This window comes from Paenibacillus sp. P2(2022) (genome assembly GCF_029522175.1).
Lineage (GTDB): Bacteria > Bacillota > Bacilli > Paenibacillales > Paenibacillaceae > Paenibacillus > Paenibacillus polymyxa.
Genome location: NZ_JAKWFI010000006.1, coordinates 173,015 through 230,685, shown reverse-complemented (window position 1 = coordinate 230,685; position 57,671 = coordinate 173,015). Strand labels below are relative to the sequence as shown.

The window sequence follows — 57,671 nt, the reverse complement described above, 5'->3', positions numbered from 1 at the left end:
ACGGGGATCTGGGCGGAGCGTTCGGTGGAACTGCTGGTCGGGGTGCTCGCCGTTTGGAAAGCCGGCGGAGCCTATGTACCGCTGGACCCCGATTATCCGGCGGAGCGGATTGAGTACATGCTCAGCGATAGCGATGCATCGGTGCTGCTTACGCAGCGTCATCTGTTGGAGCGGGCCGGAGGTTGGTTGGCCGATGACCAGCTGAAGCTTCAAGCTGTCTATGCCATGGACGATGAACAGATTTATAACGGGGATGCCTTAGCCGTGGAATTTGAATCTGCCGACAGCGCCCCGCAAGACTTGGCTTATGTGATTTACACCTCGGGTACGACGGGACGCCCGAAAGGCGTCATGATTGAGCACGGTAGTCTCGTGAATACGGCGGATGCGTACCGTCGCGAGTACCGGTTGGATCAGTTTCCGGTGCGGCTGCTGCAGCTGGCCAGCTTCTCGTTTGACGTGTTCGTCGGAGACATTGCGCGGACGCTGTATAACGGAGGCACGATGGTGATTGTGCCGAAGGATGACCGGATTGATCCGAACCTCTTATACGGCTGGATTCGGGACCAAAACATTACGGTATTCGAATCGACGCCTGCGCTCATCCTGCCATTCATGCAGCATATTTATGAAGAAGGGCTGGACGTTAGCTCCATGCAGTTGCTGATTACCAGCTCGGATGCTTGCAGTGTCACCGATTACCGATTGCTGCAGGAAAGATTCGGCGGACAATTCCGCATCATCAACAGCTATGGAGTTACCGAAGCGGCCATTGACAGCAGCTTTTACGGTGAGCCGCTGGATAAGCTGCCGCCGTCGGGTCATGTGCCGATCGGCAAAGCTTGGCTGAACGCCCGGTTTTACATTGTCGATGCTGCGTTAAAGCCGGTTCCTGTAGGGGTTCCGGGCGAGCTTGTCATCGGCGGCGCCGGGGTGGCGCGCGGGTACTGGAACCGTCCGGATCTAACCGCCGAGAAGTTTGCGGACAGCCCGTTTGTGCCGGGCGAACGTCTGTACCGGACAGGCGATTTGGCCCGCTGGCTAGAAGACGGGAACGTGGACTTCATCGGCCGGATCGACTATCAGGTGAAAATTCGCGGGTTCCGGATCGAACTCGGCGAAATTGAAACGGCCCTGCTGCGTTTCCCGGGCGTCAAGCAGGCTGTGGTGACCGACCGTACGGATGAGCAGGGACAAAAGTATTTGTGCGGTTACGTGGGGGCGGATGCTTCCTTGCAGCTGAGCGATCTGCTGTCCCAATTGAAGCAAGAGCTGCCGGCTCATATGGTCCCGGCCCGGCTGGTGTCTCTTGATAAGCTTCCGCTCACGCCGAACGGCAAAATTGACCGTAAAGCGCTGCCTGAACCGACCGGAGAGGTAGAAGTAGGCCGTGAGTATGTGGCTCCTCGCACAACGCTGGAAACAAGACTTGCTCTCATTTGGCAGCAGGTGCTGGGTATTGCGCGAGTAGGAGTTCAAGACGATTTCTTTGACTTGGGTGGTCATTCCTTGCGGGCCTCCACGCTGGTTTCCAAGATTCGGAAAGAGCTGCAAGTCGAGGTTCCGCTGCGGGAAGTTTTCCGCTACACCACGATCGAACAGCTGGCCCAAAGAATCGGCGGTTTAAGGCAGCAGGAGACGTATGAGATTACAAAGGCGGCTGAGGCCGAGTACTATCCGGTTTCATCCGAGCAAAAGCGTCTGTACGTCCTGCGCCAGCTTGACGGGGCCGAGCGCAGCTACAATATGTCGGCGGCGCTTCTTCTCGAAGGCAAGCTGGACCGCACGCGCGTCGAGCACGCGTTCCGGGCGCTGATTCAGCGCCATGAGACGCTGCGTACCGGGATTGAGCAGGTTCAAGGCGAGCTTGTCCAGCGCATCTATGACGGGTTGGATTTTGCTGTAGATTATTTCCAAGCGAGCGAGCGGGAAGTGGAGCAAGTGGTGGAAGCTTACTATCACCCGTTTGATCTGACTAAGCCGCCACTTCTCCGCATCGGTCTGATCGAAGTCGCCGAGGATCGCCACATTCTGCTGTTCGATATGCACCATATTGTCTCGGACGGCATTTCGACAGCGCTGCTCTTCGACGAGTTCAGCCGCCTGTATCGGGGCGAGGAGCTGGCCCCGCTGCGCATTCAATACAAAGATTATGCCGTTTGGCAGCATTCCGAAGCTTACGGGCAGATGCTCCAGCCGCAGAAGGAGTATTGGCTAGAACAGCTGTCGGGCGAGCTGCCGGTCTTGGAGCTACCGACGGACTTCCCGCGGCCTGCGGTGCAAAGCTTTGACGGCCGAACCGTGAAGTTTTATATCGAGAAAGATCGGACGGAGAAGCTGAAAGAACTAGCGGCACGGACAGGGACGACCCTGTACATGGTGCTGCTGTCGGCTTACACCATCCTTATGCATAAATATTCGGGTCAGGAAGATCTGATCGTAGGAACGCCGATTGCCGGAAGAACGCAGGAAGAAGTGCAGCCGATCGTAGGGATGTTTATCAACACTCTGGCCATTCGCAGCCGTCCGGAGCGTTCCAAGCCGTACCTTTCGTACCTGGAAGAAATCAAGGACATCACGCTCGGGGCTTTCGAACACCAAAATTATTTGTTCGAAGACTTGGTAGAAAGTCTTCACATTCCGCGCGCGACCGGCCGGAATCCGCTCTTTGATACGTTCTTCTCCCTGCAAAATACGGAGAACGAGCAAATTGTCATCGAGGGGCTGGAGCAATCGTTTTATCCACTGGAAAATCAAACATCCAAGTTCGAGCTGCTCCTGGATATTTCGGAGCTGGACGGTCAGCTCGAATGCCGGTTGGAGTACGCTACGGCTTTGTATAAACAAGAGACCGCGGAGCGGTTCGCCAGACATTATGACAAGCTGCTCGAAACCATCGCAGCAGCGCCGGACGGGGATATTGCCTCGCTGGAAATGCTCACGGAGGAGGAAATCCGCGAGCTGATGCGCGGTTTCAACGATTCGGAGGCGGACTACCCGCGGCAGCAGACGATTCACGGCTTGTTCGAAGAGCAGGCGGAGCTTTACCCGGACAACGTGGCCGCCGTCATGAACGAGCGGCAGCTGACCTACCGCGAGCTGAACGAGCGATCCAACCGCCTTGCGCGGAAGCTGCGGGAGACGGGAGTAGAAGCGGACCAGCTGGTAGCGATTCTGGCCGAACGCTCGCTCGATATGGTCGTCGGCATTCTGGCGATTCTCAAAGCAGGCGGAGCATACGTGCCTGTCGATCCCGACTACCCGGAGGAGCGCATCCGCTTCATGATCGAGGATTCGGGTGCGCCGTTATTGCTGATTCAAAAGCATCTGCACGAGAAGACCGACTTCGCAGGAACGCGCCTCGAATTGGACAATTTCGTTTGGGGCGACAGAGGGGCGGACTCCGAAAGTGCGCTGGACGCTTTGAACCTGGAGCCGATTTCCGGGCCAGTCAACCTGGCTTATGTCATCTACACGTCGGGAACGACCGGCAGACCAAAAGGAACGCTGATCGAGCATAAGAACGTCGTGCGCCTCCTGTTCAATGACAAGAACCTGTTCGACTTCGGGCCGTCCGACACGTGGACGCTGTTCCACTCGTTCTGCTTCGATTTCTCCGTCTGGGAAATGTACGGAGCGCTGCTGTACGGAGGCAAGCTGGTCATCGTACCGCCGTTCACGGCGAAAAATCCGGCCGATTTCCTGGCGCTGCTGGGCCGCGAACAGGTTACCATTTTGAACCAGACACCAACGTACTTCTACCAGCTGCTGCGCGAGGTCTTGACGGACCATCCGTACGATCTGCGGATTCGCAACGTCATCTTCGGGGGCGAAGCGCTGAGTCCGCTGCTGCTCAAGGGCTTCAAGACGAAGTACCCGGAGACGAAGCTGATCAATATGTACGGCATTACCGAGACGACGGTTCACGTGACGTATAAGGAAATCACGTGGGTCGAAATGGAGGCGGCGAAGAGCAATATCGGCAAGCCGATCCCGACGCTGAGGGTGTACGTCCTTGATGAAAACCGCCGGCCTGTGCCGATCGGCGTAGCGGGCGAAATGTACGTGGCCGGGGAAGGCCTTGCGAGAGGATACCTGAACCGTCCGGATCTGACGGCGGAGAAGTTCGTCGATTCCCCGTTTACGGAGGGGGAGAAACTGTACCGCTCGGGCGACTTGGCGGCTTGGCTGCCGGACGGCAACATCGAATACCTGGGCCGAATCGATCACCAGGTGAAAATCCGCGGGTACCGGATCGAGCTGGACGAAATCGAGACGCAGCTGCTGAACGTCGAGGGCGTGGAAGAAGCGGTGGTGCTTGCCCGTCAGGACGGTGGGGGCGAGAAGGCGCTTGTCGCCTACTTTGTGGCGGATCGGACACTGACGGTCAGCGAAATGAGAACCTCGCTGGCCCAGGGAATGCCGGGGTACATGATCCCGTCGTACTTCGTGCAGCTGGAGCGCATGCCGCTGACGGCCAATGGCAAAGTAGACCGCAAAGCGCTGCCGGAACCGCAAGGCAGCTTGCAGACGGGCGTCGAATATGTAGCACCGCGTAACCGGATGGAGTCCCAGCTTGTGAAGATCTGGGAGGAAGTGCTGGGCTACTCCGGCATTGGAGTCCTGGACAATTTCTTCGAGCTCGGAGGCCACTCCTTGCGGGCGACGAACCTTGTCAGCAAGATTCAGAAGGAAATGAACGTCGAACTTCCGCTGCGCGATGTGTTCCGCTATACGACGGTAGAGTCGATGGCCGGGGCTATTGCAAGCTTGGAAGAAACGCGGCACAGCTCAATTCCGAAAGCGGAAGAGAAAGCGTACTATCCGGTTTCCTCCGCGCAAAAAAGGCTGTACGTCCTGCACCAGCTGGATGGCTCGGAGCTGAATTACAACCTCCCAAGTGCCTTGCAGTTGGAAGGGGCTTTGAACGAGGCCAAAGTGGAAAAGGCGCTGACTACTTTGGTGGCCCGGCATGATATGCTGCGCACCGGTTTTGAAATCGTGAATGGGGAGCCGGTTCAGCGTATTCATCCGCTCGTAGCTTTCAAGGTCGAAAAGCTTCAAGCAAGCGAAGATCAGGTTGCGGCCATTCTTGAAGGCTTCATTCAGCCTTTTGACTTGACCCAGCCGCCTTTGCTGCGCGCCCTGCTGATCGAACTGGAGAAAGAGAAATTCCTGCTCGCACTGGATATTCATCATATTGGTTCCGACGGCCTTTCCATGGACGTGCTGCTGCGCGAATTCGTGCGGCTTTACAATGGGGAAGAATTGCCGGAGCTGCGGATTCAATACAAGGATTACGCCGTTTGGCAGCAATCCGAGGAGCAGCGCCAGCGCATCAAACGGCAGGAGGAATACTGGCGTGGGGTATTCAGCTCCGAGCTTCCGGTTCTTGAGCTGCCTCTCGACTTCTCCCGCCCGGCCGTGCAGCAGTTTGACGGTCAAACGCTCACGTTTACGCTGGATGCGGAGAAAAGCGAAGCTCTCAAACGGCTTGCCGGCGATTCAGGGGCGACGCTGTACATGCTTCTGCTGGCTGCGTACTCCGTATTGCTTCATAAATACGCGGGACAGGAAGATATAGTGGTCGGCACTCCGATTGCCGCCCGTTCTCACGCCGACCTGCAGCCGATTATCGGTATGTTCGTCAATACGCTGGCCCTTCGCTTGGGTCCGGCGGCGGAGCGGACGTTCCTGGATTACTTGCAGGAAGTGAAGGAAACAACGCTTGGAGCCTACGAGCACCAAGACTATCCGTTCGAGGAGCTGGTGGAAGCTCTTCAGGTGAGCCGGGATTTAAGCCGGAATCCTCTGTTTGACACCATGTTTTCTTTGCAAAAGCACGAAAGCTTGGATTTAACCCTGGAAGGCTTGCAATGGTCGCTGTTCGACATCGAGGAAAAGACGGCAAAGTTTGACCTTAGCTTTGATATCGTGGAAGCCGATAACGAACTGGTTTGCAAGATCGAGTACGCTACCTCGTTGTTTAGACAGGAAACGGTGGTACGGCTGGCGGGTCATTACGAGCAGCTTTTGACGTCGATCCTGGCTCAGCCGGGTGCGCGGATTTCGGATTTGGATGTCTTGACGGACAGCGAAAAACATGATTTGCTGGTCGGGTTTGACGTGTCGTCTTCGGCTCTTGCGAAGCAACCCGCCGCAGAGGGTACAGGTTTGGAAGCGGATGAGTCGTGGAGAGAGAGAACGTTCCACGAGCTGTTCGAGGAGCAGGCGGAGCGCACTCCGGAAGCGCTGGCGGTTGTCTACGAAGACAGCAAGCTGACGTATGCGGAGCTGAACGCCAAAGCGAATCGTCTGGCGTATGCACTGCGGGCGCGCGGGGTGAAGCCGGAGCAGGTGGTCGGCATTCTGGCCGATCGTTCGGCGGAGCTGTTGATCGGGGTGCTCGCCGTATGGAAAGCGGGCGGCGCTTATGTGCCGCTCGACCCGGACTATCCGGCGGAGCGGATCGAGTATATGCTCGCGGACAGCGGGGCGTCGGTGCTGCTTACGCAGACCCGCCTGCTGGAGCAGACGGAAGCTTGGCGCAGCGACGGAGCTCTAGTGCTGCAAACGGTGCTTGCGCTTGACGACGCCGCGACGTACAGCCTCGGAGCGGCGGAAGCGGCTGTGGGTGTACAAGCTTTGGGCGAAGCAGGCGCAGAGGCGGAGGCTTTGGCGCAAGCGGCTGCTGCCGAAACGTCCGCCACGGCAGAAGCCGAGAAGAACGTACTAGCGGCAGATCTCGCATCGAATCCGGCGAATGTGAACAAGCCGCGCGATTTGGCTTACGTCATCTACACCTCCGGTACGACGGGCAAGCCGAAGGGCGTGATGATCGAGCACCGCAGCCTGGTGAACACGGCGGCGGGCTACCGTCGGGAATACCGGTTGGATCAGTTCCCGGTGCGGCTGCTGCAGCTCGCCAGCTTCTCGTTCGACGTGTTCGTCGGCGACATTGCGCGGACGCTGTACAACGGCGGTACCATGGTCATCGTGCCGAAGGACGACCGGATTGATCCAACCCGCCTCTACGGCTGGATTCGCGACTACGCCGTGACGGTGTTCGAATCGACGCCGGCGCTGATCGTGCCGTTCATGGAGCATGTGCATGCCGAGGATCTGAACCTCAGCTCGATGCAACTGCTGATCACAAGCTCGGATGCGTGCAGCGTAGCGGATTACCGCACCTTGCAGGAGCGCTTCGGCTCGCAGTTCCGTATTATTAACAGCTACGGCGTAACGGAAGCGGCGATTGACTCCAGCTTCTATGACGAGCCTCTGGAAAAGCTGCCGAAGACGGGCAGCGTGCCGATCGGGAAAGCGTGGCTGAACGCCAAGTTCTACATCGTGGATGCGAATCTGAAGCCGGTGCCGATCGGGGTGTTGGGCGAGCTGGTTATCGGCGGAGTCGGAGTGGCGCGCGGGTACTTGAACCGCCCGGATTTGACGGCGGAGAAATTCGTAGACAGCCCGTTCGCCACTGGGGAGCGGCTGTACCGGACAGGCGACCTGGCGCGCTGGATGGAAGACGGGAACGTGGACTTCATCGGCCGGATCGACAACCAGGTGAAAATCCGGGGGTACCGGATTGAGACGGGTGAAGTCGAAGCGAAGCTGCTGAGTGTAGGTGGCGTGAAGGAAGCGGTCGTCGTCGTCAGGGAAGATCAAGAAGGTCAGAAAGCTTTGTGCGCTTATTATACAGCGGAAGAAGGCTTGACAGCGGCGGCTCTGAAGCGGGCGATTGCCAGCGAGCTGCCGGGGTACATGATCCCGTCGTACTTCGTGGAGCTGGAGCGCCTGCCTCTGACGCCGAACGGAAAGATCGACCGGAAGGCGCTGCCGGCACCGGAAGGGGGGGCAGGAGGCCGCGAATACGTGGCGCCGCGCACCGAACTGGAGGCGAAGCTGGCCGCCATTTGGCAGGATGTGCTTGTTCGGGAGAAGGCGGTAGGCGTAACGGACAACTTCTTCGACCTCGGCGGACACTCCCTGCGGGCGACGACGCTGGTCAGCAAAATGCATAAGGAGCTAGGCGTTGAATTCCCGCTTCGCGACGTATTCCGCTACTCAACGGTTGAGGAAATGGCCGCGGCTATGGAGAGGCTGGAGATCGGCTCGTTCACGGCTATTCCGGCTGCGGAACCTAGCGAGTATTATCCGCTCTCTTCCGCTCAGAAACGTCTCTATATCTTGAACCAGCTGGAAGGAGCCGAGCTGAGTTACAACATACCAGGAGCTATGCTGCTCGAAGGGGAGCTCGACCGACAGCGGTTTGAAGAAGCGTTCCGCGGGCTCGTAGCTCGTCATGAAACGCTGCGTACCGGCTTTGAGATGGTAAAAGGCGAAGCGGTTCAGCGGATTTACGAAGAAGCCGCCTTCCAGGTGGAATATGTGCAGATCAGCGAGGAGCAGGCAGAAGAAACGGTGCGCCAATTCGTTCGTCCGTTTGACCTAGCGAAGCCGCCCCTTCTGCGGGTAGGCCTTGCTGAACTGGCGCCGGACCGGCACATTCTAATGTTCGATACGCATCATATCGTATCTGACGGCGTTTCGATTGACGTACTGATCGAAGAGCTCGTCCGCTTATACAGCGGGGAGCAGTTGGAGCCGCTCCGCATTCAGTACAAAGATTATGCGGTATGGCAGCAATCGGACGAGCAGAAAGCTCAGCTTGCCAAGCAGGAAGCCTACTGGCTCGACATGTTCCGCGGAGAACTGCCGGTTTTGGAATTACCGACGGACTATCCGCGCCCGGCTATGCAGAGCTACGAGGGCCGCACGCTGCAATTGTTTATGGATAGCGAGAAAAGTGAGGGTCTGAAACGGCTTGCAGCCGAGAACGGCGCAACGCTTTACATGGTTCTGCTTGCTGGTTATACAATGTTACTGCATAAGTATACAGGGCAAGAAGACGTGGTGGTCGGTACGCCGATTGCAGGAAGAAATCACAGCGACGTTCAGCCGCTGATCGGGATGTTCGTCAATACCCTGGCCATCCGCAGTTATCCGGCTGCCGTTAAAACGTTCCTTGACTACTTGAAGGAAATCAAGGAGACGACGCTGGGCGCTTTTGAACATCAGAATTATCCGTTTGAGGAACTGGTGGATAAGGTGAATGTGACTCGCGATTTAAGCCGCAATCCGCTGTTCGATACGATGTTTGCTTTGCAGAATACAGAGAATTTGGAAATCCAGCTCCCCGGACTCCATTTGTCGACGTATGCCAGCGAAGAAATTGTTTCTAAATTCGATCTCAGCTTGGACGTCACAGAGATCGAGGAAGGCTTGGAATATCTGTTTGAATACGCCACAGCTCTTTATAAAACCGAAACGGTGGAGAAATTGGCCGCTCACTACTTGCAGCTGCTTGAATCCATTCTCCGCAACCCGTCGGCGACGATTGCCGAGTTGGGCATTTTGACACCGTCGGAAAAAGAGCAAATTCTCGGCGCGTTTAACCCGGCGCAGCCGGAAGCGGCTCCTGCGGCGGCGTTCCACCAGCTGTTTGAGGAACAGGCGAAGCGCACGCCGGAAGCGGCAGCTGTCGTGTACGAGAATGACCGACTGACGTATGCAGAGCTGAACGAGCGGGCGAACCGCTTGGCGGCCACGGTGCGCGCAAGTGGCATCGGCCGGGATACGATCGTCGGCATTCTCGCCGAGCGTTCGGTGGACTTGCTGGTGGCCGTGCTGGCCGTCTGGAAAGCGGGCGGGGCGTATGTGCCGCTCGACCCGGATTACCCGGCGGAGCGCGTGCGGTTCATGCTCGAAGACAGCGGAGCGAAGGTGCTGCTGACGCAAACGGCGCTGCGAGAGCGCGCCGAAGCCTGGCTCGACGAAGAGGAGCTGGCGCTGGCGGCGGTGCTGTACCTGGACGACGAAACTTCGTACAGCGAGGAGCGGATGAATGCCGACAGCTTCCATGAAGCCCGTCCGGAGGATCTGGCGTACGTGATCTATACGTCGGGGACGACGGGCAAGCCGAAGGGCGTGATGATCGAGCACCGCAGCCTGGTGAACACGGCGGCGGGCTACCGGCGGGAATACCGGTTGGATCAGTTCCCAGTGCGGCTGCTGCAGCTCGCAAGCTTCTCGTTCGACGTGTTCGTGGGAGATATCGCGCGGACGCTGTACAACGGAGGCACGATGGTGATTGTGCCGAAGGACGACCGGATCGATCCGTCTCGTCTGCACCACTGGATTGAGCGGGAGCGGGTCACCATCTTCGAATCGACGCCAGCGCTGATCGTGCCGTTCCTAGAGTATGTGCACGAGCAGCGGCTCGATATGAGCTGGATGGAGCTGTTGATCACGAGTTCGGACAGCTGCAGCGTGGCGGATTACCGGACCTTGCAGGAACGCTTCGGCTCGTTGTTCCGGATCATCAACGCATACGGCGTGACGGAAGCGGCGATCGACTCCAGTTTCTACGACGAGGAGCTAGCGAAGCTGCCGCAAACAGGCAATGTGCCGATCGGTAAAGCGTGGCTGAATGCGAAATTCTACATCGTGGATGCGCATCTGAATCCGGTGCCGGTCGGGGTGTTGGGCGAGCTGGTTATCGGCGGAGTCGGAGTGGCGCGCGGGTACTTGAACCGCCCGGATTTGACGGCGGAGAAATTCGTAGACAGCCCGTTCGCCACTGGGGAGCGGCTGTACCGGACAGGCGACCTGGCGCGCTGGATGCCGGACGGCAACGTGGACTTCATCGGCCGGATCGACAACCAGGTGAAAATCCGGGGGTACCGGATTGAGACAGGCGAAGTCGAAGCGAAGCTGCTGAGTGTAGGTGGCGTGAAGGAAGCGGTCGTCGTCGTCAGGGAAGATCAAGAAGGTCAGAAAGCTTTGTGCGCTTATTATACAGCGGAAGAAGGCTTGACAGCGGCGGATCTGAAGCGGGCGATTGCCAGCGAGCTGCCGGGGTACATGATCCCGTCGTACTTCGTGGAGCTGGAGCGCCTGCCTCTGACGCCGAACGGAAAGATCGACCGGAAGGCGCTGCCGGCACCGGAAGGGGGGGCAGGAGGCCGCGAATACGTGGCGCCGCGCACCGAACTGGAGGCGAAGCTGGCCGCCATTTGGCAGGATGTGCTTGTTCGGGAGAAGGCGGTAGGCGTAACGGACAACTTCTTCGACCTCGGCGGACACTCCCTGCGGGCGACGACGCTGGTCAGCAAAATGCATAAGGAGCTAGGCGTTGAATTCCCGCTTCGCGACGTATTTCGCTACTCAACGGTTGAGGAAATGGCCGCGGCTATGGAGAGGCTGGAGATCGGCTCGTTCACAGCTATTCCGGTTGCAGAATCTAGCGAGTATTATCCGCTCTCTTCTGCTCAGAAACGTCTCTATATCTTGAACCAGCTGGAAGGAGCCGAGCTGAGCTACAACATACCGGGAGCTATGCTGCTCGAAGGGGAGCTCGACCGGCAGCGGTTTGAAGAAGCGTTCCGCGGGCTCGTAGCTCGTCATGAAACGCTGCGTACCGGCTTTGAGATGGTAAAAGGCGAAGCGGTTCAGCGGATTTACGAAGAAGCCGCCTTCCAGGTGGAATATGTGCAGATCAGCGAGGAGCAGGCAGAAGAAACGGTGCGCCAATTCGTTCGTCCGTTTGATCTAGCGAAGCCGCCCCTTCTGCGGGTAGGCCTTGCTGAACTGGCGCCGGACCGGCACATTCTAATGTTCGATACGCATCATATCGTATCTGACGGCGTTTCGGTTGACGTACTGATCGAAGAGTTCGTCCGCTTGTACAGCGGGGAGCAGTTGGAGCCGCTCCGCATTCAGTACAAAGATTATGCGGTATGGCAGCAATCGGACGAGCAGAAAGCTCAGCTTGCCAAGCAGGAAGCCTACTGGCTCGACATGTTCCGCGGAGAACTGCCGGTTTTGGAATTGCCGACGGACTATCCGCGCCCGGCTATGCAGAGCTACGAGGGCCGCACGCTGCAATTGTTTATGGATAGCGAGAAAAGTGAGGGTCTGAAACGGCTTGCAGCCGAGAACGGCGCAACGCTTTACATGGTTCTGCTTGCTGGTTATACAATGTTATTGCATAAGTATACAGGGCAAGAAGACGTGGTGGTCGGTACGCCGATTGCAGGAAGAAATCACAGCGACGTTCAGCCGCTGATCGGGATGTTCGTCAATACCCTGGCCATCCGCAGTTATCCGGCTGCCGGTAAAACGTTCCTTGACTACTTGAAGGAAATCAAGGAGACGACGCTGGGCGCTTTTGAACATCAGAATTATCCGTTTGAGGAACTGGTGGATAAGGTGAATGTGGCTCGCGATTTAAGCCGCAATCCGCTGTTCGATACGATGTTTGCTTTGCAGAATACAGAGAATTTGGAAATCCAGCTTCCCGGACTCCATTTGTCGACGTATGCCAGCGAAGAAATTGTTTCTAAATTCGATCTCAGCTTGGACGTCACAGAGATCGAGGAAGGCTTGGAATATCTGTTTGAATACGCCACTGCTCTTTATAAGACCGAAACGGTGGAGAAATTGGCCGCTCACTACTTGCAGCTGCTTGAATCCATTCTCCGCAACCCGTCGGCGACGATTGCCGAGCTGGGCATTTTGACACCGTCGGAAAAAGATCAAATTCTCGGCGCGTTTAACCCGGCGCAGCCGGAAGCGGCTCCTGCGGCGGCGTTCCACCAGCTGTTTGAGGAACAGGCGAAGCGCACGCCGGAAGCGGCGGCCGTCGTGTACGAGAACGACCGGCTGACGTATGCGGAGCTGAACGAGCGGGCGAACCGCTTGGCGGCCACGCTGCGCGCAAGTGGCATCGGCCGGGAGACAATCGTCGGCATTCTCGCCGAGCGTTCGGTGGACTTGCTGGTGGCCGTGCTGGCCGTCTGGAAAGCAGGCGGGGCGTATGTGCCGCTCGACCCGGATTACCCGGCGGAGCGCGTGCGGTTCATGCTCGAAGACAGCGGAGCGAAGGTGCTGCTGACGCAAACGCTGCTGCGAGAGCGCGCCGAAGCCTGGCTCGACGAAGAGGAGCTGGCGCTGGCGGCGGTGCTGTACCTGGACGACGAAGCGTCGTACAGCGAGGAGCGGGCGAATGCCGACAGCTTTCATGAAGCCCGTCCGGAGGATCTGGCGTACGTGATCTATACGTCGGGAACGACGGGCAAGCCGAAGGGCGTGATGATCGAGCACCGCAGCCTGGTGAACACGGCGGCGGGCTACCGGCGGGAATACCAGTTGGATCAGTTCCCGGTGCGGCTGCTGCAGCTCGCAAGCTTCTCGTTTGACGTGTTCGTGGGAGATATCGCGCGGACGCTGTACAACGGAGGCACGATGGTGATTGTGCCGAAGGACGACCGGATCGATCCGTCTCGTCTGCACTACTGGATCAGCCAGCAGCAAGTGACGATCTTCGAATCGACGCCGGCGCTGATCGTGCCGTTCCTGGAGTACGTGCACGAGCATCAACTGGATATGAGCGGGATGGAGCTGTTGATCACGAGCTCGGACAGCTGCAGCGTGGCGGATTACCGGACCTTGCAGGAACGCTTCGGCTCGTTGTTCCGGATCATCAACGCATACGGCGTGACGGAAGCGGCGATCGACTCCAGCTTCTACGACGAGGAGCTGGCAAAGCTGCCGCAGACAGGCCATGTGCCGATCGGCAAAGCGTGGCTGAACTCCAAGTTCTACATCGTTGACGCGCACCTGAATCCGGTGCCGGTCGGGGTGCTGGGCGAGCTGGTCATCGGCGGAGTCGGAGTGGCGCGCGGGTACTTGAACCGTCCGGAGCTGACGGAAGAGAAGTTCGTAGACAGCCCGTTCGCCGCGGGCGAGCGGTTGTACCGCACGGGAGACTTGGCCCGGTGGATGGAAGACGGGAACGTGGACTTCATCGGCCGGATCGACAACCAGGCGAAGATCCGGGGGTACCGGATTGAGACGGGGGAAGTCGAAGCGAAGCTGCTGAGTGTAGGTGGCGTGAAGGAAGCGGTCGTCGTCGTCAGGGAAGATCAAGAAGGTCAGAAAGCTTTGTGCGCTTATTATACAGCGGAAGAAGGCTTGACGGTGGCGGACCTGAAACGGGCGATCTCCAGCGAGCTGCCGGGTTACATGATCCCGTCGTACTTCGTCGAGCTGGAGCGCCTGCCTCTGACGCCGAACGGGAAAATCGACCGGAAGGCGCTGCCGGCGCCGGAAGGGGGAGCAAGCGCAGGCCGCGAATACGTGGCGCCGCGCACCGAACTGGAGGCGAAACTGGTCGCCATCTGGCAGGATGTGCTCGGACCGGTCACGATTGGCGTGACGGACAACTTCTTCGACCTCGGCGGGCACTCCCTGCGGGCGACGACGCTAGTCAGCAAGGTGCACAAGGAACTGAGTGTGGACCTGCCACTGCGCGATGTGTTCCGGCACTCGACCATCGAAGCGATGGCCGAGGCGATCAGCCAATTGGAGCGGCAGGAATACCTCTCCATTCCGGTTCTGGATAAGAGGGATTACTATCCGCTTTCCTCCGTGCAAAAACGGCTGTACATCCAGCAGCAGATGGAAGGCGCCGAGCTTAGCTACAACATGTCCGGCATGACGGTTCTCGTCGGGCGCTTGGAACGTAATCAATTCGAGGCGGCGCTCAAAGGATTGATAGCTCGTCACGAAATTTTGCGAACCGGCTTCGAAATGGTCGACGGCGAACCGGTACAACGGATTTATCCGGACTTGAAGTTTGCCGTCGAATATACGAAAGCGACGGAAAGTGAAACGAAGAGCATCGTAGACGGCTTTGTGCGCGTCTTTGATTTGGAGCGGCCGCCGCTGCTGCGTGTGGGCTTAGTCGAATGGGAAGCGGAACGGCATCTGCTCATGCTGGACATTCATCATATCGTCACGGATGGCATGTCGATGGGCATCTTCGTCGAAGAGCTGCTGCGCCTGTATAACGGTGAGACTCTGGAACCGCTTCGGATTCAATACAAGGAATTCGCCGCTTGGCAGCAATCAGAACCTGTAAAAGAGCGGCTGAAACGTCAGGAAGCCTACTGGCTGGACGTGCTGGAAGGCGAACTGCCGACGCTTGAACTGCCTACGGACTTTGTCAGACCTGCCGCTCGCAGCTTTGAGGGAGATGTGCTGCCTTTCAGCATCGATAAGCAGATGACCGACAGCTTGCAGCGCATCGCCGATGAGAACGGTGCCACCCTTTATATGGTGTTATTGGCGGCCTATTCAATCCTGCTCAGCAAGTACTCGGGACAAGAAGACTTCATTGTAGGCATGCCGGTTTCGGGCCGCACACATGCCGACCTGGAGCCGCTCATCGGAATGTTTGTCAACACTTTGGCGATTCGCCATTATCCGTCCGGGGAGAAGGCGTTCCTCGCTTACTTGAACGAAGTCAAAGAAACGATGCTGGGGGCCTACGACCACCAGGATTATCCGTTCGAGGAGCTTGTGAAAAAGCTGCAGGCGCCGCGAGATCAAAGCCGCAATCCTGTATTCGATGTCATGTTTGCTCTGGAAACCAAGGAAGATAACGTTCAAAGCTTCGGGGATATCAAGATCGAATCTTATCCGGAAACTCATACGGTTTCCCAATTTGATCTTACCTTGGTCATTTCGTTGCTGGATGAGGGAATGAACGGGCAGTTTGAATATGCCACCAAGTTGTTTACGCGCAATCTGATCGACAATTTCGCTCAGGACCTGCTCATGATCATCACCCAAATTTGCGAACAGCCTTCGGTGCTGTTGAAGGATATTTCCCTGAACGGGCAATCCGAACAGGAGCAAGATGTGCTAGAGGCCATTGATATTATTTTCTAATCCCTTACCCGGCTTGGGTGTATGCCGTATTTCTCTCGGTATGCATCCTGCCGGGTGTTTTTTTAAAAATGAAATGGAAAAATCCACCACAGGAATCTGACATCAAGTGCCACTGAATAACTATTTCTATTTATTGGAAAATCGACAAAACACAACAGAAATCGTAGTTTACCTTTGGTATACTACGAATCAAACCATTTAAACAGAGATAATTCCACCATAAAATCCGAATACCCGAAAAACGAAAAGAAGTAATTGTCGATCGTTGCAGACGAGTTTAATTTTTTGACTATGACACCAGAAGAACAACAAAAGGCACACGAAGACTACAGGAAGAAATACAGATATCTAAAACGTGCGCCGCGGCTACTCGTTTACTACTGCCTCATAGGGGAAAAGTTACGAAATACAATGGCCGAAATAGGCCGCAGGAAGGGCTGAGGGAGATAGCCGATGACGTTCCGAGTAAGGAATTTCAACAGGAATGCTAGGCTTGGAATCGATCTCACCGGCACAGTTATGCCGCAAGCATAATCAGGTGGATCAGGACCTGCTCCAGCAGGTTTTCGAGCGGCTGGCTATGCAGATTTTGTCTAGGCATGGCTGTTTGATAGCAGAGCACAAAGCACTCCGGATTATCGACTCTGCCACCGTTGCTCTTTGCTTGCGGAGGTAGAAGTGGGCCGACTTTCGCAAGACCAAGGCTGGTATAAAGCTTCACCTCCGCCTTGCTTTTGCAGATGCTCATGAGGTCCTGCCAGAGAAGGCAACCATTACGACAGCCAAGAAAAATGACCGGACACAGATGGATGACCTTATCGAAGATGCCGGAATCACCCACGTGTTGACCGCGGTTACGTGGACAAAGCATTTGATCGTTATTGCTCGGACGAGATATACTTCTTGAACTCTCACGAACTACAGGGCGGTTAGTTCAAATATATGGACAATGGACTAAAGATGGACAGATTATTGGAGATTCTTTGAAAAAGAAATTTGATCATTTAAGCACGTTATATGCGACATTCAGTATATTGAGGAAATGGTTATGAAAATTATATTATCGTAATAGTACAAGTTTCCAATTTTCTTTTCATGGTAATTTATGGTGGTTTCAGACTTTTTATTTTTCGTGTTTATCACCTGACATTCACTTGTTCAGTTACATTATAGTTGGTTCCTTAGTTCCAGAAACCGGTTGTCCTAGTTTAGGATAACCGGTTTTTTATGTTTCTAATTTAGTCATTTGCACCTAATTGAAGGTATAAGTGTTGAGCAGATGCAGAATTACGTCCTGACATTTGCTCGGCTTTTCTTTTATGGCAGGGGAAGAATTAGGGGAGGAAGGAGAAAACAAAGTTCTTTCAGAATCATACCTTAGAGGAGTTTCAAGATTTTCTATGTCTTGGAGGAGGTATCTACCTAGGCATTACTCTTTGAAGAGCTAATCGTTATCCGTTTGAAAACGGGGAGAGTTCTAAACAAGATGCTTAGTGCTTAGGTGTCAGAAGAAAATAAAATTCACTGAAAAATAAAGTGTTAGATTGACAGTGAATCATTAAGCTAACGGGCAGGATAGTTATAAATATGTTAAAATAAGGGCGAATAAAATCAGAGGTGATTTAATGTTTAATCCGAAGATCTTCTTCTATTAGTTGTGTCTAGGGTCATGGCTTCAAATGCCAAAATCTAACCCGGCACAACGGGGATGAAGATGTTTACACGGGAAGAGATTCAATCCTGGGAAGATGAGAAACAGCGTAGTCTGGAGATCTATAATAAGTCCAAAGATCCAAGAAAAGAGAAGCTTAAGGATTTCCGTAAAGGAATCAAGAGTGTTCATTACAACAAAGAATGTAAAGTAGCAAGAAAAGATGATTATCGTCTGTATAGAACAAAAATGAAACGACTGATGCGTAGTGAGAAATACGAGCTCCTACACAATTACAAACGAACGAGTGGTTGGATTACTTGGTAAATGAGGTAGTCCTTGGATGAACTCATCCTATTGTTGTTCAGTTACTTTAAAGCTAGTACCTTAACATTATAGTTGGTTTCTGATTTTATAAAACCGGTTGTCCTAGTTTAGGATGACCGTTTTTTTTAGTTCTGTTCAAATACAATAAAGTTGTGCACTAAAACAGTGACTGATAATAACCCTTGTAGGGACGTTATATAGAGGTTAAAAGGTATACGAGCGCTAAATGGTAAGTAGAGCCCATTACGTGCAAAGTATTTGGCACATCTTCTATTAACAACGCTCTACTTCTATTTTTTTATTGTACGCGATTTGTCATAATGAGCATTGGTAGTACAAAAATATGGTAATACTTCGTACCCTCCTTGTTGAACATCGGTTCTCGGCAATAACTGTGTATTACGCTTTGGTATCCTGAATCACTTTACTGATAAAGTTGTTTGGGCCAATACCGATTGATGCGATAATTCCTGTTCTCGACAGAATTGTGCTTCATATTCACAGCTGCATTCCCTGTTTTAGCATAAAAGCACGTTCAATAGAATTAAGATAAACAAACATTTCGTTCATTCTGTTGTCAAATCAATGTTTATGAAATGTCTACTCAAATAAAGTTTATGTGATCTGATTCTCTATCTTAGTCATTTAGAGCTACTTTTTTTACACCTCCACGATAACACGAAAGAAGATACATGAAATTTTGACTCAACTTGCATTTAAATATTTTGTAGACCGTCTACCAATCACAGTGTTGCGTGCAGGTGCGGTATATGGACCATATAGCTCTTTCCCTTACGAGTTATTCTTCGTCAAACGTAACCTGGATGGGCGACGGAAGCGAGTGCTTGATTTTGGTGGTGAGGGTCTGTTCCATCGGGTGAGCGTTAGTACTCTTGCAGAACTGATCCGGCTGGCGGCAAAGCGACCGGGTTCCAGGGTGCTCAATGCCTGTGATCCTGAGGTGCCAACCGTAGCTGAGATTGGAATGGCCATCGACGCCATCATGGATGTTGAAGCACCAGAGACTATCTTAATTGATGGGACATCGACGGAGTCATACGTGGGCAAGACCTCTTGGATGATTGAACATCCGGTGATCTGCGATATGGTTGCTGCTGAAAAGGAATTAGGTTATCGCCCAGTGGAGAATTACGATAAAAGCCTGCAAGAGATGGTAGAGTGGTTAGTAGAACAATTAGCTCGACACGACTGGCAGGAAGCCTTTCCACTATTAGCTCAAACGTATCAGCATCTCTTCGACTATGTTGCTGAAGATGCATGGTTTACTAAAGCGTTGAAATGATATCGCAACTTTAAATAGATCAAACTGTAATTGCTAGAATAATGATTTTTACTAATTGATAGTTTTCGAAAGAACTACGACTCCATTTAATATAAAAATAGAAAGGTGTGAAACGTGTGAAGTATAGAAAATTAGGTAAAAGTGATTTGGAAGTATCGGCTCTTGGATTTGGTTGCATGGGAATGTCAGAATTTTATAGCGGATGCGATGATAATGAATCGATCCGTACAATACACAGAGCGATTGAACTTGGCATAAATATGCTGGATACAGCAGATATGTACGGTCTCGGGAAAAATGAATAACTTCTTGCAAAAGCATTGAAAGGGCGACGTAGTGAAGGGATCCTGTCCACCAAATTTGGGAATGTACGCAGTGAAGGTGGTAAATTTCTAGGTTTAAACGGTCGGGCCGACTATGTAAAAGAAGCATGCGCTGCCAGCCTTCATCATTTAGGTACCGACTATATCGATTTGTACTACGTGCATCGGGTAGATCCTAATACTCCGATTGAAGAAACAGTTGGCGCAATGTCTGAATTGGTACGTGAGGGTAAAGTGCGATATATTGGATTATCTGAAGCGACCGAAGAAGAAATTCGGCGGGCACAGGCGATACATCCGATTACAGCTTTGCAGTCGGAATACTCTCTTTGGTCTCGCGATGTAGAAGATGGTATTTTGGCGTTGTGTCGCGAACTTGAGATTGGTTTTGTCGCTTTTAGTCCATTGGGATACGGATTTCTAACAGGTCAAATTCAAAAACTAGAAGACTTGGCTGAAGACGATGTAAGATGACTTTCTCCTCGGTTCCAGGGAGATAATTTCAATAAAAATTTGGATCTTGTGCATCGTGTAAAAGAAATAGCAACAGAGAAAGATATTACGCCATCCCAGTTGGCATTGGCCCTGGTTGACGGCACAGAGAGATGACATCTTCCCGATTCCTGGAACCAAGCGTAGAAAATACTTGGAGGAGAATGTTGGCGCGGTTGACGTTGTCCTGACACCAGCAGATTTGAAGCGTATTGATGAAGTTGCTCCTAAAGGGATTGCTTTTGGAGCTGGTCATTTAAGTATGGATGATGTTGATCTGTAAAGGATATCGATGTTGCAATAATTTTAGTTTATAAGAATACGCTAAGTGCAATTAAACATGTTCCCTTTTGAATATCCATCCGCTTTTTTCATGCTTTTTAGTGATTATGAACTGGAGCTTCTATCTGTAGGTAAGTTCAACTGAAATATAAATGTGTTATTGGTGTGATTGAGCGTTAAGGTGCCTTGATGTAACTCAACAATATTCCTTGCTATGGAAAGCCCCAGCCCTGCTCCTGTTTGGATACCTTCGCTGCTTCTTGAGTGGTCAACTTTATAAAAACGGTCAAACAGCTTCTCTTTTTGATCTTGCGTGAGAGGAATTCCTTCATTTTCGACCTTAATCGTAATTTGCTCAGGAGTTGCTTGCAGTCGAATGCAAATGCCTCCCGGCTTTAAGGAATATTTTAAGGCGTTCATGAGAAGATTATCGATTGCTCTGGCCATTTTATCGCTGTCAACGGAGGTAATGATCGAGGAATCACCGATATCCTTTACGATATATACACCGTTTTCTTGAGCAATGGGTTCGAACTCGAACAACAATTGATCCAAAAGTTGAAATAAATTGATCCTTCTCAGATTTAAATGGGTATCGACCGAAGTGAGCCGTGTATATTCAAACAAGTCATCCAGCAACTTCTTCAAATGAATCGCTTTGTTATAGGTGTTCTGAACAAAGCGCGTATATTCATCTTTATCTTGATATGAGTCTGTTCTTAAAAGCTCGATATAGCCGATAATGCTGGTCAGAGGCGTACGCAAGTCATGTGAAATACCAGTGATCAGCTCCATCTTGGATTTTTCTATTTCACGTTCCTTTACAATCTGCTGCTCTAAACGTTCGGTCATTCGATTGATGTTGTGCGCGACCCGTCCAAGTTCATCTTGCCGAACCACAGGTACCCGATAATGTAAATTGCCTTCAGAAATAAATTGAAGCCCTTGCTCCAATGTAATTAAGTCTCTAACGATTCGTCGTGTCAAAACTAAAAAAGTAAAGATAAACGTAACCATAAACAAGGGGGTAAGAAGATAAGGAAAAAAATTGCGAAACCAATGCCATTCCATAACATTGCTAATTTTCAGGAAAAGTAAAATGAGAATATCATTTATAGCAATAGCGATAATGAGACTCAGCACCATCCTGATTAAAATGTTGACCTGGATGCGTTTTTTTCGTTTTGGCTTTTGTATATGTTCATTCAATTTTGTAGCCAACTCCCCACACCGTTTTAATATATTGTGGATCTCTTGGGAATTGCTCTAATTTTTCTCGTAAATTACGAATATGAACCATCACCGTATTGTCAGAGAAACCGTATGGCGCTTTCCATACATTTTCGTAAATGTGCTCTGAACTAAAAACCTGTCCAGGGTGGCTGGCAAGCAAGATCAGGATAGAAAACTCTAGAGGAGTCAGCGAAATTTCATTCCCCTTTAACTTTACCGAATGTTTACTCTTATCAATCATCAGGTCCTTAATAAGGATAAGCGAATTAAATTCTTCTTTTCCTATTAATGACTGACGCCGTAGCTGCGCTTTTACGCGAGCAAGCAATTCTAACGGATTAAACGGTTTGATCATGTAGTCATCGGCCCCGGTAGTCAGCCCATTGATTTTATCAATATCTTCTTCTTTGGCTGATAGCATGATAATCGGAATATTCGAGATTTCCCTTATTTTAAGACATGCTTTGATCCCGTCCATTCGTGGCATCATGACATCTAGGATAACCAGATGAATTGATGTTTTCTTTATAGCATTCAGAGCTTCCTCCCCGTCAGCCGCTTCAATCACCTGGTATCCTTCATTGCGTAGATATACATGAATGACATCTCGAATTTCGGAGTCATCATCCACAACAAGGATTGTATTCATTACTGACTGCTCCTTTTTTAAAAATTGGTAGATTTAAGAGATTTAAGGTGCCATATTAAATTGTTATCCATAATTAGCCCACGTTCATTCCACCGTTTACATCGTTTCCCTTTTACGACAAACGTAAACGAAAGCAGGAGGGATATTGAGAGGCACCCAATCAATTTTTTCGATGATAAATTTTTCGGAAAGCTGCTTTTTCATTTGAAGTGAATATTGAAAGGCGATAAATAGGCCTCCAGGTTTGAGAGCTTTATAAATCTGTTCAACCAAAGTATCTCTCAATTCACGCTCAAAATTAAAAAAAGGTAGCCCGCTAAAAATACAATCCAACTGTTGAATGTTCTCTTGCTTCATTGCGTCTACTAAACGTGCAGCGTTCGGATGACAGGAGAAGTCTGGATATTCTGTCTGTAAATTATTCCTCATCGTCTCATCCATCTCAAATAATAACACTTTTGTTGCCTCACTTACCTGGGTATTGATACAACGTGTGATGGCACCAGTACCCGAACCGAGCTCTGCGACTGCCCTAACCTCGTTCCAAGGCGCTTGTTTAACCATTTTGGTCGCCAGAAACCGGGAGCTTGGTATAACACTTCCCACATTTTTTGGACTGTGAATAAAGCTTCGCAAAAATAAAAGATTTTCATTGAGTTTCAACTGATTATCCTCCATTACGGTTTATATACACAAATCATATTGAAAAAAACTAAGGAATTTATGAGTATATTTCTAAAGAAAATCTAAAGAATTCATCTATGGAAGGCTTAAAGTCTATGTCATCCAACCCAAAAAGCCTTACCAATCAAGTTGGTAAGGCTTTTTTATAAGAAGAAACAGTTAATTACTTTAGAATTTCTTTAGAAATATCCCTATAATCTCCTAAGATTTTTATACTAATATACTCTCATCGACATAACGAGGAGGTTAGAACATGATTAGCGATATTGTCTTACAGCTAGTCGATCATTATGGATATTTGTTTTTTTTCCTAGCCTTCTGCCTAGGCCCATTTGGGATTCCGGTTCCTAATGAGTTAACTATACTAACAGGTGGAATTTTGAGTAACAACGGAGTTTTAAACCCGTGGATTGTATATATGGTTATCCTCGCTGGCTTGTTTACAGCAATTACATTTGCTTATTTTGCAGGCAGAATTTTTGGAGAGAAATTCAAACCCAAGTTTCAAAACAACCGTCATTTCTTGAAAGCAGAGAAACTTTTTGAACAACACGGAGATATTGCAATGTGTCTTGGAATGTTAATTCCAGTCGTTCGGTATATTCTGCCTGTGTTTGTTGGTCTCAACGGTGTCTCGTACAAGAAGTTTGCTTTGATTTCGTATTTGAGCGCGTTTGCTTGGACCACTACATTCTTTGCTTTTGGCAAATTCTTTGGACATCATATATTAAATTTGCTAGATACAATCGATCCTAAATTAGCCGTGGCTGCCCTAATAATAGCCGTTGGCACTTTTATCATAACGAAGTGGTTCAAGTTGATCTTTACTGCATGAGACGATGAATGAAATAAATAAGACAACACGGTTTGATTTTTTGAAACGATATAAGGAGAACTGTAATCAATGAAAAAAGTAAAGAAAGAAAAAATATTGATTCTTACCGGAAATTATGGAAATGGTCATAATCAAGTAGCCCAAGCACTGCAAGATGCAGTGCAGATTCGGTTTCCTCATATGGAACCTGTTGTTATTGATTTTATGGAATGGATTCATCCCTATGTGAATCATTGGAGTCGATTGCTTTATCTGCAAGCCGTCAAAACATTTCCACAAGTGTATGGATATCTATATCAGAAAACACGGAAGCCAAACGCTCTATCCCATATCGTAAAAATCGTCTTCTCTACTGGAATCGGACGAATGATGAAATTAATTGGTAAAGTACAACCCACTATAGTAATAAGTACATTTCCTTTGGCCGCAGGCGTGATGTCGAAGCTAAAATCATATGGATTAATCGATATTCCTACTGTTACTACGATTACCGATCACACTGATCATAGCTCATGGATCTATCCCTATACCGATCAATATATCGTAGGCTCCAAAATTGTTCGTGATTCTTTGATTCAGTTAGGTGTTGAAGAGATGCAGATTTCGGATACAGGAATTCCTATTCGGCCGCAATTTTCTCAGTCCATGGAAAGAGTGAAAACGGCAAAGAAGCATGGTTTAGATCCTTATATGCCTACTGTGCTTGTGATGGGAGGAGGTTGCGGCATGATTGGCGATGGAAGCTCTACGATTCAGGAATTTGATCAATTGCCTCAACCTGTACAATTCATCATTGTTTGTGGGCATAATGAAAAGCTTCGAATTAAATTGAGTGAGAAGCTGAAAGGTTCCAAACATCGCATCCATTTAACAGGTTATATTCATTATGTTCATGAGTTAATGGCCGTATCTAACATTATGATTACCAAACCAGGAGGAGTCACGACTTTTGAGGCGATTGCTATGGAACTGCCGATGCTACTTTGTAAGCCAATTCCTGGTCAAGAACAGGATAATGCCGATTTTTTAGTTCGCTCCGGTGTAGCCATTCATGCAGAGACATCTCGGGATTTAACAAAGCAGCTATCGAAATTGCTAAATGATGCAAAACTTCTTCAGGAAATGAAGACAAATACTAAACGGTTCCATCCTAAAGAGTCCGCGTTTGCGTCATTAGAAGTTATTTTTGGAATTGTGAAAATGAACAATAGAGTCAATGGAATAAATATATGCTCCTAAAGAAAGACAAGCATTGATTCATTACTGTTAAAAAGGAGCAGGATTATGGAGCAGACATTCATAATTATCATCAGTGGATTACTCATCTACACGATTATTCCAACCCTTATGGTTCGACTATTTGGAATCGGGGTTTATAAAAGAGGAACGAGCAAGCAGCCCATTGCTTTGACCTTTGATGACGGTCCAGACCCAGAATATACACCTCTTTTGCTTGATTTATTAAAGAAGCACAATATAAAGGTAACCTTTTTTGTTCTTGGTCAAAAAGCGGAGCAATACCCCGATCTAATTCAACGAATGCACAGTGAAGGACATCTTGTTGGAATTCACAATTACGTGCATTGGTCCAATGCCTTGATGAGTCCAAAGAGGGTCCGTGAGCAGGTAAACAAAACGGCCAACGTCATTGATCGTATTATTGGGAAAAGAACCTTTTACTATCGGCCCCCATGGGGAGTTATCAACCTGTTTGACTTTTTTTTGATGAGGCAATTTCGTATGATTCTTTGGTCTGTTATTGTAGGTGATTGGAAAAGCTCTGGCGGCAAGCAAAAAATTAAGCAAAGGCTGCTGTCCAAGCTAAAGGGGGGAGCTGTCATTGTTCTTCATGATAGTGGACAGACGTTCGGAGCAGACAGGGAGGCACCTGCATATATGTTGGAGGCACTAAATGAATTTATCACTGAAGCATTATATACAGGGTATTCCTTTCATAGAGTAGATGCTGATCGTTAAACGGGCTAAGTACATGAGTTCGAGAAAAATTGAATTGAAAGGTTCAAAATAAAACTTAAGCCAGGAACACATTTTGTTCAGGCTTAAGTTTTTTTACTTAGGTCTTTGATGAGGACCATAGGGGTGTCAGACATTTTCCATATTTTAATACAGGCCTGGATACTATCCGTTCGTAGCATCTTAATATCTAGGATGACCAGTTCGAAAGAGATTGATTTAACTAGATTTAGCGCTTCCAGACCATCTGCAACTTTTATGACAAAGTATCCCTCATTGCGCAAAAACGTCTTGAATCTCTGAATCGTCAGCTACAACAAGTATTGTATCCATTACATGGCACCTCTTTTTTGCGACAGATATATACAAAAGCAGGAGGGAAATTGAAGGGCACGAACTCAATTTTTTCAATAGTTAAGTCTGCGGCAAATTTTTTTTTCATTTGTAACGAGTACTGAAAAGCAACAAAAATTCCTCCAGGTTTTAGTGCCTTCATAATCTGATTAAGTAAAGTTTCTCGCATTTCACTCGTGAAATTAGAAAATGATAATCCGCTAATAATGCAGTCCAGCTGGCCGATGTCATCGTGATTTAATTTTTTAACTAATTGGCAAGCATTAGAATGGCACACGAAATCCGGGTATTCTGCCTTCAGATTTTCTCTCATTTTCTTATCTCTTTCGAACAATAACACTTTTGTTGATCCAGTTAATTGTGTCTTCATGCAACGTGTGATAGCACCTGTACCTGACCCAAGCTCTGCAACTGTCTTTACCCCATCCCAGGGTACAGACTCAACTACTTTAGCTGCCAAAAATCGAGAGCTAGGTATAAGGCTTCCCACTCGTTGTGGATTTGTGAGGAAACCTTGCAAAAAAAGTAGATATTCATTGAAATTCATTTGTTTCTTCTCCATGATTTATTTTCTCCCTATTTTTTTCGTTTCGATATAAAAATAGTAACGAAAAAATCTAAGGATTTTACGAGGATATATCTAAAGAAAATCTGAAGAAAGAAACCCTGATATACGCTCGACGGGTTCTATAAAACTTAAGGAAATCTAAACATAATAGAGTTTAATGTTTAATTTGTCGAGTTTTTATGTAAACGCTATCATTATATAATTTTACTTAGAAAGGAGGTGAAAGTAAGAAAACACGGAATATGGTACACATAAGCGATGTACTGCAACAGAGAATCGACTGAAAAGCAGGTGTAGAATGCAAATATAAAAATTTCAGGAGGTAAAGTATGATTAAATTTGGCAAGAAAATGTTAACGGTAGTTCTTGCGGCTTCCATGAGTTTTGGGGTGTTTGCAACAACCTCAAGTGCAGCGACAGACTATTGGCAAAATTGGACCGATGGCGGTGGGACGGTCAATGCTGTTAATGGATCAGGCGGTAATTACAGCGTAACATGGAAGGATACCGGGAATTTTGTTGTCGGTAAAGGCTGGACTACTGGATCGCCAAACAGAACGATTAACTACAATGCCGGTGTCTGGGCGCCGTCTGGTAATGGATATTTGGCTCTCTACGGGTGGACGAGAAACTCACTCATCGAATATTACGTCGTTGATAGCTGGGGAACTTATCGACCTACCGGAACGTATAAAGGTACGGTGACCAGTGATGGAGGCACATATGACATCTACACAACAATGCGATACGACGCACCTTCCATTGAAGGCCAAAAAACGACGTTTATTCAATACTGGAGTGTTCGACAGACGAAGAGACCGACCGGGGGCAACTCCACGATCACTTTCAGCAACCACGTGAATGCATGGGCGAGCAAAGGAATGCATCTGGGGAACAACTGGTCTTACCAAGTGTTAGCAACAGAAGGATATCAGAGTAGTGGAAGCTCTAACGTAACGGTGTGGTAACCACTCAACTGCAAACGGTTCAACGAACGGGAGCGATTGGCATTTCGTCACGGGGAAAGCAGGATGAGGGCACATAACCGTATTACAACATAAACAAGGTAATAACGCCGGAGACAAATACTTATCTGGAAACTGGAACTGGGCTATCATAGAGAGCAACAATAATAAAACAAAATCGATCGGTACACGAAAACCCAACGAGTTAGGAATTTGCGATATGTCTGGCAATGTAAAGGAATGGTGTTGGGATTGTTACGGAGACTAAAGGGATACGGTAGTTAATGAAACAGCGACAGTTGAGGACGATTTCTCGTCCACGGCTGTCGCTGTTTTATGTATGGGTTAACATAATACCTAAGGTTGTCGAAAAGATGAGGAGGGGGTATAGTTTATATGTATGTATTTTGCTCGGAAAGAGGTTCATATGGCAACAATTCATGATGTGGCGTTAAAAGCGGGCGTGTCGGTCACTACAGTATCCCGTGTAATGAATAACCGGGGCTATATCAGCGAAGCTACACGCAAAAAAGTGTTCGATGCAATGGAAGAGCTTAATTATCAACCAAATGAAATAGCACGATCTCTGCTACGCAAGCAGTCCAATATCATCGGTCTTATTATTCCCAATGTCTCGCATCCTTTCTTTAGTGAGCTTGCTAACCAGGTGGAGTATTATGCCTATCAGCAGGGGTGCAAGGTTCTACTCTGCAATTCGCATATGGACCCTGTGAAGGAAAAAGTGTATATCGATATGTTAAAACGAAACCGGGTAGACGGCATCATTATGGGTAGCCATACCTTGGAAGTAGAAGAGTACCGACATTTGAATTCACCAATTGTGACATTTGACAGACAGATTGATCCACAAATCCCGTACATATCTTCGGACAATTATCGCGGAGGTGAGCTGGCTACGGAACTGCTCATTCGCAAAGGGTGCCGGAAAATTGCGCATATATGTGGAAATCTGGAGCTGAACATGCTGTCCAATGAGCGGACCACAGCTTTCCGGGATGTCGTGAACAGGAATAGTGTCGAGCATGTAATCGTTCAAACAGACCTGAATGTGTTCGACCAAAAGGAGTACGAGCGATTGATTTCCAAACTCGTTCATGAACATCCAGATGTGGATGGGGTGTTTGCAACAAGCGATATTATTGCAGCCTTTGCGCTGAAAGAATATATCCGCGCCGGACGGCATGTACCGGAGAATGTGCGTATTGTAGGCTTCGATGACGTGAGCGCTGCTTCCTGGCTGACGCCTGAACTTACATCGGTAAGACAGCCAATTGCAGAGATCGGCAGGTTGGCGGTCGAGCTGATTCGTAGACAGGCAGAGGGAGAGCAGGTACAGCCTGTTAATCGGCTGCCTGTTGAACTGATTGAGCGTGCAACGACCTGAATGAAATCTGTTCCTCTAACAAGGGGAACAGATTTTTTTTAGAGAATGTTAAAGGTTTAACATGTCAAACGATTGACATAGAATGATTCTTTGACATATAATCCGTTTGTAAGCGTTTTATTTAAGCGTTCAGAGCCATTACAGAAATAGGGGGATGACAACAGTGAGGAAATTCAAAAGAGTTCAATGGATGGTAATGCTGCTTCTTTTGGTTATGGTGGTGTCTGCATGCGGCGGCTCCGGAGGAGAAGGCAATTCAGCTTCTGGAGGGGGATCAGCGGATTCAGGAAATGTGAAAATTACACTTTTGAACTCTAAGGGTGAAATCCTTTCACAACTTGAGGATGCCGCCAAGGCGTTCCAGAAAGACAATCCCGGCATTACTGTTGAAATCCAGCCGGTTCCGGCCGGTGGATCGCCTTTTGAGCGTGCCTCTGCATTGTATGCATCCGGAAACCCGCCGACCATGATCATGCTTGATACAGGTGATGTGGAGAAATTCAAGGATCGTATCCTCGATCTAAGCGGAGAAAAGTGGAATGCGGACACTGTTGAAAACGCTACCACAACGACGACGTTTGACGGTAAAAATTACGCGTTTCCGCTGGCTGTTGAAGGCTACGGATTCATCTATAACAAAGCGGTTGTTGATAAAGCGGTAGGCGGAAGCTTTGACCCCACCACAATTAAAACCCGAAATGATCTTGAAAAGCTGTTTCAGCAAATCGAGGCATCTGGGAAGAAAGCATTGGTGATTTCACCAATGGATTGGTCCCTAGGCGCTCATTATTTGCCACTTGCTTATGCAGGCCAGAACAAAGACATGGCTGAAGTGGACAAATTTATGGCATCACTGAAAGCGGGCCAGGCTAACTTGGCTACCAATCCAGTATTTAACGGACTTATGGATACATTCGACGTCATGATGAAATACAATATCGATCAGGCTTCCCCACTGGCAGGCGCTTATGAGCGTGGACCAGAACTGCTTGGCAAAGGCGAAGTTGGTATTTGGTTCATGGGCAACTGGGCATGGCCGCAAATCAGCGGTTTTGATACGGCTAACAAAGAATATGGTTTCTTGCCTGTACCCATCAGCAACAATGCTGATGACTACGGCAATCAGGAAATTTCATCCGCTGTTTCCAAACGTATTGTCATTGACAAGGAGAAGAGTACGCCGGAGCAGCAAGAGGCAGCGAAGAAGTTCCTGAACTGGATCGTCTATGATGCGAAAGGTCAGGATTTCCTCGTAAACAAAGCGAACATTATCCCAGCGTTCAAAAATATTACACTGCCTGCGGCCGATCCACTTGGCAAATCCATTCAGGAGTATATTGCAAAAGGCAAGTCAGAGCAGTCGATGAGCTTGCTGCCGGCCGATCACTGGTCTAAGCTAGGATCTTCCATGCAAAAATATCTGGCGAAGCAGGGCGATCGCGCAACACTGGCTAAGGAAATCGAAAACTACTGGAAAAGCGTAAAATAAGGCTTATTTCAAATTACCCGGAAATAGAGAGAGAAATCCGAAACAAAGAGAGGGATCACCATGATTGCGGAAAAAGGAGTATGGAACCGGCTACGGACACGGCTGCTGTTCACCGGACCAACCTTGTTTGCCTTCATAACGGTAATGATCATTCCATTTTTGTACGGCATTTATTTGACGTTCACAAACTGGGATGGTATTTCCACGACACTAACGCTGGTTGGCATCCAAAACTATCTGGCCGTTTTTCGGGATATTGAGTTTTGGAAATCGTTCGCCTTGACGCTCAAATATGTATTTTATACCGTTGTTCTTATCAATGTCATCGCTTTTATGCTGGCTTATGTGCTGACTAAAGGGTTAAAAGGACAGAGTATTTTTCGGGCAGGGTTTTTCCTGCCCAACCTTGTCGGCGGTATTGTACTCGGTTTTATCTGGCAGTTCATCTTCAACAACGTGCTTGTCTATTTGGGACAACATGCCGACATTCAGGCGCTCAGCACGACTTGGCTGGCTGATCCTGACAAAGCGTTCTGGACACTCGTGATTGTAACCGTGTGGCAGAACGCGGGTTACATGATGGTCATTTATATTGCAGGTTTGACGGGTGTGCCGAATGATATTATGGAGGCTGCAAGCATTGACGGGGCGAGCAGCTGGACCAGACTGCGGAAAATGGTGCTGCCCTTGATGGTTCCTTCTTTCATCGTATGTATATTTTTGTCCCTGCAGCGTGGATTTATGGTCTATGACGTCAACCTTGCGCTCACGAAAGGTGGACCGTTCAGTAGTACTCAAATGGTGTCGATGCATGTGTATGAAAAGGCATTCCTTTCCCGTGACTATGGTGTGGGGCAGGCAGAAGCATTCGTACTGTTCCTGATGGTTGCTCTCATCACTCTGCTCCAGGTTTATTTTAGCAAGAAGTTGGAGGTGGAGGCGTAATGGCAAACAAAAAAATCGCTTCCTCCATGATCAAATTCATTGTGCTAACAGTCCTACTCATATTATTCATCGTACCGTTCGTCTTTCTGCTGATCAATTCGTTCAAGGAAAATATGGCGATTACCTCGAATCCGTTATCGCTTCCAGAGAGCTTCAATATGACCAACTATATGAATGCATTTGATAAAATGAATTATATCACTGCATTCACTAACTCATTGGTCATAACGGTGTTAAGTGTCTTGTTTATCTCCCTGTTTGCGGCGATGACGGCTCATTATTTTGTCAGAAACAACACCAAGTTCAACCAATATACATTTATGCTGATGGTAGCTTCCATGATTATTCCATTCCAGGCCATCATGATTCCATTGGTGAAAATTTACGGCTCACTTGATCTGCTGAACAGCAAATGGTCGCTGATTTACATGTATATCGGTTTTGGTAGCTCGCTGGCCGTCTTCATTTATCATGGATTCGTAAAGAGTATTCCGAAGGAATTGGAGGAAGCAGCGCTGATTGACGGCTGCACGCGGATTCAGACCTTCTTCCGCATCGTGTTTCCGGTATTGATGCCTACGACGGCCACTATTTCCATTCTCAATGTACTGTGGATCTGGAATGATTTTCTGCTGCCTTCGCTCATTCTGGTCGATCCTGAGCAAAGGACACTTCCGCTGTCCACATACAACTTTTATGGAACCTACACAGTGGATTATGGGCCATTGATGGCAAGTTTGGTACTCACGATATTTCCGATCATTATCATCTATCTGTTCGCCCAGAAATATATTATTCAGGGTGTTATGCAAGGTTCGATTAAATAACTGTAGGAGTAGGATGCCTTATCAAACATACTAGAGTGTATACGAGAGAAAATGCTGATCAATTTATTTCCCAATCCAAGCATATGCTTCGGCCGGATTATCGGCTGAACTATCATTTAATGGCTGAATTTGGCTGGATGAATGATCCGAACGGTTTCATTCAATATAACGGGCAGTATCACTTGTTCTATCAACATTATCCGTATAAATCGGTGTGGGGACCGATGCACTGGGGACACGCAGTCAGCCGCGATCTTATGAAGTGGGACTATCTACCGGTTGCTTTGGCCCCGGACGGTGAGTTCGACCGGGATGGCTGCTTCTCCGGCAGTGCGGTTGAGCAAGACGGGAAGCTTGTCCTGATGTATACCGGACATGTTGTAACCGGCCCCGACAAAGATCAGGATTACAAGCAGTCACAGGGAATTGCAGTATCAGAAGACGGAGTGACATTCGAAAAGTGGGAGGGCAACCCGGTCATCGGTTATGACGCCATACCGGACAGGGTCAGCCGCAAAGATTTTCGTGATCCTAAGGTGTTCAGGCATGAGGACCAATACTACGTCGTGCTTGGTTCTAATGACGCCCAAGGGAACGGGCTTGTACTGCTTTACCGATCTGAAGACCTGAGAAGCTGGACGTATGTCAATGTGCTGGCTGTGAGTGACGGACGCTTCGGTGATAATTGGGAATGTCCAGATCTGTTCCCGCTCGGCGATCGGCACGTGTTCATGCTATCTCCACAGCGCATGCCTGCTCAGGGAGAAGCATACCGTAATCTGCATTCCACCATGTACGGTATAGGTGATTTCAATGCGGAGGCTGGAACATTTACGGCAGAGCGGTATGCTCAGGTAGATCACGGATTCGATTTCTATGCCCCGCAGTCAACCTTGGATGATCAAGGGCGGCGTATCATCATCGGATGGATGGATATGTGGGAGTCGGAGATGCCAACCCAGCAGGGACATCATTGGGCAGGTGCGATGAGTCTTCCGCGGGAAGCGGTGATCGACCACGACAGATTGCTGTTCCGTCCGCTTGATGAGGTGGAAAATTACCGATCCAATCTGTTCGAGCAGCGGGATATCTTGCTGACAGGCGAGCAGATCATGGACACGTTCGGAGATAGCTACGAACTGAAGGCGGTATTTGAGTTCGAGGCTGGTAATACTGATGAATTCGGCTTGAAGCTGAGAGTGGGCGACGAAGAGGAAACGGTACTGTCGTATCGTCCCGATGACGGTCTATTCCGTTTTAACCGTGAGCGTGCTGGTATCGGACCGGGCGGAGAGAGAAGAGTACCCTTGGGCTTACAAGAGGGACGTTTGGAGCTGCGTATTTTCGTCGATAAAAGCTCTGTGGAAATATTCATCGGTGACGGTGAATACGTCCTCACAGGAAGAGTGTATCCCGGAATGGAATCAACAGGTATTCGTGCATTTGCGAGCGGAAAATGTACGTTGGCCTCGTTCCAGAAGTGGGATATTCTCACATAGAATCGCATGACAAACAGGAGCCTGACCGTTGATGGTCAGGTTCCTGTTTTTTGTGGCCATTTTGCTCGTGGGATTTTAGGCGTGCTTATTTTGCAGATAAGCATCAAGATAAGCATCAATTTTGGTGAGGGCTTCTTCTGTACCGCCGGATTGCTGGAAGCTATTATTTATTTTTTGTACGCCCTCTTTATAGGCTGCGTTTGACACGACCTCATGTACGGCATCTCTTAACGATTGTGAATTGATTTGATCTTTAGTTATTCGATAGCCAGCCTGAAGTTCCGTTAACCGCTGCGCGACCATGGGCTGATCTTTGTCCTGAGGCAGCACCACCAAGGGGACATTAAAGTGAATTCCTTCATTCACACTGTTCATTCCACCATGAGTAATAAATACATCTGTATGACGTAATACCTCCAATTGAGGTACATAGGGTGAGATGATAAAGTGCTCAGGGGCAGGATTAATTTTCGTAAAGTCAGCTTTTTCGCCAGCTGCAATCACGACGATGCCTTCAAAATCGGAAAAAGCCTCAATGCAGGTGTTAAAAAAGTCCTCAGTATGGTCTAGAACAGTTCCCATCGAGATATACAAAACCTTTTTACCCTGTAGTCTGTCTAGCGGGAATGAATTTTCTCTTTTGCGCTCCGGGAAGCTGGGGCCAATAAAAAGATGCTCGTCCCCAAATTGTTCACCATTCGGTTGAAAATATCTGCTCGTATATACGACATTCAAAGCTCCTGAATTGTTCATAAATTGAACCAGCTCTTTGGGAGCAACACCGAACCTTTCTTTCATGAGTTGCAGTGAAGACGTTACTTGTTCATCAGGCTGAAACGGTACTTTAGCGTCGGAGCGGAAGAGATTGGCAGCCATCAGATGATTTGAAATGAGAAAAGATGGGGATGAAGAGATGCCTGGGATATTCAAATAATCTCTTACTAATTCACCAGCTCCGAATCGATCATAGAACACCAAGTCAAATTGAATACGCTCGGACAGCTCCTGAGTGATGGCTAAGATGTCCATCGAAGTCTGGATATGAATATTCAAAAATGCGTTCAGTCCTGCCGGAGTGTTGGTATCAATGGAAGCAGTCCTGACCAGATCAGGATGCAGGTGAACCTTCGCTCCAACTGCTTCGAGTCTATTCTTGTATTTCTCAGTTGTAATGTAATGAACCTGGTCCCCTCGTGCTGCAAAGGCTTGCGTGATCCCAAGCGTGGGGTTTACATGTCCTTCTGCCGGAAAATTAACCATTAATACATTTAACATCCATCCTTACTCCTTTCCTTCTCTTTCATTTAAGATGCAGTTTTAACTGAATCTCTCAATCCATAATAACAATAATATTTATTTTTTCAAATGATATCCTTTCATGATTGCGTTTTAAAACAGTCAACATAATTCAAAAGAATAAGACAAGGACATGTTGGCATGAAATGTGTATAACAAATATTTACCTCGTGCATAGTAAAGACGAACCTATATAGCGAGGGAGGTTTTTTCTAAATGAATGTCCAAAGAGCACAAGAAATAGCGTCCTCTTCCATTATGGCAAATGTGTTGTGCGATGGGTTACCCATCTACATTCAGCATGTGAACGAACAACGTGAGACGGCACGGATCTATGCGCTGAACAATCCGGAAGAGGAACGGGAAGTGCCTTTGTACGCGTTAACAGAACGAGATCAAACCCTTGAATAGAAAGGAGCGACATGAAAAGTGAAACCCAATCAACAGAAAGAGATCGAGGCAGATCGTTTGAATTTTCGTGATCAGACGGACGATGTGGTCAGAGAAGTACCGGCCACAACAGATGCCAGCACAGCTGTTGCAGCAATGACCTCGCATATCAATAAATATGATGTACCAGATGAGTTGGAAGAAGAATAGGGAGTGGACAAGCGCGCACAGGATAACCTGTTGCGTGCTTTTTATATGACGTATAATTGGATCGTATCGAACAAAAAGTATTCAATGCCCAAACGTACAAGTGAAGCTGCCCGTGTGTACGTTTTTTTCTTTTCGTTTTTTTGTAAAATAAGTTATACATGATTTCTGTTCAAACGAAATGGACCAGCTGCTCATAGCGGCATTGTCTCTAATAAGTTGAAAAGCATGAATTCAGAATTGTAGGAGGGAATTATGAACGATGAATTCAATGTACAGGTTCAAAATCTAGATCCGGAAATAAGTGAAGGTGAAGTTGAGAACAAGGATATTTCGAAAATATTAACTATTATATGGATTTTTATAATTTATAGTGAGTCTGTCATTCTTCAACATTTGTTCGGTGGTTTATATCTGTTGCAAAGTTCCTTGTTTACTGTAATCATCATATTGCATATCCTCTTGTACTTGCATGCTCATAGAGTTGCAAAATATTTTTCATGGGCTTATTTTGTTGTACAAGGGGGCTTGATCTTTGCAAGTGCATTTCTTCTACCTGACAGTTTCTCCATAGTACTGGTGGGGCTAATGCCCGTTTTGGTGGGTCAGAGTATAGGTATTTATTATAAGCCGCTCAAGGTTATTCTTGTATTTTTGATCTCCTATGTGCTTTTTTGTGTGGCTGTGGTCTCTCACAATGAGGGCAGGCAATTTGTGTTGTTCATCCCGTTATTTTTTCTAATTGTCGTTGTTATAGTAGCTTATGCCGTTCTTTTTCTCAAACAAGTCAAAGCACGAATCCGCACGCAAAATGTTCTGAAAGAGCTTGAAGCCGCACATCAAAAGGTGGAAGAACTTACAATTGCCAATGAACGACAACGTATGGCTCGTGATCTGCATGATACGCTGGCTCAAGGGCTTGCTGGGCTAATCATGCAGCTTGAAGCCATTGATGCTCATCTGACAAAAGGAAGTACGCAAAGGGCTCAGGAGATCGTCCAACAATCGATGTCACAAGTGCGAAGGACGTTGTCTGATTCGAGACGAGCTATAGACAATCTGCGTTCGAAAACCATCTCGGAAGTTGATTTTGCAGAGGCCGTGGAGGAAGAAATACAGCGATTTACTATGGCTACGAGCATTCGAGTAATACGCAACATCAAAATTAAAGCTTCCGTCCCCAGACTGTTGTTCGAACATGGATTGTTTATAATAAGCGAATGTTTAACCAATGTAGCAAAGCATTCACATGCGAATACCGTATGGATTCATATTTTAGATAACGAAGGCAAGATTGAAATCGAGATTCGCGATGATGGCAAAGGATTTGATAAGGATATTATTGCCAAGCAGACAGGACATTACGGAATTATAGGTATGCATGAACGTGTACGGATGCTGGGTGGAAACATAAATATCAACAGTATAGTTCAAGAAGGTACAGCTATAAAAATAGAGGCGCCTCTTACTAAAGGAGACCTATCATGAAATACAAGATTTTAATCGTCGATGATCATTGGGTCGTTAGAGAAGGGTTAAAGCTGGTGTTGGAGACCAATGACAGCTATGAAGTTATTGGCGAGGCCGGAGAGGGTATAACAGCTCTTAAATTAATCGAAGAACTTCAACCGGATGTTATATTGCTGGATTTATATATGCCACAAATGAGTGGTTTGGAAACTATGAAAGCCCTCAGAGAAAAACAAAATGAAACGCCAGTCATTATCCTGACTACCTATAACGAAGATGATCTCATGATTAAAGGACTTTCTTTAGGGGCAAAGGGATATTTATTAAAAGATACCAGTCGGGAAAACTTATTTCGCACGATTGAGTCAGCACTTAGAGGCGAAACGTTGCTTCAGCCAGAAATAACAGCTAGGGTGTTCGCTGCAACGAATAAGAAAGAAGCCAAGCCAGAGCCGCACGAAAGTAGCTTAGTTCTTACTGATAAGGAAAGGCACATATTAAAGTCGGTTGCACACGGTTTTAAAAGCAAAGAAATTGCCTTTGATATGGGGATTTCCGAGCGTACCGTCAAAGCGCATTTAACGAATATTTATAACAAGCTTGGTGTTGATTCTAGATCCGAAGCCGTTGCCGTTTCGTTGGAGCGTGGTATTTTACAGCTTTAGAGATGTTAACTAAATATATGTTATTTCATTGCCCAGTCGTACATAAGGTGCTTGCCCCTTTGTACGATTTTTTTGTGTGTTCATTGTTATAACATGAAACAAGAAATGAAAAAAATTACTTGACCCACGGGTTGCTGATAGCACCTTTAGAAGAGAGAATCAGGGAGGATGACATGAAGTTGAAGAGAAAAGAAATCAGGATCATGATTACAGGGATTGCATTAGCTATAGTAGCTTCCGGTTGCTCCAGTGCAGCGGAGAACTCTGTAACACAAGCCAGTCACCCGGTAAAAGTAGAGAAGCTTGTAATGAAACCTTTGGCCAATGATTTTAATTTGGCAGGAACATTGCAGGCAAGTAATGAAGCTAGTGTTTCCTTTGAAGCGGATGGACGTATATTGAACACTATGGTGGAGGTAGGGGACTCCGTAGAAAAAGGGAGCGTCCTTGCGAAGTTGGATACATCTGCTTACCAGTTGCAACTGGATCGGGCCAAGGCAACCATGGAGAAGGCAAAGGCTGGTCTTAGCCAAGCGGAGGCTTCCATTCAATCGGCACAGGCGGGTATCCATAGTTCGCAATCCCAGGTCGATGCGGCCCAATCGAAATTGCAGGAATTGAACAATGGCGCCAAAAAACAGGAAATTGCCCAGTCACAAAATGCGGTTACTGCGGCAACCAATGCTTACAATAAGAAAAAGGCGGATGCCGCACGGACACAGAGCCTGTTCCAGGCAGGCGCAGCATCATTGTCGGAAAATGAGAATGCACAGCTGGAATTAACGAATGCACAAAAAAGTTTAAGTGACGCACAAGAGCAGCTGTCTCTCTTGCTTGCAGGCGCCTCGCAGGAACAACGTACCCAGGCTTCAGCTGGTATAGAGCAGGCCAGAGCAGGGCTGGAGACCGCTATTGCTACGAAACAGCAAGGGCTAGCCAGTAAAGCTCAAGCGCAGGCTACCTATGAGGATGCATTGGCTGCTTATGAACAGTCATCCTTGTCACTTAAAAAAGCGACTTTAACCTCCCCGATCACTGGCGTGGTCATTGAAAAAAAAGTAGCCGATGGTCAACTGGGCTCCAGTGGAAGTGAGGCATTCATTGTCGGGAATATCAAGACCTTAAAAGTACTTCTGCCCGTACCGGACAGCGAAATCTTATCATGGAAGAAAAACCAAAAAGTAAATATTTCTCTCTATGATGAAATTAGAACAGGGACTGTTACTCAAATCTATCCATCCACGAATACCAAAACGGGCAGTATTAATGTGGAAGTTAGCATTCCTAATCCTGAACTGAATTGGAAACCTGGTCAAGTCATCAGCGCATCTAAAAGTGTGAATCAAGCGGAAGCACTGTTAGTGCCTGTGGAAGCCGTGATTAGCAATGGAAGTGACCCTTATATATTTAAAGCTGTGAATGGTAAGGCTGTTAAAACCACGATTAAAGTGGGAAAAGTGACGAATAATCAATTCGAAGTTCTCTCCGGACTACAGGCAGGCGATCAAATCGTTACACAAGGAGCAGGAACCTTATTTAATGGCGATTTAATTGGGAATGATGTGCTTGGGAAATCGGAGGAGTCGTCCGAATGATTAAATATATTGTTAAAAAGCAGAAAATTACGCTTATTTTCTTTGGCATGTGCATACTGCTAGGGCTCTTCAATTTTACATCATTACCCAAACAGGAGCAGCCTGATGTTATTCCTATGACAGCTAGTGTTACAACGATCTATCCGGGTGCCTCACCTGAAAGAATCGAGCAAACCATTACTAAGATCATGGAACAGAAAATTAAAGCTGTACAAGGTGTCAAAACGATTTCCTCTACTTCATCGAAAGGCCAATCCAGTATCATCATAGAAGCTTTGAATGATGCGGACCCGACCAAAGTATGGGCTGATCTTCGTACAAAGGTGCAGGATGCACAATCTGAGCTTCCAGAGGACGCGATGCAGCCTATGATCAATGATAGCATGACTAGCTCTTTCATTGGTTCATATGCGATTACTTCTGATAAGGTTGAGGATTTATATTCGTTAAATGAATTAATGAACAAATGGAAAGATCAATTAAAAACAGTCCCTGGTATTTCGCAGGTCAATATTCAAGGGATACCCGAGCAAGAGGTACGAGTTAGTTTAGACACGCAAAAGATGCAACAATATAACCTTTCCTGGGAGCAGGTTGTCCAAGCGATCAAGGATGAGAATGATAGAGTACCTACAGGAAGTATGGATTTCAATGAGCGTACTTATCAGCTGACGGTAAATGCCTCAACGGACCCATCGATTCTGAATAATGTCCAGATTTCAAGCAATGACGATGGATTTCCGATATCTTTGAAGGATATAGGTACTGCCTCGCTTGTTTTTAAAAAAGCAGCTAGTTATACGTATGTGAATACCAAGCCTGCTATTTCGATCAGTGTGAGTGGAGATATAGGCACAGACGTGCCTACAGTTTCCAAGGCAACAACAGCTAAAATCAATGAACTTGCGAGCAGTTTGCCGAAGAATGTACATTTTGAACTGCTTTTTGCACAAAATGATCGAGTGAGTGAAATATTTGGAAATCTGACCAAAGAGATGATTATTGCTATTTTATCGGTCATTGTGATATGTACTTTAGGTTTGAATTTGCTAACTTCTGCATTTGTAGCGTTGGCCATTCCTGTTTCCATCGCCATCGGCTTTATTTTCTTGCCCATGACAGGAACTACGCTGAATCAAATATCAGTCATCGGACTCATCATCGTGCTAGGGATATTGGTTGATGATGCGGTCGTGGTCAATGACAACATTGAACGCCGACGCTCTGAATTTGGGGAAAATGCTACGGAGGCAGCCATTAAAGGAACCAAAGAGGTGTCCTTATCGATCATTACAGCTACGCTAGCTACGGTTGCAGCATTTGCCCCGCTGCTATTTCTGCCGGGTAATATCGGAGACTTTATTAAACCGATCCCTACCGTTATTTCGTTAACCATGCTGGCTTCCATGATTATGTCGCTAACGATTATTCCTATTTTCCGCCAATGGTATGATCAACGTCGTAAAGGAAAAGAGAGGAACCAAACCGTTAAGCCACCTGGGCTTCTGGGGCATCAAATCCAGTCTCTATCCAATGTGTACTCTAAAAACTGGATGCCAAGAATACTACGGCGTCCACTTTTAACAGCGCTGGTTGGTCTTATGATTGGTACAGCCGCTTATGGACTACTTGCGGTTGTTCCCATTCAACTATTCCCAGAATCCGATCAAGCAGATGCCACCATCAGCGTAACGATGCCAGAAGGAACGTCGTTGCAGGCAACCAATCGGGTTATTAACGAGATTGGCATGTGGGTCAAAAAACAACCAGAAACAGAACGGTTGTCGGCAACGGCAGGTGGAGGAGCGCCTCAGATGTATAGCGATGTTGCAGGCGGTCACGGCTCCGGGGGAGCGGTCAACGGTCAACTTGCTGTCGTTGGAAAAGAGGGGCTATTCGATCTCCAAAAAACAGTGGATAGCTGGACTCATACGCTTCAAGCCAAATATCCATCTGCATTGATCAGCATTCGGGTTCCTCAATTAGGTATCCCGGTCGGCAGTGCGGTGTCTATCCGTATGAAGGGAGAAGACATTGATAAACTGCAAAACATGACAGCTAAAGTCAAAGAAATGGTTGCGGCGACCCCCGGAGCTGTAGATGTGACCGATAATATGGGAATGCAAAGCTATAATCTGAATTTCCAAGTCAATCCACAAGCATTGGATAAATATCGGGTTAGCTATTCCAATTTGACACGTACGCTGCTGTTAATGGGTGACGGAGTTAATGTAACGGATTTTGATACAGGTAAGGAACTACTGGATATCAATATATACATGAATAAATCAAACGATGATCCTGAGGTATTGTTCCAGCAATTAAGTGTAACCAATGCGGCAAAAGAGCAAATTCCCTTATCCCAGTTAGTCACGATGAAACCGGACTTTTCCATTCAGCAAATCCACCGCTATGATTTGGAGCGGACAGTAACGATCTCAGCCAATGCAAATGGGCGTACGGCTACAGAACTCACTAATGACATCCGTAGCAAACTAACCCATACACAGTTTGAACCAGGCTATACCTGGGAGATGGGCGGAGAAACATCCGCGCAATCTGATATTTTTACAGATCTGGGCAAGTTAGCTATTATTGTTGTGTTTCTCATCCTGCTCTTGATCACGATGCAGTTTTACTCCGTCTCCACACCGCTCATTATTATGACCACTGTGTATCTGGCAGCGGCAGGTGGAATTCTTGGAAGCTTTATTTCAGGCATGCCAATTGGATTCATGAGTATTATGGGTATCATTTCACTGGCCGGTATCGTCGTGCGCAACGGTATTGTGTTGATAGAGTTTATTGAAGATGCGCGGCGTGAAGGAGCCGAACTGACAGACGCAATTCTTATGGCATGTTCTGCCCGTTTCCGTCCGATCTTGCTTACTTCGCTAACTGCGATTGTGGGTATGATCCCTATTGCCACAATAGGGGAAATCCTCTTCAAACCGTTGGCAACGACCATTATTTTTGGACTGATCTTTTCGACCATTTTAACCTTGTTTGTTGTACCGACTCTGTATATGGTCGTAGCTCATCTGAAGCTGAAGCGGAAGCAGAAGCAGGAAAAGTCTATAAATACCGATAGCTCATTGACCATGTAGGTAAATACAGATAAGAATATACTGCAATTTTTCTTATAAATACGGATCGTACATGAGGCGAATGTCTTTATGTACGATCTTTTTATTTGTTGACAGAGTCAACAAATATCATTACTATAATTGTTGCAAAAGTCCACTAAATAGGGGGAGTTATGGTCAATATCGATGCTAATATCATAGCGGATATGAGGCGTTTTAATCGGTTCTATACGAATTTACTTGGTGTTTTAGATAGACATGTGCTGGATAGCGGATATTCCTTTACCGAGGCACGTGTCATTATAGAGATCGGGTTGATCGAACCGTGTATTGCGAATACTCTGGTCGAATCTCTTCAAATTGATCGCAGCTATATGAGCAGGATCATTGCTAAATTTTGCAAAGAGGGCTTTCTTGTTAAGGAAAATTCAACGTTGGATAATAGAACAAATCTAATTCGTCTGACACCCAAAGGAAAAACGTTCTACAACCAATTGAATGAAAGATCTGATGAACAAATTCTAAGATTAGTTCAAGGACTTTCAGAAGAAGAGATTACAGAATTACATGCATCTATGTTGTTAATTCAGAAGAAATTGGATATTTCGGAGAGGATACAGAATGATACGATTTGAATGCGACTATACCGAAGGTGCTCATGAGCGTATTTTAAAGCGACTACTGGAGACGAATGAGGAACAAACCCCAGGCTATGGTGTGGACGATCATTGTGAAAAAGCCAAATCTTATATTAAAAAAGCATGTGACTCCGAAAATGCGGATGTACACTTTTTGGTTGGAGGTACACAGACCAATACAACGGTCATTTCTTCGATTTTGCGTCCGCATCAAGGTGTCATTGCGGCAACTTCTGGGCATATCGCTGTGCATGAGACCGGAGCAATTGAGGCTACTGGACATAAAGTACTGACATTGCCAAGCGAGGATGGGAAAATCCGGGGTGAACAGGTAAAGGAACTGTACGACGCTCACTGGGGTGATTCTGCTCCTGAGCATTGTGTACAGCCCGGGATGGTTTATATTTCTCAACCTACCGAGAATGGAACGATTTATAGCCGATCCGAGCTGGAAGTGCTAAGTGGAGTGTGTCGTGAATGTGGTTTACCACTGTTTATAGACGGGGCCCGTTTAGGCTATGGTTTGGTTGCAGAGGATAGTGATGCATCCTTGGCAGATATAGCCAAGCTGTGCGATGTATTTTATATTGGCGGCACTAAAATTGGAGCAATGATGGGCGAAGCCGTAGTTATCCTAAATGATGCTTTGAAACAAGATTTCAGATACATGATCAAGCAAAAAGGAGGGCTGCTGGCTAAGGGGAGAATGCTGGGCATTCAGTTTGAAACGCTGTTTGAAGACGGTTTATACTTTGAGATTTCCAAACACGCCATAGATATGGCCATGCTGCTGCAAAAAGGATTATCCGAGCAAGGATTTTCTTTCCAATATCATTCCACAACCAATCAGCAGTTTCCGATTATAGCAGATCGTATATTACAGGCATTGAGCGAAAAATATACTTACTCCTTTTGGGAAAAGGCTGATGATACCCATACTGCTGTTCGATTCTGCACTAGTTGGGCCACAAAGAAAGAAAATATTGAAATGCTGCTACAGGATATCAAAGCATTACAATAAAGATCATGGATAAACGATGAATATCATCTTGAAATTATAGAATGGATGATGTAATAGGCCATACTTCGTTGCATACATTGCAGCGAAATATGGCTTTTTTGTTGTGTAATTTGCTTAATTCAAGTGGCTTGTCTTTAGTTCCATGAAAGAGCAAGCAGATATAAAAATGGAAAAACAAGACAAGAGTGGATGTATAAAATTAACGCCTAATTATTTACACTGAATACCTATCGAACCTGTTTACGATATTGAAGAGGGGAGAGTCCGGTTATTTTTTTAAAGATTTTATTAAAATGGGAGGCATGACCGAAGCCGACATCCTCCGCAATGTGCTGGATTTTGTCTTTGGTGGTTCGCAGTCTGGTTTGAGCCGCCCTGACCCTCACTACGCGGATGTACTCGCTGAAATGAAAGCCAGTCAATTTTAGAAAGATGCGGCTTAGGTAAGCCGGACTAATAAAAAAGCAGGCGGCCACTTGTTCGAGAGTTAACGGCTCATTGAAATGGTCCTGAATAAAAGACGAAATTTCTGTGATTTTCTGATGCATGGGATGAGAGGAAACAAGTTCACTACGCTCGGCCGCTTCCGATCGGTGCACCAGGATAAGCATTTCCAGCAGCAAATGCTGTACACAGCGGTCATGCAGAGGCTGCTTATTCCTACATTCGGTATTCATTTGTAGGAACAGCCGTTCAACTTCGACTTGCTCTCTAGCCGGTAAGCGAAGCAACGCAGATTGCTGGTACGGCGGTAGATCCAGAATGTCATGATCCTGCTGTGGGAGAAACGTCGGGGAAAAATGAATCAAAATGCGTTCTGTTTCCTCCAATTGTGTACTGGCGGTAGAGTGTAAGTCATGAGGGAGGATGAATATCAGATCGCCCTTGCGAGCGGTGTATACCTTGCCGTTCATAAAGTAGATGCGTTCGCCCTGCAGCAAAAAATACAGCTCATAGTTGTCATGAACATGAGGTCTGGGCATAACGGTGAAGCCGGTACGGTAGATGTGATGAATGGAGAATTGTTGTTCTCCGATGACATATTTGTCTTCCTTCATTTCATTCATGTGCTTCTTCCTTTGCCAATTAAGATAAGTAAGCGCATTCATATATCCATAGTATATATGACACCTGCCCACGGTAAAAGCGGAAAAGATTGATGAAAGGAGGTGAAGACACTTCTGAACGTCTCGGATCATTCTTTTATAAAAGTATGCGCTGATGTGAGAGAAAATCTTAGGGAGGAAACAGAATATGAGCAAGCAGCGTACATGGAGAAAGGTGCTATGTAATGTGGTTGTGGGTTCAATGTTGTTGACCTTGTGCCCACCATTGATCCAAGCAGAGACTGCGGTAGGGACAGAGATGGGGAAAGTGGAGAAAGTAGAAAATATAGCGACGAATATTCCGGCGTTTCCGGGGGCTGAAGGTGGCGGTAAATATGTTACCGGTGGACGCGGAGGTGAAGTATACGAAGTTACCACGCTGGCAGACTACGGCAAAGGTGAGCAGGTGATCCCCGGATCTCTTCGTGCAGCGGTCAGCTCCGATAATCGGACGGTCGTATTCCGGGTGGGTGGAACCATTCATCTGAAGGAGCCACTTAAAATCCTGGGCAACAACCTGACGGTTGCAGGTCAGACAGCTCCTGGCGACGGCATAACTGTAAGCGATTACACAACAGGGATTGATGCAGATAACGTCATTCTCCGTTACCTGCGTTTTCGATTAACCGACCGTTACCCCAGTGAGGATGACGCGTTAGGAGCCAGGTACCATAAAAACATTATGATTGATCACTGTTCCTTTAGCTGGTCGGTGGATGAGGTGCTAAGTCTGTACGATAACGTAAATACGACAGTACAATGGTCTATTGCATCCGAAAGTATGCTAATGACTACGCACCAGAAAGGCCGCCACGGCTATGGCGGTATATGGGGCGGTCGGAATTCCACCTATCATCATAACTTGCTGGCACACAATGCAAGTCGCAATCCACGGTTCCCAACCGATAAAAAACAAATCGACGCTGTGGAAATGACCAATAATGTCATATATAACTGGGGATTTTTCTCTTCCTACGGTGGCGGTGAAGGATCGTATAATGTGCTGAATAACTATTATAAGTATGGCCCCAACACATATAAGGACGTGCGTAGTCAAATCTTTGTAGACGTGGGGAGTAAAAAATATAAAACACGCATTTATATTGGTGGCAACTACATGTACGGCAACGAATCGGTTACTCAAGACAACTGGCAGCTTGGAACATCCATTGGATCGATTATTGACCCTTCCACTCGTTTGGCAGAGCCGATTGAAGTCAGAGGGGAATACGACAACGGAATTTCACCAGATGCGTATGGACCATATCAGGCGACAGATGCGCAGACCGCATATACTGAGGTGCTCGCTGGCTCAGGAGCCACGCTGCCAAGAAGAGATGCGGTGGACGCTCGAATTATGAATGATGTGAAGAATGGAACGGGTGCGTTTATCAACTCCCCGCGTGAAGCAGGCTGGATTTACGATGATTATAGCGTAACCACCACGGAGCTTACTGACAGTGATCATGATGGTATACCGGATGAATGGGAACGCGCTCATGGGCTGGACCCCAATAATGCTGACGACCGCAACGGTCAGGAGCTTGCCGGTACAGGCGAGTATGCTCATTTTGCCAAGGGCTATACGAATTTAGAGGTTTATTTAAATGATCTCATTGAGAAGCTGTCCAATGGCAGTGAGGTGGATAATCCGGAGGCCTTCGTTCAGGTATCGGATGAAGGTGGACGTTCACTGAAGCATAACGATATTTTGGAAGCCGGACGTGATGCGACCATAACTGCAACGGCCAAGGATCAAGATGGCATTGCTCACGTTGAATTTGTCATTGACGGTAAACTTGCTGGAAAAGTAGAGAGTGCGCCTTATCAAATCAGTTGGAATCATGTGACGGACGGCACCCATTACATTATTGCACGGGTGACAGACCGCAAGGGGACTGCTACATTTTCCAATCCTGTTACCATCCATGTCAACACGACTGCACCAACGGGGAACTGGCTCAGCGAAGAGGTTGGCTCTGATGGTAACGATGGCTATATCAAAGGGCATACTCAGGTATTAAAAGAAGATGCAAACGGCAGCAGTATCCGACTGAAATCCGCGGGGGATATTGACGGAAAAGCTGATCTTTTCCATTATGCTTATCAGAAATGGGAGGGAGACGGTGAAATTACAGCTCGTGTGGAGAAGATTACCCCTGTGGATGATAATGCCGAGGCAGGGGTAATGATTCGTGAATCGCTGAAGCCTGGATCAAAAATGGCCTTTATGTCTTTAGCATTTGTTAAATATGGTAAACAGGGGATTCTTATCAGTCGTGATCAAACAGATGGTAAAACCACGCGTGCGTCAATGGAGACGTTTATTCCAACGCCATATTCGGTTCGTCTTGTGCGACAGGGGCAAAAGCTTACCGGATGGGTATCCGCAGACGGTGTGACGAACTGGGAGAAGGTTGGTGAAACCGTTATAGATTTGCCGGATCATCAACCGCTATTGTTCGGGTTAGCTACTGATGCATCCAAACAACAAAATGAAGTGTGGAATTACAATACGTCGGAATTCAGCAATGTTAAGGTCCGCAAGCTAACAGACTCAGGAGGAACTTCTCCCACTAGTGTGGTTGTATCGACCTATGGCCCTGCTGACTACACCTCTCTCCAGGCAGCTATTGATGCAGTCCCTGACAACAGCAACACAAGGACTGTTATCCATCTCAAAAACGGTACGTACCGTGAAAAAATAAAGGTGAATTCCTCCAAAAAAAATCTGAGTATTATCGGGGAAGATCGGGACAAAACGATCATTGCTTTTGATGATACGGCCAAGACCGTAGTGGACGGAAAAGAATTAGGAACGAGCAATAGCTATACCATGCGTGTGCAAAGTCCTGACTTTGTGTTGGAAAATGTGACGGTCGCCAACACAGAAGGGACCGGGCAGGTGCAGGCTGTAGCGTTATATGCCGAAGGTGATCGTGGAAAGTATCACAATGTCAAAATTACTGGCCTACAGGATACACTGCTCGTGAACCGTGGCAGACAATATTTTAAGGACAGTTACATCAGTGGCAGTGTAGATTTTATATTTGGCAATGCCCCTGCCGTGTTTGATAATTCGATCATACACAGCCTGCGTGCCGGATACGTAACAGCCGCTTCAACGGAAGAGAACCAGCCAGGTTTTGTATTTACTCAGTGTCGTCTGACAACCGAAGCTGGCTTGACAGGCAAGGTGGATCTTGGGCGACCATGGCGTCCTTACGCACATGTTACTTTTTTGAAAACCTATATGGATGACCATATCAAGCCAGGTGGTTGGAACAATTGGGGTAAAGAATCCAATGAGCAGACTGCAAGATTTGGAGAGTACGATAACTTTGGACCAGGTGCAGAAAGTAGCGGGCGTGTACCTTGGGCCAAACAGCTTACGGCTGACGAAGCAAACCAGTACACTGTTGAAGCTGTTCTGAGCGGGACAGATCATTGGAATTGGCGTCTATAATTGTATGTTCGATAGATAAGCGGGGGATGCGCTTCAAGCGTTTTCCCCCGCTTATGTGCGTGTTTGTGAGCAATTTTGGATGTGATGCATACATAATCTAAAATTGAAACCATTTGTTTTTATGGTAAATATTTTATATATTGAATGATGGAAGTGTGTAAATCATCAAGGACAAAACTAACATTTTTTCTTGAATACATTATGTTGTCGGAGGTGTAGGATGGCACGTGTGTTGGTTGTGATCACGCCTGCTGAAGGCCATGTTAACCCGTCATTAGGATTAATTAAGCAGTTGGTCGATAGGGGGGAGGAAGTAGATTATGTGTGTTCAGAGGAATTTGGTACGAGAATTCAACAAACGGGAGCAAACCTGATCACCTATCCATTTAGTGTGGATGCATTTATTCACAATCCTGTATTAAAGCCGGCTGAATATAAACATCATTATCAATTCGTGAATATGATCGTTAAAGGTTTGATTGAACCGATTATTCCAAAGGTTATGAAAGCAATTGAAAATAAGGTGTATGATTATTTGATTTATGACTATTTGATGGGTTGGGGAGGCAAAATTATAGCAGAGAGGCTGGGAATACCTGCGGTATGTACGGTCTGTTCGTTTGCTTTCGTAGAGCCTCTGGGTTCTGACCAAGGCGGGGATGATCATGACATAAAAGTGAGAGCACTTTATGATGATACGATGAAAGTAGTACATCAATTAGCTGAGGAGTTTCAGGTTGCCGTCCCTGCTATTGATGAACTCGATTCACATTCCCACAGCCTAAAGGTTATATATACAAGCCATTATTTTCAACCGCAAGCTGAAAAGCTGGATGACAGCTATATTTTTGCAGGTCCATCTATTGTACCTCGTGAAGATGCGCCCTCTTTTCCGTTCGACCAGCTTCGTGCTTTGTATCCGCAGGTTGTTTATATATCATTGGGAACTATTCTTAATAGAGATTTGGAGTTTTACAAGCTTTGCTTTGAAGCATTTCGTGATTTGCCTGTGCAATTTGTACTTTCATCAGGCCAATATGCGGAGATGGAGTTATTGGCGGATGGTATCCCGGACAATTTTATGATCAAGCCCTATATTCCCCAGCTGGAAATGCTCCAGCGTGTAGATGCATTTATCACACATGGGGGAATGAACAGTGCAAGCGAAGCCTTGTATTACAACGTGCCGATGGTTCTGGTTCCCATGACATCGGATCAGCCGCTTGTGGCCAATCGGGTCCAAGAGCTGGGAGCAGGGATTGCTGTGAATAAAAATGAGCTTACTCCTGCTATCTTAAAAGCTGCTTTGGTAGAGGTTTTGAATCAAGCCATCTATAAACAACAGGCGCATGTAATTGGCGAATCACTCCGTCAGGCTGGCGGTTATACGTATGCGGCCGATGCAATTATGAGTCGTTTCTCTACTATAAAAAAATAGGGTGCGTGTGCGTCAGCTCCTGATTATAACCAATTCGGGCTACGCATGGCAGGGTAGCATAATAAAGCAGCACGTAATCGGACTTTAGGTTCTCGTCCAGATTACGTGCTGTTTCTTTTATTGATGGTGCTCTATAGGCTGTGATTTCTTTCTTGTAGAGCAGCCGATTGGTCAAACTCTAATTTTTTTGATATCGCCAGCAGACCAAGGCAACAGAGAATCAGGAATAAGCATATCCAATAGGAGTTTCGATAACCCATCCATTGAGCAAACAATCCGCCCATCAAGCTCCCCGCCAATCTTCCGATCGTTGTCGCATTGGAATACAGTGTCGAGGCGTATCCGGGCAGGGATGGCAACAAATCCTGCATATAGCTGATACCAATGGCTGATATCACTGCAACAAAGAATGCTAGGAGAAGCTGTCCCGCAAATAGTTGCCACATCTCCGTCGACATAAGAACGAGGAGGTAATAGACAACGCCTGTTAAAGCCCCTAAAAATATAAGCAAACGGTTGGAGTATTTGGCTGCTAGTACGCCCAGCATGAGCATCAGGGGTATTTCTAAGATTGCGCAAATACTGGATACGAGGGCAACGTCATTCGTGTCACCTTTTAAATTGTGAATGATGAACAAGGAAATATTTAAACTATTCATCCAGTGAGACGTATAAAGCAGAGTAAGAACTACAAAAGGGATCAGGATTTTCATATTTTTATGTAATGTAATGTGATGAAGTGAAAGTTGATCCTTATTTTTAGCCTGAACAGGACGCTGCTTGATAAAAAAGAATAGAAGAACGGCAATAAGTACAAAAATAGAGGTCGTACCAACAAAAATACCTTTAAAGCCCGTATGTGCAATCAAGAAGGAACCCAAGAGCGGCCCGGTAATAAAGCCAAGAGAAAACATAGAACGAAGCGTTGAATTCGCAAAGGCATGATCCGCAGATTTACTGCGATCTACCGCTTCACGTGCACTGGCAAATAACTGCGGCATCCCAGGGGCGCCAATCGCTGTAAAGACCGTCATATAAATAAAAAGTACATAAAAGTTTTGGATTACAAGATATCCTGCAAAGGCGACAGCATTAAATAACGTACAAATCACTAAAATTTGTTTGCGATCCAATCCAGTATCGGAGCGTTTGGCAATAAGAGAGCTGATCCATATACCACAAATCAAAGTCACCGCTGTAAACACACCAAAGGTTCCCACCGATACGCCAAGTGTACTTGTAAAATATACAGCTAAAAAAGGTGCGCTTATGGAAATAGCCATACCTTGCAATAACATACAGATCATGAATAGTGGGTAGTTAGGGATAAAGAAAAGATTTTGAATACGCTTTAGCATTTCATTTTTACACCCCTTTAGATTTAGAAGCAGAACTTACATACCTATCCAACCTAAACTATATATGACTTTAGCATAATTTGTATATTTACATTGTATAAAATATTATATAATTTTTTTTACTTTGATGAGCAACTCATATGCAAGGCCATATACAGACAAAGATATAAGATCAGGAGTGGGATGTAGATGTGTATGCGACTTTTCCTGTAGGATGTGCCTTAAAGGCTGAAGCGATCTATGAACTGCTTGATCAGTTCATTCAATGTTCCAGCGGCCTTCGTAGGAAGGCGGTGATCGGCTTTTTTAATGAAAACAAGCTCACTCTTCGGTAAATGCTGATGCAATATGTTGGCATATGGATGAAAGTGTTTATCCTCTTCACCATAAACGAGCAGAACAGGAAGATGGATTTCCCCTAGCCGTGAGGTACAGTTATACTTCAAGCTGTAACGATAATATTGTTCGACATTCCTCGGGTTTCCCTGCTTCGCGTCGTTGAGTAACTTGCGGAACAAAGATAATTGTTTCGTTTGTGACCAAGCATTAGAAAGCGCAATCGTACCGACTGCGCCGATTTTGGATAGCGCAATGCCCAAAGAAATTTTGTTTCTTAGTCGCCATTCGTTTACCTCCGACATTCCACTGACAACAATCCCTCCCCATGCCCGATCCGGATAAGTCAAGAGAAATTCAAGTACTATTGAACCTCCGGTAGAATATCCACACAAAAATACTTTATCCAAGCTCAACCGATCCATCAAATATTTAATATCCTGGGCGATGAGAGGGTAAGTAACCGTTTGTTCGGAAGTCTGACTTTTACCGTGTCCTCTGATATCAAAAGCTATAGTACGAAAATAGGGCGATAGCCCTTGGATTTGGTATGTGAAATTTGAGCTTGTAAGTACCGGAGGGTGAATGAATAGGATGGCCGTTCCTTCTCCGGAATCTATATAGTGCATGAAATATTCGTGTATGTTTGTAGTAGTCATCGTTAGTTCCCTCACTGAATGGTTTTGATCTTAAATTTGGCTTATTAGATTCAAAAAATTCATGGAGTTGTAACTTTGAATGCAGGAGTTCTCTCTTTTCCCGAAGATCCAATGTAGGAATAATTTTTTTTGTATATGAAAAAATAAGAGGATCAAGGGCACTGTTTTTCTAAGAAGGGGACACACACATGAGCATGAAAAATAAAGTTACCGTTGTACTAATGTTAAGTTTATTGTTGTTGATCTTGGGCTGTAGAGCGGACTCCAGTCAAAAGCTAAAGCAACAGAGCGTGAACCCACATCACACAGCAAATCAAATGGGCAAAAAACCTGTCATTGTAATCTTGATTGATTCTTTAATGGATAAGCCTTTGCAAGAAGCGATTCAAGAGGGGCGTGCACCCGCCATGCGATTTCTCCTTCATCAAGGGCAATATTTCCAGCAGGTAGTCAGCTCATTTCCCACAATGTCTGTGACCATCGACAGCACATTATTAACGGGGACGTATGCAGACCAACATCATGTGCCTGGACTCGTTTGGTACAGTGACCCAAAGAAACGCATGATTCTCTACGGCAATGGTGCCAAAGAAGCCTTGAAAATCGACCAACTGCAAGTATTTAATGATGCTATTTACCAATTAAACCAAGTTCAATTGAACAAAAAAACGAAAACAATACATGAAGCATTAGCTGACAAAGGAAAAGAATCTGCATCCATCAATGCTATTGTTTTTAGAGGAAGAACGGAACATTCCTTAAAGGTGCCTCGTTTTATTGCAAACAGTAACCGTGTGCCAGAACAAGTGAAAATAACAGGACCTAAATGGTTTTCATATGCAACTTTTGCTCAACTGGATCCGGGGAATAGCTGGAATACTTCTCCGTGGAAAAAATTTGGGATGAACGACGAATTTTCTGCAAAAGAAACCGCTTTTCTAATCAATCAAAAAAAACTTCCAAACCTAACCATCACATACTTTCCAGGGAATGATAATTTGGCGCATAGAAAAGGCCCGATTCAACTGGAGGGAATTGAAAAAGCCGATCAAGCGCTGCAAACTGTGTTGAACGCATACGGTTCTTGGGAAGAGGCTGTACAAAATGCTACATGGATCGTCTTGGGGGACAGTGGGCAAAGCGCGGTTTATAATGATCGACAGGCAGCCACTGTTGATATAAGGCCTCTTTTGGGCCATTACCGGATTGCAAAATTAAATCAACCCGTAAGAAGTGATGACCAAATCGTGATTGCCGCTAATGAACGGATGGCCTATATCTATGCAATTGACAATAACGTAGATTTGTCTGACGTGGTGAAGCTTTTACAGCATGAGAATAAGCTCGACATTATTGCTATGAAAGACGGTAAAAATAATATCCAGGTTACAAAGGGGAGAAATGGTAGCCTGTTTTCTTATTATCCCGGTGGGAAATTTACCGATGAATATGGACAATCATGGACATTATCGGGCGAAACGAATCTTGTGGATATTACGATCAATAACAACCGGATCAAATATGGAAAATATCCAGACGTTTTGGCGAGGCTACACGGGGCAATGAATTCACATAAAGGAAGATATGTTGTCGTTACGGTTCAACCTGGATATGAACTGGTCGGTGAAAGTTCCCCTACCCACATCGGAGGGGGAGCCCATGGATCGCTGCATGAACAAGATTCCCTTGTTCCACTAATTATTTCTGGAACGAATACACGACCCAAAACACTGCGAATTGTGGATATAAAAGATTGGCTCCTGCAATTGGTGAATGAATAAGTATTGATCGTTCTTGATATTAAAATTGAGCTATATTAGTATATAAGCATGTAGTTATATAGGTGGAAGGGGGGGCATATATTGGATCAACTAGGTTATGTAGCTGATCATTTAAAGCTATTAGGGGATAAAACCCGATTGATCATGTTATCCCTGCTAAGAGAAAGAGAATGGTGTGTTTGCGAATTTGTAGATATCTTTAATATGTCGCAGCCAGCAATTAGCCAACATTTGAGAAAATTAAAGTCGCAAGGAATTGTAAAAGAAGAACGACGAAGTCAGTGGGTATACTATTCCTTAAACGTAGACGACAAACCGCATATACAAGCTGTTCTTGAGAGCATGCCAGGCTCCAAGCATATTTTGAAATCGCTAAATAAAGAGGAGCCAACAGCATTTTGTGGGCCGGATTCCTCAGCTTGTTCATCCTAAAGCCTATTCCGTTTATCTCTTTGTGGAATAACGGTGTTTTTAATATAAGTATATGTTTATAAGGTAATGTAATGGAGGTTTAGAACATTGATTTTGTTGGCATGCATTATATTCTTAGTTACTTTAGTATTGGTGATCTGGCAGCCTAAACATCTGTCCATTGGATGGTCTGCCTGCGGCGGTGCCTTACTCGCCTTGCTGGTAGGTGTAGTGGATTTGCATGATGTTTGGGAAGTTACTCAAATTGTCTGGAATGCCACACTAGCTTTTGTCGCCATTATTCTGATTTCGTTAGTCCTTGATAAAATCGGCTTCTTCGAATGGGCAGCACTTCACATGGCACGGATAGCCCGTGGAAGCGGAACCCGGATGTTTGTCTATGTGAGCCTGCTGGGTGCCGTAGTTGCTGCCTTTTTTGCCAATGACGGTGCGGCCTTAATTTTGACACCAATTGTACTGGCGATGGTTCGGGCACTGAAATTGGATGAGAAAATGGTATTTCCTTTTATCATTGCGAGCGGATTTATTGCAGATACGACGTCGCTTCCGCTTGTAGTCAGCAACCTCGTTAATATTGTGTCAGCCGACTTTTTTGGAATCAGTTTTATGGAATATGCGAGTCGTATGATTGTACCTAATCTGTTTTCCTTATTGGCTAGTATCGTGGTACTGTATCTCTTTTTTCGCAAAAGAATTCCTAAAACGTTTGATACGACACAGTTAATCACGCCTGCAAATGCGATAAAAGATCCAAAGATGTTCCGTATGTCCTGGGTTGTTCTCACAATATTGTTGGTTGGCTACTTTGCAAGCGAATTTTTAGACATTCCCGTCTCGGTGGTGGCCGGTATCATTGCCATCTTTTTCTTGCTGATGGCTAGAAGAAGCCCTGTGGTACCCATGAAAGAAGTCATCAAGGGCGCTCCATGGGCCATCGTGTTTTTCTCTATCGGAATGTATGTGGTGGTGTATGGTGTGCGTAATGCCGGTTTGACGGATCTGCTGTCCCATGTGATTCAAGCGGCTGCTGATCAAGGTATGTTTGTGGCCACCATGGTCATGGGATTTATTGCGGCGATTATCTCGTCGGGTATGAATAACTTGCCTACGGTCATGATTAATGCGCTTGCCATTGATGCCACCCATACAACTGGTATAGTCAAAGAGGCACTGATTTATGCTAACGTTATAGGGTCGGATCTCGGACCGAAGATAACCCCAATTGGTTCGTTAGCCACCTTATTGTGGTTGCATGTGCTTCGTTCGAAAAACGTGAAAATTTCATGGGGGACTTATTTTAAAACAGGCATCATCTTAACTATTCCTACACTTTTTATTACCCTACTGGGCTTATATCTGTGGTTAATCATTTCATAATGGACAATTGAAGGAGACGCTGATGATGGACAAGAAGATAATTTATTTTTTGTGCACTGGTAATTCTTGCCGCAGTCAAATGGCAGAAGGCTGGGCTAAACAATACTTGGGAGACCGTTGGAATGTATACAGTGCGGGCATTGAAGCACACGGCCTCAACCCTAAAGCGGTGCAAGCGATGAATGAAGTTGGGATGGATATTTCCGGTCAAACTTCAGATATTATTGATTCTGTTTTGCTGAATAGTGCGGATTTAGTTGTGACCTTATGCGCAGATGCTGCCGATAAATGTCCTATTACACCTCCGTACGTGCGCCGCGAACATTGGGGATTTGACGATCCGGCTAAAGCACAAGGAACAGAAGAAGAGAAATGGAGCGTATTCCAGCGTGTACGGGATGAAGTAGGGGCTCGTATTCGAAAATTTTCGGAGACTGGCGAATAAACAAGGTGCACAGCTTAGGAAGGGCGAACTCAGGCATACTTCCTTAAAAGGGCGGTGTTTGTTTGGCATTTTTGAAATAGAAGATCTTCATGTTAATGAAAAAGGGTTAAGGCTCGTTAGACGATACTTAACCCTTTTTATTTTACAGACGAGACTCTATCCTTTTATAGGCTCGTGCATAGGTGCTGATGGTGCCCCTTGCATAGATAACCCGCCGCCAGTTGAGCTTGCTGGAATAACGGGATGTGGCGATCCCTTTTCTAGAGCAGCGCCCGCAGTCTGCTTGGTCAGCTTCTGTTTTTCCCACAGTGCTCTGGCGATCACCAGCATGGAGAGTACACCGACATATAGTAACAAAGATCCGAGTTCCGGAAGCATCTCCTGAAAAGATGCACCGCGCAGTCCCATGGTGCGGAGGAATTTGTACATCCATACGAAGGGAAAGAAATCACCGATTTGAATCGCTAAAGGTGGAAACAGTGATCTGGAAAGAACGGCCCCCGATAGTACAAAAGCAGGCATGAGCACCATCACCATTCTGCCAATGGCAATCCCCGGATGTGCAGCGCCCCATGCAACCAGAACATTGAAGCATACGGTACCGAATACATACAGGACAACCGGAATCATGAAGAGGATCGGATTGGCTTCGAAACGACCTCCCCCAAACATTTTAAGCATCCCGAGAGAGAAGATTAAGCCAGCCGTCGAAAACAGCGTATAAGGAAGAATACGCAGTAGGATGTTGAACGGATTTTGCAGTTCGGCAGCCAGTCTCTTGGAAACCCTTAGTCTGGCGACGATAGGTAAGCTATTGATATTGAGTATCATAAAAGAGAACATACAAGTGAATGCAAGTATCGTCGTATTCTGATAATCATTGGTTGGGTTAAACAGGGAACGCACCTCCAAGGCAATACCATTGAGAGCTCCCTGAGCCTGTTCGGCGTTCATCCCCGTTTTCAACATAGCTGGAACAGACAGTTCCATATTCTCAGAAACGCTAATTTCCTGCATAGCTGTACGAATGGAAGTAATAGATTGAACGTTGGTATTATCAAGAATGAGACCCACGCGACTGGAAAGGGAACGATGGTGATTGTCCTCTAAACCGTGCGGCAGGGAAATAACGGCTAAATATTTTTCGTGATAAAAATACTGCTCAGGGTTGTCCGTAAACGAAACAATCTCTGCTACGTTGATATATGGAGAAGCATCTATCTTCTGGATCAACTCACGGCTGTAGGCTGTGTTGTCCTGATCCACCACTACCACGTTAGCATCGTTAATTTGGCTGCT

37 protein-coding genes and 2 pseudogenes (2 of these 39 running past the window's edge) are annotated in these 57,671 nt (G+C 46.8%); 28 read left to right on the top strand and 11 right to left on the bottom strand.

The features are described 5' to 3' along the window. Window positions 1-15,801 carry the 3' portion of a non-ribosomal peptide synthetase gene (locus MMB75_RS19640; RefSeq protein ID WP_277509962.1) on the top strand. The gene continues 1,536 nt to the left of window position 1, outside the view, so the window shows 15,801 of its 17,337 coding nt (coding positions 1,537-17,337); its start codon lies off the left edge, out of view; the stop codon is at window positions 15,799-15,801. A gap of 517 nt (window positions 15,802-16,318) precedes the next feature. Here MMB75_RS19640 and MMB75_RS19635 read toward each other — a convergent pair. Beyond that, a complete protein-coding gene (locus tag MMB75_RS19635; protein WP_143069163.1) occupies window positions 16,319-16,642 on the bottom strand; it encodes a hypothetical protein in 324 nt (107 codons plus the stop codon). 867 nt (window positions 16,643-17,509) lie between these two features. On the opposite strand from MMB75_RS19635, the gene MMB75_RS19630 reads away from it, so the two are divergent. From MMB75_RS19630 to MMB75_RS19620, 3 genes and pseudogenes are all read left to right on the top strand, one after another. Continuing rightward, entirely contained in the window at window positions 17,510-17,779 is a 270-nt protein-coding gene (locus MMB75_RS19630; protein WP_177189523.1) for a hypothetical protein, read from the top strand. A gap of 700 nt (window positions 17,780-18,479) precedes the next feature. After that, entirely contained in the window at window positions 18,480-19,082 is a 603-nt protein-coding gene (locus MMB75_RS19625) for an NAD-dependent epimerase/dehydratase family protein (protein ID WP_230681908.1), read from the top strand. Window positions 19,083-19,198: 116 nt separating this feature from the next. Beyond that, window positions 19,199-20,180, top strand: a pseudogene (locus tag MMB75_RS19620) (aldo/keto reductase). 104 nt (window positions 20,181-20,284) lie between these two features. Here the strand turns inward: MMB75_RS19620 and MMB75_RS19615 are convergent. The 3 genes from MMB75_RS19615 to MMB75_RS19605 all read right to left on the bottom strand — a co-directional run bounded on the left by MMB75_RS19615 (window position 20,285) and on the right by MMB75_RS19605 (window position 22,724). Further along, a complete protein-coding gene (locus MMB75_RS19615; RefSeq protein ID WP_045244972.1) occupies window positions 20,285-21,388 on the bottom strand; it encodes a sensor histidine kinase in 1,104 nt (367 codons plus the stop codon). Next, window positions 21,381-22,061, bottom strand: a complete 681-nt coding sequence (locus tag MMB75_RS19610; protein WP_045244973.1) for a response regulator transcription factor — start codon at window positions 22,059-22,061, stop codon at window positions 21,381-21,383. The genes MMB75_RS19615 and MMB75_RS19610 overlap by 8 nt, the downstream gene beginning before the upstream one ends. Before the next feature lie 96 nt (window positions 22,062-22,157). Continuing rightward, on the bottom strand, window positions 22,158-22,724 hold the full coding sequence (locus MMB75_RS19605; protein WP_016820432.1) for a class I SAM-dependent methyltransferase: 567 nt from the start codon (window positions 22,722-22,724) through the stop codon (window positions 22,158-22,160). Window positions 22,725-22,998: 274 nt separating this feature from the next. Here MMB75_RS19605 and MMB75_RS19600 point away from each other — a divergent pair, with 274 nt between their 5' ends. The 3 genes from MMB75_RS19600 (at window position 22,999) to MMB75_RS19590 (ending at window position 25,557) form a co-directional block, all read left to right on the top strand. After that, window positions 22,999-23,580 carry a DedA family protein gene (locus MMB75_RS19600; RefSeq protein WP_277509950.1) on the top strand — a complete coding sequence of 194 codons (582 nt, stop codon included), beginning with the start codon at window positions 22,999-23,001 and terminating at the stop codon, window positions 23,578-23,580. 69 nt (window positions 23,581-23,649) lie between these two features. Further along, window positions 23,650-24,819 carry an MGDG synthase family glycosyltransferase gene (locus tag MMB75_RS19595; RefSeq protein WP_277509948.1) on the top strand — a complete coding sequence of 390 codons (1,170 nt, stop codon included), beginning with the start codon at window positions 23,650-23,652 and terminating at the stop codon, window positions 24,817-24,819. 45 nt (window positions 24,820-24,864) lie between these two features. Beyond that, complete coding sequence (locus tag MMB75_RS19590) at window positions 24,865-25,557, top strand: polysaccharide deacetylase family protein (RefSeq protein WP_090890986.1); 693 nt, start codon at window positions 24,865-24,867, stop codon at window positions 25,555-25,557. A gap of 83 nt (window positions 25,558-25,640) precedes the next feature. On the opposite strand, the gene MMB75_RS19585 is transcribed toward MMB75_RS19590, so the two are convergent. Both MMB75_RS19585 and MMB75_RS19580 read right to left on the bottom strand, forming a co-directional pair. Further along, the gene (locus MMB75_RS19585; RefSeq protein WP_277509945.1) at window positions 25,641-25,838 is read right to left on the bottom strand and encodes a response regulator; all 198 of its coding nucleotides are present in this window, start codon (window positions 25,836-25,838) and stop codon (window positions 25,641-25,643) included. A gap of 23 nt (window positions 25,839-25,861) precedes the next feature. Next, window positions 25,862-26,470, bottom strand: a complete 609-nt coding sequence (locus MMB75_RS19580; RefSeq protein WP_277509943.1) for a class I SAM-dependent methyltransferase — start codon at window positions 26,468-26,470, stop codon at window positions 25,862-25,864. A 335-nt stretch (window positions 26,471-26,805) separates the two neighbouring features. Here MMB75_RS19580 and MMB75_RS19575 point away from each other — a divergent pair, with 335 nt between their 5' ends. From MMB75_RS19575 to MMB75_RS19545, 7 genes and pseudogenes are all read left to right on the top strand, one after another. Next, a complete protein-coding gene (locus MMB75_RS19575) occupies window positions 26,806-27,444 on the top strand; it encodes a glycoside hydrolase family 11 protein (RefSeq protein WP_031462284.1) in 639 nt (212 codons plus the stop codon). A 103-nt stretch (window positions 27,445-27,547) separates the two neighbouring features. After that, a pseudogene (locus MMB75_RS19570) lies at window positions 27,548-27,706 on the top strand (SUMF1/EgtB/PvdO family nonheme iron enzyme); the annotation flags it as partial. A gap of 135 nt (window positions 27,707-27,841) precedes the next feature. Then, window positions 27,842-28,846, top strand: coding sequence for a LacI family DNA-binding transcriptional regulator (locus MMB75_RS19565; RefSeq protein ID WP_017425611.1), 1,005 nt, complete (start codon window positions 27,842-27,844; stop codon window positions 28,844-28,846). Between the two features lie 163 nt (window positions 28,847-29,009). Next, window positions 29,010-30,335: an ABC transporter substrate-binding protein gene (locus tag MMB75_RS19560; RefSeq protein ID WP_277509938.1), complete on the top strand. Its 1,326-nt coding sequence runs from the start codon at window positions 29,010-29,012 to the stop codon at window positions 30,333-30,335. A 60-nt stretch (window positions 30,336-30,395) separates the two neighbouring features. After that, entirely contained in the window at window positions 30,396-31,280 is an 885-nt protein-coding gene (locus tag MMB75_RS19555; protein ID WP_016820423.1) for a carbohydrate ABC transporter permease, read from the top strand. Further along, entirely contained in the window at window positions 31,280-32,107 is an 828-nt protein-coding gene (locus tag MMB75_RS19550) for a carbohydrate ABC transporter permease (protein ID WP_277509934.1), read from the top strand. The genes MMB75_RS19555 and MMB75_RS19550 overlap by 1 nt, the downstream gene beginning before the upstream one ends. A gap of 35 nt (window positions 32,108-32,142) precedes the next feature. Then, entirely contained in the window at window positions 32,143-33,606 is a 1,464-nt protein-coding gene (locus MMB75_RS19545; RefSeq protein ID WP_277509933.1) for a glycoside hydrolase family 32 protein, read from the top strand. A 75-nt stretch (window positions 33,607-33,681) separates the two neighbouring features. Here the strand turns inward: MMB75_RS19545 and MMB75_RS19540 are convergent, their stop codons facing one another. After that, window positions 33,682-34,881, bottom strand: a complete 1,200-nt coding sequence (locus tag MMB75_RS19540) for a macrolide family glycosyltransferase (protein ID WP_277509931.1) — start codon at window positions 34,879-34,881, stop codon at window positions 33,682-33,684. Between the two features lie 237 nt (window positions 34,882-35,118). Between MMB75_RS19540 and MMB75_RS19535 the strand changes: the two genes are divergently transcribed. The 8 genes from MMB75_RS19535 to MMB75_RS19500 all read left to right on the top strand — a co-directional run bounded on the left by MMB75_RS19535 (window position 35,119) and on the right by MMB75_RS19500 (window position 43,974). Continuing rightward, on the top strand, window positions 35,119-35,313 hold the full coding sequence (locus MMB75_RS19535; RefSeq protein WP_016820419.1) for an H-type small acid-soluble spore protein: 195 nt from the start codon (window positions 35,119-35,121) through the stop codon (window positions 35,311-35,313). Window positions 35,314-35,331: 18 nt separating this feature from the next. Next, complete coding sequence (locus tag MMB75_RS19530) at window positions 35,332-35,502, top strand: hypothetical protein (protein WP_186290450.1); 171 nt, start codon at window positions 35,332-35,334, stop codon at window positions 35,500-35,502. Between the two features lie 252 nt (window positions 35,503-35,754). Continuing rightward, window positions 35,755-36,987 carry a sensor histidine kinase gene (locus MMB75_RS19525; RefSeq protein ID WP_045244980.1) on the top strand — a complete coding sequence of 411 codons (1,233 nt, stop codon included), beginning with the start codon at window positions 35,755-35,757 and terminating at the stop codon, window positions 36,985-36,987. Beyond that, the gene (locus tag MMB75_RS19520) at window positions 36,984-37,634 is read left to right on the top strand and encodes a response regulator (protein ID WP_025365899.1); all 651 of its coding nucleotides are present in this window, start codon (window positions 36,984-36,986) and stop codon (window positions 37,632-37,634) included. The genes MMB75_RS19525 and MMB75_RS19520 overlap by 4 nt, the downstream gene beginning before the upstream one ends. A gap of 173 nt (window positions 37,635-37,807) precedes the next feature. Further along, a complete protein-coding gene (locus tag MMB75_RS19515) occupies window positions 37,808-39,229 on the top strand; it encodes an efflux RND transporter periplasmic adaptor subunit (protein WP_045244981.1) in 1,422 nt (473 codons plus the stop codon). Further along, a complete protein-coding gene (locus tag MMB75_RS19510; RefSeq protein ID WP_045244982.1) occupies window positions 39,226-42,336 on the top strand; it encodes an efflux RND transporter permease subunit in 3,111 nt (1,036 codons plus the stop codon). The genes MMB75_RS19515 and MMB75_RS19510 overlap by 4 nt, the downstream gene beginning before the upstream one ends. Before the next feature lie 152 nt (window positions 42,337-42,488). After that, the gene (locus MMB75_RS19505) at window positions 42,489-42,950 is read left to right on the top strand and encodes a MarR family winged helix-turn-helix transcriptional regulator (RefSeq protein ID WP_016820414.1); all 462 of its coding nucleotides are present in this window, start codon (window positions 42,489-42,491) and stop codon (window positions 42,948-42,950) included. Further along, window positions 42,937-43,974, top strand: coding sequence for a threonine aldolase family protein (locus tag MMB75_RS19500; RefSeq protein ID WP_045244983.1), 1,038 nt, complete (start codon window positions 42,937-42,939; stop codon window positions 43,972-43,974). Before MMB75_RS19505 ends, MMB75_RS19500 begins: the two co-directional genes overlap by 14 nt. A gap of 227 nt (window positions 43,975-44,201) precedes the next feature. On the opposite strand, the gene MMB75_RS19495 is transcribed toward MMB75_RS19500, so the two are convergent. Next, a complete protein-coding gene (locus MMB75_RS19495; RefSeq protein ID WP_016820412.1) occupies window positions 44,202-45,041 on the bottom strand; it encodes a helix-turn-helix transcriptional regulator in 840 nt (279 codons plus the stop codon). Between the two features lie 187 nt (window positions 45,042-45,228). Between MMB75_RS19495 and MMB75_RS19490 the strand changes: the two genes are divergently transcribed. Continuing rightward, a complete protein-coding gene (locus MMB75_RS19490; RefSeq protein WP_045244984.1) occupies window positions 45,229-48,546 on the top strand; it encodes a pectinesterase family protein in 3,318 nt (1,105 codons plus the stop codon). Between the two features lie 220 nt (window positions 48,547-48,766). Further along, the gene (locus tag MMB75_RS19485; RefSeq protein WP_045244985.1) at window positions 48,767-49,984 is read left to right on the top strand and encodes a macrolide family glycosyltransferase; all 1,218 of its coding nucleotides are present in this window, start codon (window positions 48,767-48,769) and stop codon (window positions 49,982-49,984) included. Between the two features lie 131 nt (window positions 49,985-50,115). Here the strand turns inward: MMB75_RS19485 and MMB75_RS19480 are convergent, their stop codons facing one another. Further along, window positions 50,116-51,342, bottom strand: coding sequence for a sugar efflux transporter (locus MMB75_RS19480; protein ID WP_031462276.1), 1,227 nt, complete (start codon window positions 51,340-51,342; stop codon window positions 50,116-50,118). A 221-nt stretch (window positions 51,343-51,563) separates the two neighbouring features. Beyond that, window positions 51,564-52,337, bottom strand: coding sequence for an alpha/beta fold hydrolase (locus MMB75_RS19475; protein WP_045244986.1), 774 nt, complete (start codon window positions 52,335-52,337; stop codon window positions 51,564-51,566). 188 nt (window positions 52,338-52,525) lie between these two features. Between MMB75_RS19475 and MMB75_RS19470 the strand changes: the two genes are divergently transcribed. From MMB75_RS19470 to arsC, 4 genes are all read left to right on the top strand, one after another. After that, window positions 52,526-54,118 carry an alkaline phosphatase family protein gene (locus MMB75_RS19470; protein WP_277509924.1) on the top strand — a complete coding sequence of 531 codons (1,593 nt, stop codon included), beginning with the start codon at window positions 52,526-52,528 and terminating at the stop codon, window positions 54,116-54,118. A gap of 81 nt (window positions 54,119-54,199) precedes the next feature. After that, window positions 54,200-54,550 carry an ArsR/SmtB family transcription factor gene (locus MMB75_RS19465; protein WP_277509922.1) on the top strand — a complete coding sequence of 117 codons (351 nt, stop codon included), beginning with the start codon at window positions 54,200-54,202 and terminating at the stop codon, window positions 54,548-54,550. A gap of 87 nt (window positions 54,551-54,637) precedes the next feature. Beyond that, on the top strand, window positions 54,638-55,927 hold the full coding sequence (locus tag MMB75_RS19460) for an arsenical efflux pump membrane protein ArsB (protein WP_044786306.1): 1,290 nt from the start codon (window positions 54,638-54,640) through the stop codon (window positions 55,925-55,927). Between the two features lie 25 nt (window positions 55,928-55,952). Next, the gene (gene arsC, locus MMB75_RS19455; RefSeq protein ID WP_045244987.1) at window positions 55,953-56,372 is read left to right on the top strand and encodes an arsenate reductase (thioredoxin); all 420 of its coding nucleotides are present in this window, start codon (window positions 55,953-55,955) and stop codon (window positions 56,370-56,372) included. Window positions 56,373-56,528: 156 nt separating this feature from the next. On the opposite strand, the gene MMB75_RS19450 is transcribed toward arsC, so the two are convergent. Further along, a protein-coding gene (locus MMB75_RS19450) for an ABC transporter permease (RefSeq protein ID WP_045244988.1) crosses the window boundary here: on the bottom strand, window positions 56,529-57,671 show its 3' portion. The gene runs 108 nt beyond the window's last position; the window shows 1,143 of its 1,251 coding nt (coding positions 109-1,251); the start codon falls outside the window, past its right edge; its stop codon occupies window positions 56,529-56,531.

Excerpts from the sequence above, each read along its gene's own strand:
- MMB75_RS19630 (WP_177189523.1), top strand. The coding sequence starts at position 17,510 with ATGAAGATGTTTACACGGGAAGAGATTCAATCCTGGGAAGATGAGAAA.
- MMB75_RS19610 (WP_045244973.1), bottom strand. The coding sequence starts at position 22,061 with ATGAATACAATCCTTGTTGTGGATGATGACTCCGAAATTCGAGATGTC.
- MMB75_RS19600 (WP_277509950.1), top strand. The coding sequence starts at position 22,999 with ATGATTAGCGATATTGTCTTACAGCTAGTCGATCATTATGGATATTTG.
- MMB75_RS19595 (WP_277509948.1), top strand. The coding sequence starts at position 23,650 with ATGAAAAAAGTAAAGAAAGAAAAAATATTGATTCTTACCGGAAATTAT.
- MMB75_RS19590 (WP_090890986.1), top strand. The coding sequence starts at position 24,865 with ATGGAGCAGACATTCATAATTATCATCAGTGGATTACTCATCTACACG.
- MMB75_RS19580 (WP_277509943.1), bottom strand. The coding sequence starts at position 26,470 with ATGGAGAAGAAACAAATGAATTTCAATGAATATCTACTTTTTTTGCAA.
- MMB75_RS19575 (WP_031462284.1), top strand. The coding sequence starts at position 26,806 with ATGATTAAATTTGGCAAGAAAATGTTAACGGTAGTTCTTGCGGCTTCC.
- MMB75_RS19565 (WP_017425611.1), top strand. The coding sequence starts at position 27,842 with ATGTATTTTGCTCGGAAAGAGGTTCATATGGCAACAATTCATGATGTG.
- MMB75_RS19555 (WP_016820423.1), top strand. The coding sequence starts at position 30,396 with ATGATTGCGGAAAAAGGAGTATGGAACCGGCTACGGACACGGCTGCTG.
- MMB75_RS19550 (WP_277509934.1), top strand. The coding sequence starts at position 31,280 with ATGGCAAACAAAAAAATCGCTTCCTCCATGATCAAATTCATTGTGCTA.
- MMB75_RS19540 (WP_277509931.1), bottom strand. The coding sequence starts at position 34,881 with ATGTTAAATGTATTAATGGTTAATTTTCCGGCAGAAGGACATGTAAAC.
- MMB75_RS19535 (WP_016820419.1), top strand. The coding sequence starts at position 35,119 with ATGAATGTCCAAAGAGCACAAGAAATAGCGTCCTCTTCCATTATGGCA.
- MMB75_RS19525 (WP_045244980.1), top strand. The coding sequence starts at position 35,755 with ATGAACGATGAATTCAATGTACAGGTTCAAAATCTAGATCCGGAAATA.
- MMB75_RS19520 (WP_025365899.1), top strand. The coding sequence starts at position 36,984 with ATGAAATACAAGATTTTAATCGTCGATGATCATTGGGTCGTTAGAGAA.
- MMB75_RS19515 (WP_045244981.1), top strand. The coding sequence starts at position 37,808 with ATGAAGTTGAAGAGAAAAGAAATCAGGATCATGATTACAGGGATTGCA.
- MMB75_RS19510 (WP_045244982.1), top strand. The coding sequence starts at position 39,226 with ATGATTAAATATATTGTTAAAAAGCAGAAAATTACGCTTATTTTCTTT.
- MMB75_RS19505 (WP_016820414.1), top strand. The coding sequence starts at position 42,489 with ATGGTCAATATCGATGCTAATATCATAGCGGATATGAGGCGTTTTAAT.
- MMB75_RS19500 (WP_045244983.1), top strand. The coding sequence starts at position 42,937 with ATGATACGATTTGAATGCGACTATACCGAAGGTGCTCATGAGCGTATT.
- MMB75_RS19495 (WP_016820412.1), bottom strand. The coding sequence starts at position 45,041 with ATGAATGAAATGAAGGAAGACAAATATGTCATCGGAGAACAACAATTC.
- MMB75_RS19490 (WP_045244984.1), top strand. The coding sequence starts at position 45,229 with ATGAGCAAGCAGCGTACATGGAGAAAGGTGCTATGTAATGTGGTTGTG.
- MMB75_RS19485 (WP_045244985.1), top strand. The coding sequence starts at position 48,767 with ATGGCACGTGTGTTGGTTGTGATCACGCCTGCTGAAGGCCATGTTAAC.
- MMB75_RS19480 (WP_031462276.1), bottom strand. The coding sequence starts at position 51,342 with ATGCTAAAGCGTATTCAAAATCTTTTCTTTATCCCTAACTACCCACTA.
- MMB75_RS19475 (WP_045244986.1), bottom strand. The coding sequence starts at position 52,337 with ATGACTACTACAAACATACACGAATATTTCATGCACTATATAGATTCC.
- MMB75_RS19470 (WP_277509924.1), top strand. The coding sequence starts at position 52,526 with ATGAGCATGAAAAATAAAGTTACCGTTGTACTAATGTTAAGTTTATTG.
- arsC (WP_045244987.1), top strand. The coding sequence starts at position 55,953 with ATGGACAAGAAGATAATTTATTTTTTGTGCACTGGTAATTCTTGCCGC.